The following is a 55,109-nucleotide window of genomic DNA, read 5'->3' as shown; positions in this document are numbered from 1 at the left end:
GGCACGCGTCGGGGGAACGGCCGACGATGTCCGCGATCTCGCCGAACGGCATCGCGAACACGTCGTGCAGCACGAACGCCACCCGCTCGGCCGGCGTCAGCGACTCCAGCACGATGAGCAGCGCCGTCGACACGGACTCGTCGAGCGTGACGCGGTCGAGCGGGTCGGCCGACGGCGGGGTGGCGAACATGCCCGTCCCGCCGGGCAGCGGCTCGGGGAGCCACTCGCCCACGTACCGCTCGCGGCGGGCTCGCGCGGAGCCGAGCTGGTCGAGGCAGACGCGGCTCGCGACGCGCGTCAGCCACGCCGCGGGGTTCTCGATCGCGTCGCGCTCGGCCGGCGACATCCGGTACCAGCGCGCGTAGGTCTCCTGCACGGCGTCCTCGGCGTCGGCGACCGTGCCGAGCATCCGGTACGACAGGCTCATGAGCATGCCGCGCTCGGCCTCGAGCGCCGCCTCGTCGAACCCCTCGGGTGCCGTCGTCATGCCTCCACCTTCCCATCGGATGCCGCATCCGCCCTCTCCTCTCCGACGACGTGGCGGCACCCGATGTGAGCCCCGACGTCACATTCCGGCGGCCTGCGTCGTCGAAGGTGATGTGAACACGAACTGGAGACGCGGCATCCTGTGGGCCCTCAACGCGCTCGGCGCATTCGTCGGCGCGTGGGCGCTCGCCGCACCGCGCAGCTTCTACGACGCCTTCCCGATGCCGGGCCTCCTCGGCGCCTGGGTCGCGAGCGACGGCCCGTACAACGAGCACCTCGTGCGCGATGTCGGGTCGCTCTACCTCGCGCTCGTCGGGGCCGGGGTGGTCGCGGCCCTCATGCGCCGGGCGGATGCCTCGGTCGCGGTCGGCGTGGCCTGGCTCGTGTTCTCCGTGCCCCACCTCGCCTATCACGTGGGGCACCTGCACGGGCTCGCACCGCTCGACGCGATCGCGCAGCCGATCGCGCTCTCCGCGACGCTCGTGCTCGCAATCCCCTTGTGCCTGCCACCGCGGCGGCGCACGATCAGCGAAGGAGAGGACGCATCATGAGGATCGTCGTCGCCGGGGGCACCGGCACCGTCGGACATCACGCCGTGGAGGCCGCGCGCGAGCGCGGACACGAGGTCGTCGTGCTGACCCGCTCGAACGGCATCGACCTCGTGTCGGGCGAGGGGCTCGACGACGCGCTGCGAGGCGTCGACGTCGTCATCGACGCGAGCAACCTGATCACCACGTCGGCGAAGAAGGGCACCGAGTTCTTCACCACGGTCACGCGCAACCTCCTCGCCGCCGAGCAGCGAGCGGGCGTGCGGCACCACGTGAGCCTGTCGATCGTCGGCATCGACCGCGCGCCGTACGGCTACTATGCGGCGAAGCTCGCGCAGGAGCGCGCCGTGGAGGGGGGCGACGTGCCGTGGACGATCCTGCGCGCGATGCAGTTCCACGAGTTCGCCGGCCAGCTGCTCGAGGGACTCACGATCGCGGGCGTGCACCTCGCACCGCGGGTGCGCACGCAGCCCATCGCCGCACGGGAGGTGGGCCAGCGGCTCGTCGAGCTCGCCGAGGGTGCCCCGATGGGGCACGCTCCCGAGATCGCGGGGCCCAGTCAGGAGCAGCTCGCGGACATGATCCGCACGCTCGCCAACGCCACGGGGGTGAAGGGTCCGGTCATGGCGATCTCGCTGCCGGGCAAGCAATACGCGGCGATGCGTCGCGGCGAGACCCTGCCCGGACCCGGCGCGACCATCGGGCACCAGACGTTCGACGAGTGGGTCGCCGAGCAGGCGAGCGTCACGCAACGCTGAGGTGGTCAGCGCTCCTCGGGGTCGGCGCCGCGGGCGGCGCGCCCGCCGTCGACCGGGAGCACCGTGCCCGTGACGAAGCTCGCGGCATCCGAGAGCAGGAATGCGACGACCTGCGCGACCTCGGTGGCGTCGCCCTCACGGCCCAGCGGATGCAGCGCGGCCACCTGTCGCGCGACGGCGGTGCGCGCCTCGGCATCGAGCGAGTCCAGCAGTTCGTCGTACCGGTCGGTGCGGATGGAGCCGAGCGCGACCGCGTTGCAGCGGATGCCGTCGGGGCCGTAGTCCACCGCGACGGCGCGGGTCAGGCCCTCGATCGCGGCCTTGGCCGTTGCGTAGGGAAGCGCGCCGCGCACCGGGCGCTGGGCCTGGTGCGACGAGACGTTGACGATCGAGCCCGCGACCCCGGTGCGACGGAACTCGTCGACCGCCGCCGCGCAGCCGGCGACAGCGAGGCGCAGGTTCGCCTGCACCGCATCGAGGGTGGCCGTCGCGCCCGCCTCGTGCAGCCACGCGTCCCGGAAGATCGCCGCGTCGTTGACCCAGCCGTGCAGCCCGCCCAGCTCGCGAGCCTGCTCGATCGCGGCCTGGAGGACCGCGTCATCGCCGGCGTCGCCGACCACCGAGGCCGCGCGCGCCGGATCGCCCGTCGCGACGAGCGCGTCGGGCTCCTCGAGCCAGTCCGCGGGCGTCGTGTCGACCACGACGACCGCGTGTCCCTCGGCGAGCAGGAACTCGGCGATGCGACGCCCGATCCCCCCGGCGCCTCCGGTCACGACGTGTACGCGATGCGGCATCCGCATCCCGCCATGGTCGGCGACGGACCTGCGGGCCGCAACCCCTTGCGGTTCAGGCCGCGGTGCCGAGCCAGGCCTCGAGGATGCGCCCGCGCAGCGCGTTGCCCCGCTCGGCGAACACCCGCTGCCGGCGCACGTACGCGGCCTTGCCCTCGGGCGTCTCGATGCGCACGGGCTCGCCGCCCCACGGCGCCATGTCGTAGGGCGACGCCTGCATGTCGAGGTAGCGGATGTCGCGGGCCAGCTCGAACGCGTCGAGCAGCAGCTCGCCCGGCACGAGCGGGCCGAGCTTCACCGCCCACTTGTACACGTCCATGCCGGCGTGCAGGCAGCCGGGCTGCTCGAGCTCGGGCTGCGTCTCGCGGGTGGGCGCGAAGCGGTTGCGCGGCACGGCATCGGGCGTGAAGAACCGGAACGCGTCGATGTGCGTGCACCGCAGCTCGTGCGCCTCGACGACCGCGTCGGTCGCGTCCTGCCCGAGCCGCAGGGGCACCGGATGCCGGTGCTCGCGCTGCCGGTAGACCATGGCCCACTCGTGGAGGCCGAAACAGCCGAACTGCCCGGGGCGCGACGCGGTGAGGCGCAGCATCCGCTCGACCGCGCCCAGCAGTGCGGGCTTCTCCCGTCGCATGGCGTCGTGGTCGACCACAAGCGAGCCGGACGTCGACCCCGCTGCGTACCAGCGCCACTCGGCGCGAGGGGTGCTCGCGGCATCCGCCAGCTCGACGCCCGCGCCCGGGTGCCAGCGGCGCAGCAGGCTCGGCGAGTACGCGTAGTAGGTGAAGAGGAAGTCCTCGATCGGATGCCGCTCGCCCTGCGTCGCGCGGGCGCGATGCCCGGCGGTGAGGGCGTCGGCCCGCTCGGCGTGCGCCTGCTCGCGGGCGCGCCAGACGTCGGCGTCGAGCACGACGGCTGCGCTGATCGCGGCCCTGGCGGTCGGGGTCACCCGACGAGGATACGTGGGGCGGCCGGGCGCGTCACCCCGCTGAATCGGTCAGGTCGTCGGCTGGGCGGACTCGCGCAGCATCCACTGCTCGGGCTTCGGGAGCGGCGTGAACCCGAATCGCTCGTACAGGCCGTGCGCGTCGCCCGTCGCGAGTGCGATGCGCTTCAGGCCCAGCGGCTCGAGGTCGTCCATCACGAACCCGACGAGCCCCACGCCGACTCGGTGTCCGCGGGCACCGGGGTCGACGATGACGTCGCACAGCCAGGCGAACGTCGCGCCGTCGGTGACGACGCGGGCGTAGCCGAGCTGCTCGCCCGTCACCGCGTCGTACGCGCCGTAGTTGCGTGAGCCGTCGATCGCGGCATCCTGCACGTCCTGCGGTCGGCCGAGCGCCCAGTACGCGTGCTCGGACAGCCATTCATGCACGAGGGAGCGGTCGAGGTCGGCGGGGTCGGAGGAGAAGCGGATGCCGTCGGTCACGCGTCCATCCTCGCAGCCGGCCGGAACAGCCGCCTCGGCCACGTCGGGCGACCGGACCTCGACGCGCGGTCCGGCGGGGACTCGCAGTGCGTCAGGCGGGCGTGATCTCGTCGACGAAGCCGTGCGCCTCGCCCAGGATCGCGCGCCAGCGCTCGGGGCCCGCGTCGTAGGGCACGACCGCCCACTCGCGCATCGGCCGGCCGCGCATGACCATGTTGTCGAGGCCGAGCTCGTCGACGCGCTGCTCGGACAGCTTCACGACGAGGTCGCCGGCGTTGGACGCGAACGCGAACAACTTGCCGCGCACCGACAGCGCCTCGGAGCCGAACATGCGCGTCATCGCGACGTCGGGCGTTGCGAGCAGGTCGCTGCCGACGTCGGCGAGCCGTTCGACGGCTCGGGCTCGCTCGGGGTTGGGCTTCGCCATGCCGCGATGCTACGCCCGGCCACCGACACGGGCGCGTGGCATCCCTTCGACAGGCTCAGGGCGCCGCCGCGTGGGCGCCCGCGGCATCCGTCAGTGGTAGCGGCCGCTGTAGGCGTTGAGCGCGGGCTGCCCGCCGAGGTGGGCGTAGAGCACGTTCGAGTCCTTCGCGATGGTGCCCGTCGACACGAGCTCGATGAGGCCCGCCATCGACTTGCCCTCGTACACGGGGTCGATGATGACGCCCTCGAGGCTGCCGGTGAGCCGCATCGCCTCGTCGGTCGACTCCACCGGGATGCCGTAGTAGTCGCCCGCCCAGCCCTCGAGCACGGTGACCTCGTCGTCGCGCACCTCGCGTCCGAGGCCGATGAGCTCGGCCGTGTTGCGCGCGATGCGCGCGACCTGGTCGCGGGTCTCGTCGATCTTCGCCGAGGCGTCGATGCCGATGACGCGACGCGGACGGCCGCCGAAGTTCTGCTCGAGGTCGGCGAAGCCGGCGATCATGCCGGCGTGCGTGGAGCCCGTGACCGAGCACACCACGACGGTGTCGAAGAACACGCCGAGCGCCTCCTCCTGCGCGGCGACCTCGTGCGCCCAGTTCGCGAAGCCGAGGCCGCCGAGCGGGTGGTCGGATGCCCCGGCCGGGATCGCGTACGGCGTGCCGCCGGCCTCCTCGACGTCGGCGATCGCCTGCTTCCACGACTCGCGGAAGCCGATGCTGAAGCCCGCGGGGGAGAGGCGCACGTCGGCGCCCATGAGCCGCGAGAGCAGGATGTTGCCGACGCGGTCGTTCACCGAGTCGGGCCAGTCGACCCAGTGCTCCTGCACGAGCACGGCCTTCATGCCGAGGTGGGCGGCGACGGCCGCGACCTGGCGGGTGTGGTTGGACTGCACGCCGCCGATCGAGACGAGCGTGTCGGCGCCCTTCGCGAGGGCGTCGGGCACGAGGTACTCGAGCTTGCGCGTCTTGTTGCCGCCGAACGCGAGGCCGCTGTTCACGTCCTCGCGCTTCATCCAGACGCGGGCGCCGCCGAGGTGGGCGCTGAGCCGGTCGACGGGGTGGATCGGGCTCGGCCCGAACGTCAGCCGGTGACGGGGGAAGTCGGCGAGGGCCATGGTTCTCTCCTTCAGGGGGTGGGGGTGACGGCGGCCGCGGGCTCGCCCGCGATCGCGTCGTCGACGGCCTCGTCATCGTCGTCGAGGTGGAGCAACCGGCCGAGGGTCGACCAGTTCTCGCGTGCGGCGGCGCCGGCCTCGTCGGCGAGTCCGGCGGCGCAGAGTTCGATGATGCGATCGTGGTCGCCCACGGACCCGCGCCCGGCGAGCGACCCGAACCGGGCGCGCTCCAGTCGGCGCAGGAGCGGCGTGACCTGCTCGAGCAGCCCGGGCAGCAGCGGGTTCGCGCTCGCCCGCACAGCGACGTCGTGGAACTCGTCGTCGGCGACGATCGCGGCGCCGATGTCGTCGTCGCGGAGGGCGTGCGCGAACTCGGCGTTCGCGTCGCGCATGGCGTCGAGGTCGGCCTCGGTGAGCTGCGGCACGGCCTCGCGCACGGCGAGCTCGTGCAGGCTCGCGGCGATGCGCTGCGCCGCGAGCGCCGTGCGCGTGTCGAGCGGGGCGACGACCGTCTGCTTCGCGCGGCGGGTGTGCACGAGCCCGGCGGTCTCGAGCCGTGCGATCGCCTCGCGGATCGGCGTGCGGCTCACGCCCAGCCACGCCTCGAGCTCGGGGTCGCGCAGCCGCTCGCCGGGTGCCAGCTGGCCGCTGACGATCGCGTCGCGCAGCTCGCGATAGGCGTAGTCGCGCAGCGAGGTGGGGCGCTCGGCGCGAGCGCTGGGAAGCGGTATGCAATATATTGCAGTCGTGCTTCGGCCCCGAAGTCAAGTCGAGCGGGACGCCCGGCACGCTCGATGCCGATCGCGTCGTGTACCCGTCACGCGGCGGCCGGGCGTGTGACGCACCGGCCGCCGCGAGGGGTCATGCGTCGAAGCGGGCCCCGGCGGGGTCGGTCGGGAGGGCCAGGAAGATGATCAGGATGATGCCGCCGACGAAGGGGATGAGTCCGAGGAAGTAGAACGGACCGGGACGGTTGGTGTCGTGCAGGCGGCGCCAGCAGAGCGCCAGCCACGGGACGATCGTGCCCAGTCCCCAGGCGATCGCCAGGACGAGGCCGATCCAGTAGGCCGGACCGAGGACGAGGACGCCCTGGTCGTCGACCACGGCGCCCGAGATGCCGATGCCGTAGGTGATGCCGTAGATGATGATGCCCACGATGGCGTTCACGAGGAACCACCACCAGAACTCGCTGCGGCTCGCGCGACCGGTGAACGTGGCGTACTTCGTGAAGAACCGGCTGATGGACTGTCCGAAGGACGCGCCGTACAGCGGCTGCGAGAGTGGGACTTCGCTGGTTGCGGTGGTCATGGGTCTCCTCTTGGTGGATGCGGATGCCGCGGGTGCGGCGCCAGCGTAGCGCTCGGGTCGCCCTCGACGCCGCGTTCCGCCCACGCCACGCCGGGCGAGTCGTTCGCGCGCATGTGTGGATGTCGCCGGTGCGGCGTACCGTGTGCGGCATCCGACGATCCAAGGAGGCATCACCATGGCGAACCTCGTCGTGCACTTCGAGATCCACGCGACCGAGCCGCAGCGGCTCGTCGACTTCTACTCCGAGCTGCTGGGATGGAGCTTCACCCAGTACGGCGACACGTATTGGGTGATCGACACGGGCGAGGGCTCCATCGGCAACGTCGCCGGCCAGCCCGGCATGGGCATCAACGGCGGGCTCACGAAGCGCGAGGGTCCAGCACCCGAGATCGGCGCGCCGGTCAACGGCGCCAACTTCGTGGTGGGCGTCGACGACGTCGACGGCCTCATGCGCCGGGGCATCGAGCTGGGGGCGACCCAGGCCCTGGCCGCAGCGGACTGGCCCGGCATCGGCCGGGGCGGGTACCTGCTCGACCCCGACCACAACGTGTTCGGGCTCATCTCGCCGGTGCTCTCCGACGGGACGGTCGCGATGGGGATGGACGCGGAGCAGGGATAGCCGGGCGTCAGTGTCGGCGGACGGTGCGAGACTGGGCCCGTGCTGCTCGATGAGCTCGTCACCACGTCCGACACCGTCGCCGCCACGCGCTCCCGGCTGGCCAAGGTCGATGCGCTCGCCGCGCTCCTCGTGCGGCTCGAGCCCGACGAGATCGCCCCGGCGATCGGGTTCCTCGTCGGCAAGCCACGGCAGGGTCGCGTCGGCGTGGGCTGGCGCAGCGTCGCCAACGTGATGGGCAAGCCCGCCGCCGAGCCGTCGCTCACGGTCGGCGACCTCGACGCGCTGCTCGATCGCCTCGGCGCCACCGCGGGCAGCGGTTCGGCGGCCGAGCGCACGCGCGACCTGCGCGACCTGACGTCGCGGGCAACCGAGCGCGAGCAGGGCTTCCTCGCCCGGGTGCTCCTCGGCGAGATGCGCACCGGCGCGCTCGAGGGCGTCGTGACCGACGCGATCGCGCGGGCCGCGCAGCGCCCGGGCGACGTCGTCCGGCGCGCCGCCATGCTCTCAGGCGACCTCGGCGAGACGGCGCGACTCGCGCTCACGGGCAGCGAGCAGGAGCTCGAGTCCGTCGGCCTCGAGGTGGGCCGGCCGGTGCTGCCGATGCTGGCGGCGACCGCCGCCACGGCGTCGGCGGCGCTCGCGACGACGGGCGAGGCATCCGTGGAGTACAAGCTCGACGGCGCGCGCATCCAGGTGCACCGCTCGGGCGACGACGTGCGCGTCTTCACGCGCAACCTCGCCGACATCACGCACCGGCTCCCCGAGGTCGTCGAGGTCGTGCGACGGATGCCGGTGCGCGACGTCATCCTCGACGGCGAGACGCTCTCGCTCGACGAAGAGGGCGCGCCACGCCCGTTCCAGGAGACGATGTCGCGCTTCGGTGCGGATGCCGCACGCGAGACGCTGCTGCATCCGTGGTTCTTCGACGTGCTGCACGTCGACGGGCGCGACCTGCTCGACGAGCCGCTCGCCACGCGCATCGCCGAGCTCGAGCGCGTGGCCGCGGGCCACCGCATCCCCGGCGAGGTCACCTCCGATCCCGAGGTCGCCGAGCGGGTGTCGCGCGACGCGCTCGCCGCCGGCCAGGAGGGCGTCGTCGTCAAGGCGATCGGGTCGCCGTATGCCGCGGGCCGCCGCGGCTCGAGCTGGATCAAGGTCAAGCCCGTGCACACGTACGACCTCGTGGTGCTCGCCTGCGAGTGGGGCTCCGGTCGCCGCACTGGCTGGCTGTCGAACCTGCACCTCGGTGCACTCGACCCGACCGGGGAGTTCGGAGAGCCCGGCGACTACGTCATGGTCGGCAAGACGTTCAAGGGCCTCACCGACGAGCTGCTGCGCTGGCAGACCGAGTACTTCCAGGAGATCGAGGTGCGCCGCACGGCCAACACCGTGTGGGTGGCGCCGACCACCGTCGTCGAGATCGCGATCGACGGCGTGCAGCGGTCGACGCGGTATCCGGGCGGCATCGCGCTGCGCTTCGCGCGCGTCAAGCACTACCGCGACGACAAGCGGCCTGAAGACGCCGACACGATCCAGACGCTGCGCGGGCTGCTGCGCGGGTAGGCGGGTCGACGTCGCGAACCGCGGCCCGATCAGATGGTCGTGCGCATCCCGCCGTCGATGACGATGTCGGCGCCGGTCAGGTTGGCGAACCGGGGGCTCGCCAGCACGGCGATGAGGTCGGCGACCTCCTCGGGTCGAGTGAAGCGTCCGGTGACCATCCCGCTGGCGGCACCGCGCTCCACGTCCGCGGCCGCCGCGCCCGTCTCCCGGGCCACCGTCTGCGCCACCCCGTCGGCACCGAGCCAGAGGTCGGTCGCAACTGGACCGGGGCTCACGGTGTTGACTCGGATGCCGTCGGGTCCGACCTCCTTCGACAGGGCTTTCGAGAAGCTCAGCACTCCCGCCTTCGCCGCACTGTAATCCATGACCAGCGGGTCGGGCAGCTTCGAGTTCTCCGACGCCACGTTGACGATCGCTCCGCCCGACCCCATGCGCGGGAGCGCTGCACGACACATCCGCACGGTCGAGAGGAGGTTGACTTCGAAGGTCTGCTGCCAGTCCGAGTCGTCGATCGTGGCGAATCCACGAGGGCGCACCGGGGCGAAGCCGACGTTGTTCACGAGGATGCCGAGCGGGCCCTCGAGCGTGTCGAGAACGCGCCCTGCGGCGTCCGGCTGGGAGAGGTCGGCTTCGAGGAACCGGAACCCGGAGTCTGCCAGCAGTGCCTCGACGTCGTCGGTCGCGGATCGCGAGACTCCGATGACCCGCGCTCCCTCTCGCAGCAGCGCTCGGGCGGTCGCGAGCCCGATGCCCTTGCCGGCTCCCGTGACGATCGCCGTCGTGCCGTCGAGTTGGAGGTCCATGGCGCCACAGTACGGGCGACGCGGCGCGCCGTCGAGTGGACCGCGTCCCGCGAACGTCGGCTATCGTCTGGCCATGACCCGAACCGCCCTGCGGGCGGCGCGCTGCGCCCCCGCACTCCTCGTCGCGCTCGCGCTCGCCGCCTGCACCGCCCCCGCGGCCCCCGTCGCCCGCGACACGGCGACCGCGGCATCCGTCGACTGGAGCGTCATCGAGTCGGAGGTGCAGCGCGACCTGCAGGCGGTCGACGCGTTCTGGGCCGAGTCGTACGTGGAGTCGTACGCGGGGGAGTTTCGGTCGCCGTGGAACGTCTGGTCCTTCGACAGCGCAGCGCAGGATGCGCCGGTAATGTGCGCGGGCGAACTGATCCCGTCGGACAACGCGGTGTTCTGCCTCGCCGACGACAGCGTCGTCTGGGACGAGCAGCTCATGCGGCCGGCGTGGGCGGCCGGCGAGGGTCCGCTCGCGGCCATCGTCGCGCACGAGTGGGGGCACGTCGTGCAGTTCCAGACCGGCTTCACCGGGCACTGGACCGCCCTCGAGCTCCAGGCCGACTGCTTCGCGGGCGCGGCGCTGGCCGGGCTCGCCGCGTCCGACGCGATGACGTGGGACGACGCGGAGCTCGAGCGTGCCGCGGACGCACTCGCGTCGCACGGCGACCCCGAGCCGTGGACCGCGCCCGGCGACCACGGTGACGCGGCGGAGCGCGGCGAGGCGTTCCGCGTCGGCCTCGAGGGTGGCGTCCCCGCCTGCGCGGCGGATCCGCGGGGGCGGGGCGCGGAGGCTCCCGCCGGGGCGGGCTGAGCGGGCGAGCGACGGCCGGCCGGATCGGCGGTCAGCCGACCGCGGCCAGCGCGCGCGGGAGCTCATCGCAGAGCTCGCGCGCCAGGAACCCCACCGGGGCGATCCGAGCGGCCAGCCGATCACCCGACGTCGCATGGGCGAACGTCCCCCAGACGGCGGCCTGCGCGGCATCCGCCCCTCGCGCGAGCAGCCCGGCGACCGCACCCGCGAGCACGTCGCCGCTGCCCGACGTGCCGAGGCCGGGACCTCCCGCCCCGACGCTCCAGCTGCCGCCGTCCTCGTCGGCGATCTCCCCGTAGCAGGTGACCGAGGCACCGTAGCGGCCGGCGATCTCGGCGACGGCGGCTCGTGCGTCGTCGACGTCGCGGCCGAGGAGGATCCCCGCCTCCTCGAGGTTCGGAGTGAGGACCGTCTCGGCCGGTAACACCAGGTCGTCGAGATCGGGAAGCACGCCGAGCGCGAACGCGTCCAGGACGAGACCGGTGTGCGCCGCGATCCCCTCGCAGACCTCGGCGACGGCGCGGAGCGCGATCCCGGGCTCGACGAAGCCGGGGCCCACGACCACGGCGTCGGCGGACTCCAGCTCGTCGCATGCGTCATCGGCCAGCACGGCGCCGCGACCGTCGGCCAGCGCGACGACCCCCGCCTCAGGCACGGCGATCGCCACGCGCCCGGCGATCGACTCGGGCACCACGAGGGTGAGTCGACCGGCTCCGACGCGGAGCGCAGCGAGGCCCCCGAGCACGACGGCGCCCGGTGTCCGCGCCGAGCCGCCGACGACCACGACCCGCCCACGCGCGTCCTTCGAGCCGCCGGGCGCGGGCAGCGGCCAGTCGCGCAGCAGGGCCGCGTCGACAGGTGCCGGCTCACGTCGGCGTGACATCCGCGTCTCCCGGATGCAGCGTCACCGCCGCGCCCTCGGCGCGCAAGTGCTCGACCATGCCGAACCCCACCAGTCGGAACCGGCCGTCGGCGTGTTCGAGCTGCGTGATCGAGGCGTTGCCGACGACGTTCGCCTGCGCGAACTCCAGCAGTTCCCCTTCACTCCATCCGAGGAGCACGTACAGCGACACCATCACCACGGCATCGTGCGCCATCACGAACGCCCGGTCACCGGCGGTGTCGCCGAAATCGCGGAAGAACGAGCGCAGTCGCAGGGCGACATCCGCCCACGACTCGCCGCCCGGTGGCCGGTGGTAGAACTTGCCCAGGTGGCGCCGGCGCTCGAACTCGGTCGGGACCCGCGCCTGCACGCCGGCGCGGGTGAGGAGGTCGAGCACGCCGAGCTCGCGATCGCGGAGTCGCTCGTCGGCGAACACGACCGGCGCCGCGACCTGGGCTCCCATCGCGACCTCGAGCGACTGGCGGGCACGCACATAGGGCGAGGTCCAGCACGAGTCGAACTCCGGCAGCCGGGGCCGCAGCCATCGGCCGAGCGCTTCAGCCTGCTCCACGCCGACCGGCGACAGCGGCACATCGGCATCCCGGGGCTCCAGCGCGATGACCTCGAGTCCTTCCGCCTCCGCCCTCGACGCGGCGACGTTGCCCATGCTCTCCCCGTGCCGGGCGAGCCACACCTCTCGCACCACGATGCGTCCTCCCATCCCGGTTCGTCCGATCCTCTCGCCGCACGCGTGACGGCGGAACCCATTGCGGCGAGCGGCGAAATCGTGCACGGGCCGGCCCTTCACGTCACACACTTCCCAATGTTGACGTCAACATGTATCGTCGTGCCCGAGCGTGTTGACGTCAACACGCCCGCACCACCACACTTCGACGGCGAAAGAGGACGACGTCAATGACGATGTCTCATGGCAGACGACGACTCACCGCGCTCACCACGAGCGCCGCACTCACCGGTGCACTGCTGGCAGTGCCGATCGCCGCGGCGGCCCCGGCCTCCGCTGCGGACGGCACCACCATCACCCCCAATCCCGCCTACGCGGGTGAGGCGTTCGAGGGCTGGGGCACCAGCCTGGTCTGGTTCGCGAACGCGACCGGCGGCTACCCCGCGGAACTCCGCGAGGAGCTCTACCAGGCGGTCTTCGGCGAGGACGGCCTCGACCTGAACATCGCGCGCTACAACATCGGCGGCGGCAACGCGTCGGACGTGCAGGACTACCTGCGTCCGGGCGGCGCGGTCGAGGGCTGGTGGACGGCGAACCCCAGCGGCGACGCCGGCACGTACGGCGGCGTCTCCACGAAGTACGCCGACCGGAACGCGCTGCTCGCCGCGTGGAACGCCGACGACCCCGCATCCTACGACTGGGACGCCGACGAGACGCAGCGCTGGTGGGTCGAGCGGCTCGCCGCCGACGACCAGATCACGCACTGGGAGACCTTCGCGAACTCCGCGCCGTACTTCATGACCGAGAGCGGCTACGTCTCGGGCGGATTCAACGCCTCCTCCGAGCAGCTGAAGCCCGCCGCGCAGGCGCAGTTCGCGACCTACCTGGTCAAGGTCACCGAGCACCTCGAGGACGAGTACGGCATCGACGTCGACACCATCGACCCGTTCAACGAGCCGAACACCAACTACTGGGGCACGACGCTGAGCAACGGCAAGCCGGTCGGCGGCCGCCAGGAGGGCATGCACGTCGGCCCCGCACGGCAGGTGCCGCTCGTGGACGCCGTGCGCGCCGAGCTCGACGACCCCGCCACGACGACCGACGCGGGCCTCGCCGCCATGGACGAGACGAACCCGACCACGTTCGCGACGAACTGGGCCGCGTACCCGGCCGCGTCGCGCGCCAAGGTCGACCGCATGAACGTGCACACCTACGGCACGTCGGGTCGGCTCACCGTGCGCGACCTCGCCAAGCAGGCCGACACCGACCTCTGGATGAGCGAGATCGAGGGCAACTGGGTGAGCGGGAACAACCCCCTCAGCATCGAGAACGGCCTCGGCCTCGCGAGCCGCATCCAGGACGACCTGCGCGAGCTCGAGCCGAAGGCGTGGGTGCTCTGGCAGCCCGTCGAGGACCTCTACAACATGGAGCCGCAGGCGGAGAACTCGAACTGGGGCTCGATCTTCATCGACCTCGACTGCACGCCGTACCAGGAGTCGGCCGGCACCGTCTGGAAGTCGGCGCGTCGCGTGGCCGCCGCCGGTGGCGACTCGACGAAGGTCGGCGAGTGCGGGGTCTCGATCAACTCGAAGTTCAACACCATCCGCAACTTCACGAAGTACATCCACGAGGGCGACCACCTCATCGCGGTCGACGACACGTCGAGCACGGCGGCGATCCGCGGTGACGGCACCGGTGCGACGATCGTGCACAGCAACACCGCGGCATCCGAGCGCCAGGTCACCATCGACCTGTCGAACTTCGGCGACATCGCCGAGGGCGCCACGGTCACGCCGGTCACGACCACGCAGGCGACCTCCGCCGCCGACCCGACCTCGAACTCGCTCGTGACGGGCACCGCGGTGGCGATCGACCGCGAGGCGCGCACCGCGACGCTGACCGTGCCGGCCAAGTCGGTGACCACGTTCGTCATCGACGGCGTCTCGGGCGTCTCGGCGGATGCCCCCGCGCTCCGCGACGGCCACCGCTACCAGTTCGTCGGCGCGCAGAGCGGCAAGGCGCTGAGCGCCGGCACGACGGGTGCGGCCACCACGATCCGCAACCTGGCGACGGATGCCGCGGCGGCGACGCCGCAGGCATGGACCGTGCACGAGGTGGCGGCGGGCGAGCGCGAGGCCACGCGACGCGTGGTGCTCGAGGCATCCGACGGACGCGTGCTCGGCGCGACGAGCGCCGGCACCGACCTGCGCACCGTTGGCGTCGATGCCGCAGGCGGCAACGCCGCGACCCGCTGGATCGTGAACACGACCGACGGCCGCTCGTACTCGCTCGTCAACGAGCAGCTCGGACTCGCGCTCGACGTGAACGGGCAGTCGACGACGAACGGCGCGACGGTCGGCGTGTACGGCTCCAACGGCGGCACCAACCAGGCGTGGGATCCGCGCGACCTCGCACCGCTCGCCGGCCAGACGGTCGCCGCCCGCACGCAGGCGGGCGTCGCGCCCGTGCTGCCCGAGACGATCGTGCCGCGCTATGCGTGGGGCGCCGGCGTCCCGGTCTCCGTCGCGTGGCAGCTGCCCGCCGAGGGCGCGTGGGCGACGACCGGTCGCGTCGAGGTGCCCGGCACCGCGACCGACGTGTTCGGCCAGCAGGTCGCGGTGACGGCCCTCGTCGACGTCGGCGGGCTCACGGCGTCCGACCCGGTGTCGATCACGGTGGCCGCGGGCGCCTCGCTCGCCGCCGCGCAGGCCGCGGCGCCGGCGAACGTGCCGGCACGGGTCGGGGCGTCCGAGAACGCGTTCGACGTGCCCGTGACGTGGGACTGGACCGGCGTGGCGGATGCCGCGTTCGGCCAGGTCGGCGTCGTGCGGGTGTCCGGCGCGGCATCCGCCGACGGTGCCTCGCTGCCCGCGACGCTCTCGGTGCTCGTCACCGCGGGGACGCTGCGGAACTTCAACCCCGACGCCGGCACGACGGCCTCGGCGAGCTCCACCGAGTCGGGCTACCCCGCCGACCGCACGCGCAACGGCGTGCTCGGCGACAAGGGCTGGTCGAACTGGGTGGCGTCGAACAAGCCGACGCAGTCCACGCTGACCTACCAGTACGCGGCGGCGCACCAGGTGCAGCGCGTGTCGGTGCAGTTCTACCGCGACGGCACGACGAGCTGGGCGCAGACCATGCAGGTGCAGGTGCGCGGCACGGATGGCGCATGGGTCCCGGCTCCCGGCTGGGACTCGTTCAAGCCGGTCGGGTCCCCGGCCGACGGCAGCGCGCCGACGGTGATCGCCGAGTTCGCGCCGGTGACGGCGACGGGCGTGCGCGTGATCATGAACGCCTACGCGAACACGCACCTCATCGTGTCGGAGGTCGAGGTCTCCGAGGCGGTGCCGGCGCCCGCCGCGGTGGCCGACCTCGCGGTGCTGCGCCTCGACGGGGTGACGCTCGGCGGGTTCGACCCGGCGAAGCGCGCCTACACGGTCGACGTCGACGGCGGGCGACTGCCGGCGGTCGACGCGATCGCGGTCGACCGGGCCGCGACCGTGCGGGTCACGCAGCCGACCACCGCGAACGGCGGCGTCGGGACCGTGGTCGTCACCTCGGCCGACGGCACGGCACGCGCGGAGTACTCCGTGACGATCCGCCGCCACGCGGTGATCGACGGACTCGCGCTCGCCGACCGTCCGCGCGTGGGCACGCCGTCGTCGGCGGTCGGCTCGCTGAACCCGGTCGACGGCGAGATCGCCTACCAGTGGTTCCGCAACGGCCTGCCGATCTCGGGTGCGACGGAGGCCACGTACACCCCGGTCACGAACGACGCCGGCAAGCTGCTCAGCGTGCGCGTGACGGTCTCGGCGGACGGGGTCGCTTCGGCGACCGCCGAGACGCCGTCGCAGCGGATCCTGGCGGCGAACTCCGCCAAGCCCTGATCCCGGCGCCTCGAGGGGCGGTCGTCGCAGCCGCGGCGGCCGCCCTTCGGGCTGCCTGCGGCGGGCGCGTGGTCCGGGTTCTCGGGCCGGGTCCGTGAGCGCGTCGAGCCCGTCGGGCTCGGGCCGGCCCCGAAATGCATGAGAATCCGCGACGTGGGCGCCCAGCACGGGGCATCCGCTGGATTCTCATGCATTTCGTGAGTGCAGACGGGCGCGGCGGTTGCGGCACAGCCCGAGGGGTCGGGCGCGTCGGGGGCGAGCCCGAGCGGCGGATGCCCCGCGCTCGGCAGCACCGCGGCTGAGCGGATGCCGCGCGCTCGCCAGCACCGCGGCTGAGCGGATGCGGCGCGCTCGCCCGCTCGCGCGAGTCAGCCCCGAGGCGCCGCCGAGCTCTCGCGCACGACGAGCTCGGTCGCGACGAGCGTGCTGTCGTCGCGCTCGCCGGACTCGACCTCGTGCAGCAGCGCCTCGACCGACCTGCGGCCGACCTCGCCGAAGAACTGGCGCACGGTCGTGAGCGGCGGCCAGAAGCTGCGCGACTCCTCCATGTCGTCGAAGCCGACGACGCTCACCTCGCCGGGCACCGCCCGGCCGGTCTCGTGCATCGCGCGCAGCACGCCGAGCGCCATCTGGTCGTTGGCGGCGAACACCGCGGTGACCTCGGCGTTCTGCGCGAGCTCGAGCCCCAGCTCGTGGCCGGACTCGCTCGACCAGTCGCCCACGAGCACGGGCGGCACGTCGGCGCCGTGCGCGCGGAGCGTCGCCTCCCACGACTCGCGCCGGTGCGTGGCCGAGTACGAGCGCTCGGGGCCGGCGACGTGCCACACCGTGCGATGGCCGAGGTCGAGCAGGTGCTCGGTCGCGAGGCGGGCGCCGTGCGCCTGGTCGGTGTCGACGACGGGGTAGCGGTCGCGCGCGGTCGAGTCGACCACCACGACGGGCAGCCCGGCGGGCAGCACCACGTCGTTCTCGTCGAGGAGGTGCGCCTCGACGATGATGATGACGCCGTCGACGGCCTCCTCGCTGAGCCGGTCGAACGCGACCGAGACCTCGCCCTGCGTCGGATGCGGCACGGGGATGAGCGTGATCGAGTAGCCGGCGTCGGCCGCCGCGACCGCGATGGCATCGAGCGTGCGCATGTTGCCGAAGCTCGAGAGCGTGAACATGATGACGCCGATGCTGTGGAACCGGCCCGACCGGAGCGCGCGGGCGGCGCTGTTCGGCCGGTAGCCGAGCTTGCGCATGGCCTCGAGCACGCGCTCGCGCGTCTCGGGGTCGACGTTGTCGCGTCCGTTGGACACGCGGGAGACCGTCTGGCCCGACACGTTCGCCTCGCGGGCGACGTCGGCCATGGACGGTCCGCGTCGTCGGCCGGGCGCGGCCTGCGCTGGGGTGGTGACGGTCGTCATCGGTGCTCCTTCGTGACTACATCATGCCCCGTGGCTTGCATGTTCACGTCAACATGCTATCGTGGCTCCACCGCATGTTGACGTGAACATGCCCGCGATTGGAAGTATTCGATGACAGCGACGTCCGCACCGGCACCGCCACGTGGTGCCCCGGCCCCAGAGGCCCCGCGCATCCGATCCCGAGCCCGCAGCGAGTGGAAGGGCCTGGCGTTCACCGCTCCCTTCCTCATCGTGTTCCTGCTCGTCTTCATCGCGCCCGTCGCCTATTCGGCCTACCTCAGCCTCTACCGCGAGCAGCTCGTCGGCGGTAACGCGTTCGTCGGCCTCGACAACTACTTCGAGCTGTTCACCGACCCGCAGTTCTGGGAGGGCTTCGGCCGGGTGGCGCTCTTCCTCCTCGTGCAGGTGCCGATCATGCTGGGCCTCGCGCTCGTCGCGGCGCTCGCCATCGACAGCGCCCGCCTGCACGCGTCGGGCTTCTTCCGCATCGTGATCTTCCTGCCCTACGCGGTGCCCGCGGTCGTGGCCGTGCTCATGTGGGGCTTCATCTACGGCGACAACTTCGGCCTCGCGGCGAACATCAACGACTGGCTCGGGTCCGACGTGCTCACGCCGTTCGCCCGCGAGTGGATCCTCGTCTCGATCGGCAACATCGTGACCTGGGAGTTCGTCGGCTACAACATGCTGATCTTCTACTCGGCGCTCCGGGTCATCCCGACCGACCTCTACGAGGCGGCCGAGCTCGACGGCGCCGGCCCGATCCGCGTCGTCACCGGCATCAAGCTGCCCGCGCTCCGCGGTGCGATCGTCATCGCCACGATCTTCTCGATCATCGGCAGCTTCCAGCTCTTCAACGAGCCGAACATCCTGCGCACCCTCGCACCCAACATCATCACGACGTACTTCACGCCGAACATGTACGCCTACAACCTCTCGTTCAACGGCCAGCAGTACAACTACTCGGCCACCGTCGCGATCGTCATGGGCGTCATCACCGCGGTCATCGCCTACGTCGTCCAACTCCGCGGTTCGCGGAAGGAGGAGCGATGAGCACCACCGCTGAGACCCGGGGCACGGATGCCGCGGGCACCGTCCGCCCCGAGGCATCCGTCGCCCCCACCGCCGTCGCCTCGAGCGCGCGAACCGCACGCGGCGCACGACCCGGCCGCCCGACCCGCCGTCGCAGCTCGCTGCGACCCCGCAAGTCGGTGGCCTTCACGCTCATGATGTCGATCCTCGTGATCTACAGCCTGCTGCCGCTGGCCTGGCTCGTGATCAACGCCACGAAGACGCAGGCCGGGCTGTTCTCGAGCTTCGGCCTCTCGTTCGGCGACGAGTTCGTGCTGTTCCAGAACATCTGGGAGACGCTGACCTACCGCGACGGCATCTTCCTGCGCTGGTTCGGCAACACGCTGCTCTACGTGGTCCTCGGCGCCGGCGGCGCGACGCTGCTCGCCACGCTGGCCGGCTACGGCCTCGCGAAGTTCCGCTTCGCCGGCCGCCGCGCGATCTTCGCGGTCGTGCTCGGCGCGATCGCCGTGCCGGGCACCGCACTGGCCGTGCCGACGTTCCTCATGTTCAGCCAGCTCGGCCTCACGAACACGCCGTGGGCGATCATCATCCCGTCGCTCATCAGCCCGTTCGGCCTCTACCTGATCTGGGTCTACGCGGTCGACTCGGTGCCGACCGAGATCCTCGAGGCGGCGCGCATGGACGGGGCGGGGGAGTTCCGCACGTTCTTCACGATCTCGATCCGCCTGCTCGCGCCCGGCATCGTGACCGTGCTGCTGTTCACGGTCGTCGCGACCTGGAACAACTACTTCCTGCCGCTGATCATGCTGAGCGACCCGACCTGGTACCCGCTCACGGTCGGCCTCAACCAGTGGAGCGCGCAGGCCACGGGCGTCAGCGCGCAGCCCATCTACAACCTGGTGATCACGGGCTCCCTGCTCACGATCATCCCCATCATCGTCGCGTTCCTCGGCCTGCAGCGGTTCTGGCAGTCGGGGCTCAGCGCCGGGAGCGTCAAGCAGTGACCGAGCGGCACCGCATGACCGACCTCGCCCCACATCCCGCTCGACCGGAGCGTCCTGCCCCGGATCACATGGCACAACGAAGTGAAGGGAAGCATCACATGGCCATCCCCCGTCCCGCCGTCCGGCGGACCCTGACGATCGCGGCCGCCGCGCTCGCGATCGGCGCGCTCGCCGCCTGCTCGTCGGGTGGCGGCAGCACCTCGGCCGGCGGCAGCGCCGACGACCTCGACGCCGCCCTCGAGGCCGGCGGCAAGCTCACGTACTGGAGCTGGACCCCCAGCGCCGAGGCGCAGGTCGCCGCGTTCGAGAAGGCGTACCCGAAGGTCGACGTCGAGCTCGTCAACGCGGGCACGAACACCGAGGAGTACACGAAGCTCCAGAACGCGATCAAGGCCGGCTCGGGCGCACCCGACGTCGTGCAGATCGAGTACTACGCCCTGCCGCAGTTCGCCCTCTCCGACGCGCTCGTCGACCTCGGCGACTACGGCCTCGGCGACCTCGAGGACCAGTACAGCGCCTCCACCTGGGGCGCCGTGAACGTCGACGGCAAGCTCGTCGGCCTCCCGCAGGACTCCGGCCCCATGGCGCTGTTCTACAACAAGGCCGTCTTCGACCAGTACGGCATCGCCGTCCCGACCACCTGGGACGAGTACGTCGAGGCCGCGCGCCAGCTGCACGCGGCCGACCCGACGAAGTACATCACGTCGGACACCGGCGACGCGGGCTTCACGACGAGCATGATCTGGCAGGCGGGCGGCCGTCCGTTCGCGATCGACGGCACCGACGTGACGATCGACCTCGCCGACGAGGGCACCCGGAAGTGGACCGGCGTCTGGAACCAGCTCGTCGAGGAGGACCTCCTCTCGACGACCCCGGGCTGGAGCGACGAGTGGTACAAGGGCCTCGGCGACGGCTCGATCGCCACGCTCGTGACGGGCGCCTGGATGCCCGGCGTGCTCGAGTCGAGCGTCGCGGACGCGGCGGGCGACTGGCGCGTCGCGCCGATCCCGACCTACGACGGCACGCCCGTCACGGCGGAGAACGGCGGCGGCGGCCAGTCGGTCACGAAGCAGTCGAAGAACCCGGCGCTCGCGGCGGCGTTCCTGCGCTGGCTGAACAGCGACCCCGCGTCGATCGACGTGTTCCTGCAGAGCGGCGGCTTCCCGTCGACGACGGCCGAGCTCGACGACCCCGAGTTCCTCTCCCTCGAGTCGGACTACTTCGGCGGCCAGAAGATCAACGAGGTGCTCACGCAGGCATCGAAGGACGTCTCGAAGGGCTGGTCGTACCTGCCGTACCAGGTGTACGCGAACAGCATCTTCGGCGACACCGTCGGACAGTCCTACGCGAACAAGGCCGACCTGAACGACGGCCTCGCCGAGTGGCAGCGCCAGCTCGTCGACTACGGCAACGAGCAGGGCTTCACCGTCGGCGAGTAGCCGAGCGCACGACGGGGCCGGTCGGGCACTCCGGCCGGCCCCGCACCATGAACCACCACGACCAGAAAGAACGACCCACGTGACCGCAGTGTCCCGCTTCGCCATCGGCACGACCGACTTCGAGCTCGACGGCCGGCCGCACCGCATCCTCGCGGGCGCGCTGCACTACTTCCGCGTGCACCCCGACCTGTGGGCCGACCGCATCCGCAAGGCCCGGCTCATGGGCCTCAACGCGATCGAGACGTACGTCGCGTGGAACCAGCACGAGCCGCACCGCGGAGAGTGGCGCGCCGACGGCGACCTCGACCTCGGGCGGTTCCTCGACCTCGTCGCGGCCGAGGGCATGCACGCGATCGTGCGTCCCGGCCCGTACATCTGCGCCGAGTGGGACAACGGCGGCTTGCCCGCGTGGCTGTTCCGCGACCCCGAGGTCGGCGTGCGCCGGTCCGAGCCGCACTACGTCGCGGCCGTCAGCGACTATCTCCGTCGGGTGTACGAGATCGTCGCGCCGCGTCAGGTCGACGCGGGCGGCCCGGTCATCCTCGTGCAGATCGAGAACGAGTACGGCGCCTACGGCAGCGACAAGGCCTACCTCGCCGAGCTCGTCCGAGTGACCCGTGAGGCCGGCATCTCCGTACCCCTCACGACGATCGACCAGCCGACCCCGCAGATGCTCGCCGACGGCAGCCTGCCCGGCCTGCACCTCACGGGCTCGTTCGGCTCGCGCGTGCCCGAGCGCCTCGAGACGCTCCGCGAGTTCCAGCCGACCGGTCCGCTGATGTGCATGGAGTTCTGGTGCGGCTGGTTCGACGACTGGGGCTCGCACCACCACACGACGGATGCCGCGGCCTCCGCCGCCGAGCTCGACGCGCTGCTCGCGGCGGGCGGGTCCGTGAACGTCTACATGTTCCACGGCGGCACCAACTTCGGCCTCACGAGCGGGGCGAACGACAAGGGACGCTACGCGCCCATCACCACGAGCTACGACTACGACGCGCCGCTCGACGAGGCGGGGCATCCCACCGAGAAGTACTGGGCGTTCCGCGACGTGATCGCGAAGTACGCCGACGTGCCCGACGAGCTGCCCGAGCCGCGCCCCGAGGCGCCCGAGGTCGTGGCGCCGCTGCGCGTCGGGCCGTCGGTGCTCGAGGTCGCGGCCCGGCTCGGCGACGAGTCGCGCCACGGGCGGATCCCGACGTTCGACGAGCTCGGCCACGATCGCGGCGTCGTGCTCTTCGCGACGCGGCTGACCCGCGGCGGGGCCGGCGTGCTCACGGTCGGCGAGGAGGTGCGCGACCGTGCCTGGGTGCTGCTCGACGGCGTTCCGGTCGGCGTCATGTCGCGCGACGCGCACGAGCGCGCGGTCGTGCTGCCCGACGCTCGAGGCGAACTCGTGATCGTCGTCGAGGACCAGGGCCGGGTGAACTACGGCGCGCGCCTCGGCGAGCACAAGGGCCTCATCGGCGGGGTGGCGCTCGACGGCGTCGAACTCGCCGACTGGTCGGTGCGCCCGGTCGACCTCGACCGCGTCCCCGAGCTGGCCGCCCATGGTCGCGCCGACGGATTCATCGCCGGGCCGACCCTCGCCTGGGGCGAGTTCGAGCTCGATGCGCCCGCCGACCTGTTCGTCGACACGCTGCACTGGGGCAAGGGCCTCGTTTGGGTGAACAGCTTCCTGCTCGGGCGCTACTGGCGGCGCGGGCCGCAGCGCACGCTCATCGTGCCGGCGCCGGTCACGCGCGCCGGGCGCAACGAGGTGGCGGTGCTCGAGTTCGAGACCATCGCCGAACCGGTGCTGCGCACGCTTGCCGCGCCCGAACTGGGGCACACCGAGATCTGAGCAGCGGATGCCGCGAGGCGGCCCCGCCCCCGACTTGCGTCGCCAGTCCGGAAATGCATGAGATTCCGGCCGAAGGTCGCCCCTGCGCGCCCAGCAGGCGTGATCTCATGCATTTCCGACGACCGGGGCGTGCCCCTTCGCGACGCGCTACTCGACGACCGGGGAGTCGAGCTGGGAGATGTCGACACCCGTGACCGGCTCGCCCGTGTGCTCGTAGACGAGGGCGATCGCGCCCTTCGGGAACGTGATCGGCTGCTGCACGAGCGAGAACGCCGCCGGGATCGTGGCCGTGCCGAAGAGGCGCTTGCCACTGCCGAGCGTGAGCGGATACACGTACAGGTTGAGCCGGTCGACGAGGTTCGCCGCGAGCAGCGAGTCGACGAGGTCGCCGCTGCCGATGACGTGGATCTCGTCGAAGCGCTCCTTGGCGGCGCGCACCTCGTTCGCGACATCCGTGATCACCGTCGTGCCGGTCCACGACGGGTCGGTGAGGGTGTGCGAGGCGACGAGCTTCGGCACGGCGTTGAACTTGGCGGCGATGGGGTCGTCGGCGCTCTGCTCGGGCCAGAAGCCGGCGAAGATGTCGTACGTCTTGCGCCCGAGCAGGAGCGCGTCGATCCGGTCGATGCCGGCGCCGATCACCGCGCCCGACTCGTCGTCGAAGTACGGCCCCTGCCAGCCGCCGAATTCGAAGCCGCCCTCGCGGTCCTCGTCGGGGCCGCCGGGCGCCTGGTAGACCCCGTCGAGGGTGATGAAGAGGTCGACCGCGAGAATGCCCATGATGTGCTCCCTCCACGTCCACCCCAAATCTCCCGTGGCACCGAACGTGCGTCAACCCTTGCGGATGCCGATGAATCACGCTGAGGTGGAGGCATGGACAGCGGGCGGCCGTGATCGGCCGCCGCCGGCGGCACGACGACGACAGCGTGGACGTGCGGATCGTCGGCGGCGTGGTGCGCGGTGTGCGGGAACGCGGGCTGCTCGCCTGGCGCGGCATTCCCTACGCGGCCGCACCCGTCGGGAGGCTGCGATTCGCGAGCCCCGGCGACGTGGTGCCCTGGGCGGGTATCAGGGATGCCGCGGGCTTCGGGGCCATCGCACCGCAGGCGATCCGCAATCCACTCGTCCATCCGCCCATCGCGGCGATCACCGCCGACGAGGACTGCCTGACGGTGAACGTGCACGCGCCGATCTGGGACGACCCGGCCACCACGCTCCTGCCGGTCATGGTGTACATCCACGGCGGCGGCTACAGCGCCGGATCCGCGCGGGACTTCTCGGGACAGGGAGAGGGATTCGTGCGGGACGGGCGAGTGGTGTACGTGAGCTTCAACTACCGCCTCGGTGCGCTCGGATACCTGGACTTCAGCCGCTACTCGACGCCGCAGCGATCGTTCGCCAGCAATCCCGGCCTCCGCGACCAGGTCGCGCTGCTGCGGTGGGTGCGCGACAACATCAGCGCCTTCGGCGGTGACCCCGCGAATGTCACCGTGTTCGGCGCGTCGGCGGGCGGGAACGCGGTGACGACGCTCATGGCGACGCCCTCGGCGCGCGGGCTCTTCGCCCGGGCGATCGCGCAGAGCGCGCCGTCCAGCGCCGTCTACCCCTCGTCGCTCGCTGCGCGGTGGGCGGGGGAGTACGTCGAGATCCTCGGTGGGATCGTCGGCCGGCGGGAGCGGCAGGAGCGCGACGGGAAGCGCGACGCCGGCGGCATCCGCCGGTCACCGCAGGAGCTGCTCACCACCGCGGCGCCGAACGACCTCGTGGCCGCCTGCGCCGTCCTCCAAGCGCGGACACCCGACGACTATCCGGGTGCGTTCTGCCTCGCACCCGTGATCGACGGGGACCTCCTGCCGCGATACCCGATCCGGGCGTTCCGCGACGGGACGGCCCATCGAGTGCCGCTCATCATCGGCACGAACGATCGCGAGGGCGCGATCTTCCGCGGTCGCGTCGACATCCTGCCGCGCACGCCGACGCGGATCGAGGCGCTGTTCACGCGGGCGCCCGTCGGCGCACGGCAGGCCATGCGCGACGCGTATCCCGGGCTGCCCGCGCGGCGGCCGGCGGCGGACTTCGGCGGCGACTTCGGGTTCTGGTTCCCGAGCACCCGCGTCGCGGACTTCCACTCGCGCCACGCGCCCGCCTGGTCGTACCGCTTCGACGTCGCGCCGCGCCTCCTCGAGGTGCTCGGGCTCGACGCGACGCACGGGGTCGAGATGTTCGCCCTCTTCGACCGGACCGACCTCGCCCTCGCCCGGATCATGACCGCGCTCGGCGGGTACGAGGAGTACGCCGCGGCCGGGGTCCGCATGCGCGCGATGTGGTTGCGCTTCGCCGCCGATGCACCGCCCGACGACAGCTGGCCGCGATACGACGAGCGAGATCGGGCGACGCTCATCATCGCCGAGGTGGATCGCGTCGAGCACGATCCGCGCCGCGATCGACGGCGCGCCTGGAGCCGGTTCCTTCCCGCGCTGGCCGGATGACGTCCCATAGGGAACACATGGGCGACCCACAGCCGACGGCTGGAAGCGGCATCCATGCTGGAGGTCCCCACCCCGGAAGGAGCGACCCATGGCCACCGACCCCCGCTGGATCGACGAGCACGGCGACGAGATCGACGAGGACCACCGTGGACTCGTCTACGACATCCGCACGCTGGTCGATCGCCGCCGCGCGCTCGGCATCTTCGGCGGCATCGGCGCGACCGCGCTCCTCGCGGCGTGCGCCGGCCCCGACACGTCGTCGACCGCGTCGGCGAGCGCAACGAGCACGCCGAGCGCGTCGGCATCTGCCGAGGCCCCGTCGACGGGCTCGGGGAGCACCGGACCCGTCACCGAGGTGCCCGACGAGACCGGCGGACCCTACCCGGGCGACGGCTCGAACGGCGTCAACGTGCTCGACGACTCGGGCATCGTGCGCAGCGACATCCGCTCGAGCTTCGGCTCGTCGACCACGGTCGCGCAGGGCGTGCCGCTCACGATCGCCCTCACGGTGCGGGATGCCGCGACGGGCAGCGCGCTCGTCGGCGCCGGCGTCTACCTCTGGCACTGCGACCGCGCGGGCGGGTACTCGCTCTACTCGAACGGCCTCGCGAACGAGAACTACCTGCGCGGCGTGCAGGAGACCGACTCGACCGGCACGGTGCGGTTCACCTCGATCTACCCGGCCTGCTACTCGGGTCGGTGGCCGCACATCCACTTCGAGGTGTACTCGGATGTCGCGAACGCCGTCGCCTCGGGTCCGATCGTGAAGACCTCGCAGATCGCGCTGCCGCAGGAGGTCAACGACCTCGTGTACGCCACCTCGGGCTACGAGCAGAGCGTGCGGAACGCGTCGCAGGTGAGCCTCGCGAGCGACAACGTGTTCGGCGACGACGGCGGCATCCACCAGATCGCGAGCATGTCGGGGTCGGTGGCGAACGGGTACACGGCGGCGCTCACGATCGGCGTGTGAGCGAGAGCCCCGATCAGATGACGACGTCCTCGGGCTGGGCCACCGTGCCCGCGTAGTCGGCGTCGACCAGGATCGGCAGGTGGTCGCTCGACCCGCGGGGGAGCGTCTCGACGCGGCGGATGTCGAGCCCGACCGACGTCGCGAGGTCGAAGTGCCCGCGGAAGAACTTGTACCGCGTGTACGTGCGGGCGTCGCTCAGCGTGAGCTCGTACCCGACCTCCCGCACCTTCTCGGCGAGGTTGTCCTTGAAGACGGGGTAGTTGTAGTCGCCGACCATCAGCGTCGGCAGGTTCGGGCCGAGGATCTGCAGCTGCGCCAGCGCCGACTTGATCTGGTGGCGGCGCAGCGAGTTCAGGGCAGTGAGCGGCGCGGCGTGGAACGACGCGACGACCACCTCGCGGTCGTGCTCGAGGTCGAGCAGCCGCACGCCGACGAGGCGCTCGTGCGCCGGGCGCAGGATGTGATCGTGCAGCGACTTCTTCAGCGCGAAGCTGCGCACGATGCGGAACTCGTAGCGGTCGGGCCGGTAGTAGACGGCGAGGCCGAGGCGGTTGCCGCTGGTCGAGCTCGCGAGCTCGAGGTGGCCGATGTGCTGCGGGAGGTCGGTCGTGTCGCACTCCTGCAGGCAGATGAGGTCGGGAGCGTACTTCTCGTCGAGCGCGGCGAGCTCGTTGACCGCGCGGTGCTTCCGGAGGTTGTAGCTGACGACCTTCACCAGCACAGCCTACGCAGGGCCGCGGCGTGTGTGACGTGCTTGACAGCGACCTCGCGGGATCCTCGCGGCTGCGTCAGGGGAACGCCGCAAGCCGAGCGATCCTCACCCGGATTGGGGCTGACCGCCCCCATCGCACCGGCGTACCGTGCGGATCGGTGCGCCTGCGCAAGGACGTGACGGGCGCCGGGGGGAGGACGCCATGTCGCGTCGTACACGCCGGATCCCACTGCTCGCGGCCGCGACGGCCGCAGCCGCGATGCTGCTCGTGCCGCCGATGTCGGCGCTCGCCGCACCGGGCGTGGCGGCCGCGCCGGGCGGCGTCGGCCCGGCCATCCGGGGTACGGTCGTCGCCGACGGGTCGCCCGTGCGCGGGTCGACCGTGCGGTTGTACGCGGCGGGCGAGGCGCCCGGCGAGGCGACCTTGGTCACGACGGCGATCACGGATGCCTCGGGCTCGGTCGACGTGCGCCTGCGCAACGCGGTCGACGACGACGCCGTGCTCTACGCGACGGCGCGGGGCGGCACGGTGCGCGGTTCTGCGATGCCGGCCACGGTCGAGCTCGCCGCGTCGCTGGGCGACCTCCGCAAGGGCGCCGTCGTGATCGACGAGCTGTCCACGGTCGCGGCGGGCACGTCGCTCGCGCAGTTCGCCGTGGAGGGCGCCGTGGGCGGCGCGTCGCCGGGGCTGAAGAACGCCGCGCTCATGCCCCGGAACCTCGTCGACCTGTCGACGGGCGCCGCGACGCGGTTCCTGCTCGAGGCGCCGAACGGTCCGGCGACGGAGACGCTGCCGACCGTCAACTCGCTCGCGAGCATCATCACGGGCTGCGTGGCGGGGACGAACGACTGCGCGGCGTTCCTGGACGCCGCGACGGACGCCTGGGGCATCCGACCCGACACGACGTGGGAGGCCATGACCCTGCTGCCCGCGAACCCCTCGGGCGACCCGGCCGGCGTGTTCGCGCAGGTGCCCGCGAACCCGCGGTTCACTCCCGTGCGCACCGACGCGCCGGCGGCGTGGATCGTGGCGCTGCGGTTCTACGGGAACGGACGCCAGTTCAACGGCCCGGGCAACATCGCGTTCGACGCCGAGGGCAAGGTCTGGACGAATCAGAACGCCACCGTGTCGAAGCTGGCGAAGAAGGTCTGCCCTGGGCTCGAGCTGTTCCGCGTCGATCCGTACTCGAAGGGCCGGCCGGTCGACACGTATACGGGCGGCGGCCTCAACGGGTCCGGCTTCGGGATCTCGATCGACACCCGGGCGCACGTCTGGGCGAGCAACTTCGGCTTCACGGGCTCCGAATGCGCCGGGCCGCCGCCGACGTCGAACAGCGTGTCGGAGTTCACCGCCGACGGGCAGGCGATCTCGGGACCCCTCGGCTACCTCGACGGGCCGATCTCCTGGCCGCAGGGCATCGTGTCCGACACCGATGGCGACATCTGGACCGCGAGCTGCGGCACCGACTCGGCCGTGATCTACCCCGACGGCGACCACACGCGAGCCTTCACGGCACACGCGGCGGGGCACCCGGTCGTCATCCGGCGGGCGTTCGACGTCGCGCAGAGCGCGACGGGCACGGTCTGGGTGACCGCGAACGAAGGCCATGAGATCTTCGCCTTCACGTCCGACGGCGAGCAGGTGCCCGGCTCGCCGTTCGGGGACTCGACGACGTTCGACCACGCGCTCGGCGTGGCGAGCGACAGCCTCGGGAACGTGTGGGTGGCGAACTCCGACGTGGTCAACATCCCGTGCGCGCCCGGCGAGGACCTCGAGGCGCCGTCGGGGCCGGGGCTGCAGGGCAGCGTCTCGCTCGTCGGGCCCGACGGCTCGATCCAGCAGTTCGAGGGTGCCGGGATGACGATCCCATGGGGCATCGCGGTCGACGGTGACGACAACGTGTGGGTCGCGAACTTCGGGCAGCAGCGCGTGTCGTACCTGTGCGGCGCGAATCCGGCCACGTGCCCGTCGGGCCAGGTCGGCGCGCCCATCTCGCCTGCGGGAACCGGGTTCGCGTTCGACGGACTCCAGCGCAACACGGGCGTGCAGGTCGACGGGTCGGGCAACGTGTGGTTGGCGAACAACTGGGACGAGATCCCCACCGACGGCCTCGCCGATCCGTTCGGCGACGGCCTCGTCGTGGTGCTCGGCGTCGCCGCCCCAATCGCGATGCCGCTCATCGGCTGGCCGCGGCAGCCCTAGGCGTCTCGGCGACCTCCATGCCATCGGGTCGTGCGGCCGCGGCGGCCTCCGGTCCGGCGATCGCCTCGAGCCGGCCGAGTGCGGTGCGCGTGCGGGTCGGATCGCCGTTCGCCCAGTGGGCGGCGGCCAGGCGGGTGAGGGCGGCGGCCTGGTTGCCGCGGTCGCCCGCCTCGTCGGCGAAGGCGAGCGCCTCCTCGAGGCGCGGCAGGCGCGTGGCCGTCGTCGGGGCGCGATCCGCGGCGAGCAGCAGCGTGCGAGTGAGGCAGCGCGCGTCGCCGAGCTCACGGAAGAGGGCCTCGAGCTCGGGCAGGTCGACCGCGGCATCCGGCACCGCCAGCTGCTGCTGCACCAGCCCCGCGTGTGCGAGCTCGTGCTGGTTGCCGGCGGTGGTGGCGTACGCGAGGCACTCGGCGGCCCACTGCGCCGCCTGGGCCGGATGCAGGCCGGCTCCCGCGGCGACGGAGGCCATCATGTAGCGCGCGTTGTTCACGTGCAATGCGTCGCCGGCCCGCGCGTAGGCCCGCATCGCCGCGTCGAACTCCGAGATGGCCGCTGCGGGGTCGTCGAGCGACGCGCCGCGCAGGGCGATGCCGCGGAACTGGTGCACCGACCCCAGGGTCCAGTCGTCGCCGAGCTCGTCGGCGATCCGCTCGGCCTCGCCCAGGTGCGCGAGCGCCTCCTCGCCGCGATCGCGGTAGGCGGCGGCGAGCCCGGCCAGGTGGTGCGCCGACATCCGCGAGGCGGGGGAGTCGTCGACGACCGCGAGCGCCCGCTCGGCGAGCTCGTCGACGAGCGGCACGTCGAGGTACGCGATTCCCGCGCCGAGCACGAAGAGCTGTGCCGTGTCGGCGCGATCGACCACGAGCGGGTCGCGTGCCGCCATCGCCACCGAGCGCACGCTCGAGGCGTCGGCGCCGTACTGCTCGATGCCCACCGAGAGCGAGGCCGCGAGCGGCAGGGCGCACGGATGCCGCGACGCGATCGCCCACCGCAGCGCGGCGTTCACCTCGGGGCACAGGGCCAGCGAAGTTCGCATCGCCTCGTCGCTGTCGTCGGTACGGGCACGCGCGACGAAGTCGCCGACCATCTCGGAGTGGTACGTGGCGTGCAGCTCGAGCACCTCGCGGATGGTCGCCGCGTCGGTGCGGGCGCGCACGAACTCGCGCATCACGGCGAGCAGCCGGAACCGGCGCGGTGTGCCGGCCGTCGGCACGAGCATCGAATGGTCGAGCAGCCGCATGATCACGCCCTCGACGCCGGGCCGGGTCGCCGCGGTCGCCAGGTCGACGTCGAACGACCGCGGCAGCGCGGCAAGACGGCAGAGCACCTCGCGCTCGTCGGGCTCGAGGAGGTCCCAGGTCCACTCGAAGGTGGTCTCGAGCGTGCGGTGGCGGCCGGCGGGGACGGCGCGGTCGAGGGCGGCGAAGTCGCGGTCGAGGCGCGCGGCGAGCTCGTCGAGGCCGAGGTAGCGGGTCACCGACGCGGCGAGCTCGATCCCGAGCGGGAGGCCGTCGAGGCGCTGGCAGACCTCGCGGGCGCGGGCGCGCTCGGTCGCGGTGGGGGGCACGCCCTGCGCGCCCAGCCGATCGAGGAACATCGTGAGCGCCGCGGCATCCGGACCGTCGACCGCGAGCGGATCGAGCTGCAGCACGTGCTCGGCGGGGTCGCCGATCGGCGTGCGCGAGGTGGAGAGCACGCGCAGAGTCGGCGCCTCGCGCTGCACGCGATGGACCGCATCGCGGACCGCGGGACCGACCCGATCGATGTTGTCGAGCACGAGCAGGTACGGGTTCGACGAGAGCGCGAACGCGACCGAGACCGCGAGGTCGGCGCCGGGTGCGGACTCCACCTCGAGCGCCTTCGCCAGCCGCGGGAAGATGTCGTCGGGCTCGGCATGCTCGAGCTCCACGACGACGGGTGAACGGCCGCCGTGCCGCAGGTTGGCGAACTCGAGCGCCAGCCGGGTCTTGCCCACGCCGCCGGGACCGGTGATCGTGACGCAGCGCGCGCCGTCGACGGCGACCGCGAGCTGCTCGAGCTCGGCCTCACGGCCGATGAAGCGGGTGTCGGGCAGTCGCACCGACGCGTCGCGGCGCTCGGATGCCGCGGCCATGAGCTCGGCGCGCGACTCGGCCCGGAGCTTGCGACGGAGGCTCGCGATGTGGCTCTCGACCGTGCGCACCGAGATGAACAACTCCGATGCGATCTCGGGGTTGCTCAATCGCCGCTCGACCGCGGCCAGGATCGCGCTCTCGCGCGGGGTCAGCGTCTGCCCCGGCACGGCGCCGAGTCTAGGGCCGAACGCGGCCCGCCGCACGGGTTCCCGTCGCGCGGGCGTCCGCGCGAACCGGCGCGGAGGCACGTCGTCTGGGAGACGAGCGTGCCTCCGCGCCGGTTCGGCGGCGGACATCTCGGCGGTCTGCTCGGCGGCCTGCTCGGCCAGCCGTGCGGCGATCGGCGCCGAGATCGGGTGGCCCGTGGTCACACGGCGCCGCCGACCGCGGGCCGGGCCGGCATGACCGGGCGCAGGCGGCTGGGCAGCAGCTGGCGGATGCTCCGACGCGGGCGCGCGGCATCCGTGACGCCCGTGCCGGCTTCGCCGGTCTCGGCGAGGCGCTCAGCGACGACGCGCCGGCGCTCGAGGTCGCGCAGGAGGCGCTGCTCGCCGGCCCGTCGCAGTTCGAAGACCTGGTAGTCGGTGCTGAGGTTCATGATGGTGCTCCTCGGGGTCGTGCAGGGGGAGGTGATGGTGGGGTGGGGTCAGCTCCGTCGTGCGGTGAACAGGAGGTACTCCCATTCGCTGCCGCGGCCGGAGCCGTCGAGCCCGTGGGCTCGTCCGAGCTCGGCGAGCGCATCGTCGAGCGCGCGCACCTGCTCGGGGTCGTCGGCGATGCGGTTGTAGACCGCGATCGTCGGGCCGTAGTGGTGCTTGAAGTAGTCGCGGAACTCCTCGCCGGTGCGGAACCGGTCGAGCTTCACGGTCTCGCGCACGGCCTCGACGTCGGTCACCCGGTCGCCGAGGAGGTCGCGGACGTGCTGCTCGTCGCCCCACAGGGGTGCGGGCTGGGTGCCCTCGGGCAGCGGTGCCGCGAACGGCTTCATGACCGTGAACATCTGGCCGATGAAGCCCTCGGGCGTCCACGCGATGAGTGCGACGCGCCCGCCGGGCTTCACGACGCGCAGGAGCTCGTCGGCCGCCTGCTCGTGGTGCGGCGCGAACATGATGCCCACCGTCGAGAGGGCCACGTCGAACTCGGCGTCGCGGAACGGCAGGTGCTCGGCGTCGGCCTCCCGCCACTCGATGTCGGCGCCGGCCTCGGTCGCCAGGCGGCGTCCGACGCCGAACAGCTCGGGCGCGAGGTCGCTCGCCACCACGGTCGCGCCGCGGAGGGCGGCGGGGATGGCGGCGTTGCCGCTGCCGGCGGCGATGTCGAGCACCCGCTCGCCGGGGCGCACGTCGGCGGCCGCGACGACGCGCGGGCCGAGCTCCCAGATGAGGTCGGACGCGAGCGTCGGATAGTCGCCCGACGCCCACATCGCGCGGTGCTTCTGCTTGAGTGCGAGGTCGGCGTCGGACTGGACGGATGCGCTCTCGGTCATGGGGGTGATCTCCTCGATGAGGTCGGTCTGGTTCATGCGTACAAGGCTGCCGGGCGGGCACGGATGCCGCATCCGTGTCTGGCACGGAGATTTCCTCAGTGCTCGCACGGGGGAGTGGGTGGTGGGTCGCCTAGGCTGGAACACGTGCTGCTCGCCCTCATCCGCCACGGTCAGACCGACTGGAACCTCGCCGGCCGCATGCAGGGACGCACCGACATCCCGCTGAACGAGACCGGCCGCGCGCAGGCGCTCGCCGCCGCCGCGCCGCTCGCCGCGGAGCCGTGGGACGTCGTCGTCAGCTCGCCCCTCGATCGGGCCCGCGAGACCGCCGCGATCATCGCGCGGGAGCTCGACCTGCCGGTCGGCGGGGCCTACGACGAACTCATCGAGCAGGACTTCGGAGAGGCCGAGGGCACGCTCGTCTCGGAGCTCGACGTGCGCTGGCCGAAGCGCGACTTCGCCGACATGGAGCCCGACGTGGAGGTGGGGCCCCGCGGCATCCGTGGCCTCGACCGCATCGCAGTGGACCACCCCGGTGCGCGCGTGCTGGCCGTCGCGCACGGCACGCTGATCCGCTTCACCCTCGCTGCGATCTCGGGTCACGACCCGCGCCACTATCCGCGCCTCGACAACGCGTCGTCGTCGTACGTGCGATTCGACGACGCGTGGGGCGTGCTCACCATCGGCGGTGCGCCCGCGGGCGAGGCGCTGGGCGTCGTCGAGGCAGCGATGGCCGAGGCGGACGCGCGGCTGGGCGTCGCGGGCTAGCTTCCAGCTCGGTCGGCAGCGTCGGCGGCGGCTTCGGCCTCCGACTCGAACGCGCGCTTGCGTGCGAGTCCGTCGAGGATGATGTCGAGGCCGAACTCGAACTCGTACTGGTCGTCGCACCATCCGAGGGTCGAGTCGGGATCGTCATGGCGCACGACCGCGAGCATCGCCGCGAGGTGCGGCACCATCGCGGCCAGCTGCGCCAGGTCGGTGTCGTCGCCCGAGTCGTCGTCCTCGCCGAGCTCCTGCGAGAACCCGAACATGCGGCTGCCGAGCGCGTGCATCGCGTGGTGGATGAGGTCGTACGACAGTCCGCCCGAGCGCAGCGTGCCGACGATGGAGTCGACGTAGCGGGCGGTCGTGGGTGCGAGTCCGCTGCGACTGTCGAGCAGCGCAGGGGCCCACGGATGCCGCAGCATCACCCGACGTGCGCCCAGGATGCGGGCGCGCAGCGCGGCCTGCCATGCGGCATCCGTCTCGGGCACCTCGAAGCCGCCGACGTCGCGCTCGATCTCGGTGAAGACGAGCTCGACGATGCCGTCGAGGATCGCCTCCTTGTTGGGCACGTGGTAGTAGAGCGACATCGCCTCGACGCCGAGCGACTCCGCGAGGCGGCGGACGGTGAGTGCGTCGATGCCGGCGGAGTCGGCCAGGTCGACGGCGGCGGCGAGCACGCGTTCTCGCGAGAGCGGTGTGCGGCGACCGGTCTGCTGCGTCGTCGAGGTCATGGTCGCCTCCTTCCTGCCATCTCGCGTGTCTCAGCGCTGATCGCTCGTTGCGAGTCTTGGACCACCGTACGAGCCTCCGGGACATCCGGTGTTCCAACCCTCGACAAACCCTCGGTTCCACGCTACCTTACGTCGTAAGACTTACAACGTAAGGCAACCGGAGGTTCGAGATGGACACCACGACGAAGACCACGACCACGACCGCGACCACGACGGCGACCGCGACCGCGACCATGCGGGCGGCGGTGGCGCGCCGGTTCGGCGGACCCGAGGTCGTTCGGGTCGAAGAGATGCGGCGGCCGGTGCCGAAGGCCGACGAGCTGCTCGTGCGCGTGCACGCCAGCACGGTCAGCATCGCCGATCACCGGATGCGCAGCCGCGACCTGCCCGAGGGACTGGGGATCATGATCCCGGTGGCACTCGGCGTCTTCCGTCCGCGCAAGCCAGTGCTCGGCATGGACATCGCGGGCGTGGTCGAGGAGGTGGGCGACGAGGTCGAGGGGTTCGCGCCCGGCGACGAGGTGGTCGCCATGCTCGGGGGCGACTTCGGCGGGCACGCGGAGTACGCGCGGGTGCAGATGTCGAAGGCGATTGCGCACAAGCCGGCGAACCTGTCGTGGGAGGAGGCTGTCGCCCTGGTGTTCGGCGGCCACACCGCGCTGGCGTACCTCGCCATGGTCGAGCTCGGCCCCGGCTCCGAGGTGCTCGTGAACGGGGCATCCGGTGCCGTCGGCACGGCGGCCGTGCAGCTGGCCGCCCTTCGTGGGGCTCGAGTCACGGCGGTCACGAGCGCCGGGAACGCGGACCTCGTCACGTCGCTCGGCGCCCATCGGGTGATCGACTATCGGGCGGCGGACTTCGCGCGGGACGGCTCGACCTACGACGTGATCGTCGAGTGCGTCGGGAACGCGCCGTTCCAGCGGGTGGAGGGCTCACTGAAGCCCGGCGGAGCGCTGCTGCTCGTGGTGACCGGCCTGCGCGGGATGCTGCGCGCGAAGCGGGACACCCGGCGGAGCGGCAAGCTCGTCACGACGTCGGGCGAGCGCGTGAGCCACGAGGAGTTCGCCGAGCTCATGCGGCTCGCGGAGTCGGGGAAGTTCCGGCCGGTCATCGATCGCGCCTACGATCTCGACGAGGTCGCCGAGGCGCACGCGTACGTCGACGGCGGGCACAAGCGCGGGAACGTCGTGCTGCGGATCCGTTGACACCGGCGCTCGGCTATCGGGGCTTGCCCGGATTGTGACGGGCGCGTCACGGTCGTGTGACGGTCTTCGCGAAACGAACGTCCGGCCCCCGGAACCCGCCTCGAGCGGACGTATGATGCGGAAATGGAGGCACCGGCCAGCACCACACTGGTCGTCGTCGGTGACGAGGCGACGTCGGCCATCCACGCGCTCGAGCGGTACGCGAACGTGCGGGCCGCGACCTTCGACGAGGTCTCCGACGATGACGTTGCGCGCTGGTCGGCGTCGGCCGCGGCGCCGTACGTCGTGCACGACCACGATCCGCTGGCTCATGTCGCGAACGCCTGGGTGGAGTTCTTCGACGACCAGTCGACCTACGGAGTGCTCGAACTGGAGATCGATCGTGCGCTCGAGGCCGCCGGTCGGCACGAGATGAACGTCCCCGACTACTACGTCGTACTGCAGCCCGAGCACATGGCGGCGACGTGGAAGCACTGGTGGCTCGGCGTGCTCGCCGCGGAGTCGCCGACGCGCGTGATCCCCTGGCCGGCCGCCGATGATTCGCTCGCGAAGCTGCTGCGGCACCTGCCGACCGGTCGCGCGTGGCCTGACGTCGAGTCGTGGCTGCCCCGGGTCGTCGGCGCGGTGCCCGATCGGGTGGGGCTCGGCGGGAACTGACGGCGCGCCGGTGTCGTTCGTGCTTCGGGCGCGCTCGCAACCGCGTCACGCGGCGGGTGCTCTGGGTGGTCGTTCGTGTTGGTCGGCGTGGCGGGTGGGGGATTTGGTGGTGGGTCGCCAGGTTTTGGTGGGGTCGAGCCATCAGGGTGGTCGGAGGTGTGGGACGCCGCGGGTCATGCGGATGATCCAGCCGGAGGTGTCGATGGTGCGGTGGTGGAACCAGCACAGGAGAACGCCGTTGTCGGGGTGGGTGGGTCCGCCGTCGGTATGGGGGGTGACGTGGTGGATCTCGGTCCATGCGGCCGGGATGGTGCAGCCGGGGATGATGCAGCCGCCGTCGCGGATGGTGATCGCACGGCGCTGGTGGGCGGTGAAGCAGCGTTCGGGCGAGCCGAGCGCGAGGATCCGGCCGGTGTGGTCGAAGGTGATGGTCTGGGTGCCGCCGGTGCAGATCATGTGCCGGGCTGCACGGAGCGAGATCGGGGTGTCGATGCCGTCGGCATGCGCGACCCCGCGCCCCGTGGCGAGGTCGGCGGCGCGGACGCTGACCAGGACGGTGGGTGCGGCGCCGCCGATCGCGGGGTGTTCCCCGGAACGGGCCGCGGTGTCGATGATCGCGGCGAGCACGTCGTGGCGTTGCTGATCGGCGGTGCGGTCCTCACCGGATTCCGCCGCTCGGGCCCGCTCCTGGTCGGTCTGGAATCCGCCGCCGACGCGGGGTGAGAGGTGCGCGTCGAAGAGGCGGGTGAGCTTCGCGGCGACCTCGGGCATCAATTCGCCGGTGACCGGGATGAGCCCGTCACGCAGGGTGCGGCCGAGCCGGAACCCGCGCCGACGCATCGCCTTCTCATCAGCAGGCTCGGCGCCGTCGGGGTCGAGGAACACCGCCCACGCCTGCGCCTGGATCCGGAGTTCGTCGGCGGTGCACCGCACCGGCGCCCCGTCGCCGGACCCGGTCGCTTCGGCAACGAGTGCCTGTTCGGCGGCGGCGAGCCGGGCGGGGTCGGCGTTGGGCCGGGTGCGGTCGAGTTCGCGGATGATCGCGGCCGCGGCATCCGCCCCGACCTCACCCGCACCGAGCGCGGCCGCCACGGCGGGGAACCGAGCCCCGCCGGGTTCGCCCGCGAACCCGTCCCGCACGCGGGTGGCGGTGCCGAGGGTGATGCGTCGGCGCGCTTCGGCCCCGGACACCTGGGTGACCCGCTCGAGCAGCTCGACCGCGGACCGGCACCCCTTGCGGGTCGACAGCCGTGCATCGCCGAGCTCGACCCGAGACCGCTCCGCGACCTCACCCGCGACCGCGACCCGGTGCGCATCGACCACCCCACCCAGCGCCTCGAGCACGCCCGCGTTGGCGAGGAGCTCGTCGTCGGTCCAGCCGGCCGGCGCGTCGAACGTGAGCGTGGCGAGCAGCCGCGACCGCACCTCGTGGAGGGTGTCGCTGATGCCGGTCATGGATCCATGATCACAGCACCCACCGACATTCAGCGTGCATGAAAAGGCCAGATCAGCCTGTGAATAACAGCACCAATTTACGGCCTGTTGAGGACAAGTCGCCGAGGTGGGTGGGCGGTAAGGGAAGTTGAGTGAGCTGGAGGTGGGGGAGTGACGGAGAAGGGGGTGAGGGATGGAGAAGGAGGTACGTGAGCTGGAGGTGGGAGTGATCGAGCACGAATGCCGCGAGCCCTCTCCGGCCCGCGGCATCCGTCACCTCAGCGGTGCGACGAACACACCCCTACGAGTGCACCCGCAGGTCCACCCACACGAGCCGGTGGTCGCTCGACGGGAACGGGAACACCCCTGTCAGCCGGAACAGCGGGTCGGCCTGCACCGGCCAGAACACGTGCGCGTCGAGCACGCGGAGGTCCCGCGACGGCAGCACGTAGTCGGCACGCAGGTTGCCCGGCGCCGTGTCGGCGAAGTCCGCCGTGTCGTACTTCGGGTCGCCGCGGTGCGTGAGGTTCGCGCCCGCCTGGAGCGTCGCGGCCTCGACCGCGCCGTCCGAGGTCGGCTTCGGGTCGGTGATGCGCGGATGCCGCAGCAGCTGGTCGATCGCGGCCGCGACCGAGTCGCCGTCGAGCGGGTCGGCGTTCTGGTCGCCGAGGATCACGAACGACGAGCCCGGCTTGAGCCCACCGGTCGTGCCGGCGTCGTCGTAGATGTAGCGCGAGGCGGTGCCGGGTGTGACGTAGTCGGCCCAGAAGCGGATCTCGTCGTGGTTGCGACGGCCGTTGCGATCCTCGGCACCATCGAAGGTCGGCGGGGTCGGGTGCGAGACGAGCACGTGCACGGTGCGGCCGTTCACGTCGACCGGGACGTCCCAGTGCGACTTGCTCGAGAGGCGGAACACGTTCAGCTCGGCGGCCGAGTACCAGTCGGCCGGCGCCGCGGTGTTCGGGTCGTCGGGAAGCAGCGCGCCCGGCATGTCCTTCCAGAGGAAGCGCTGGAAGGTACGCACGGCGTTCGCGTCGATCGGGTACTTCGAGAGCACGGCCATGCCGAACTGGCCCTCGAACGCGCCGAAGCCGAATGCGTCGTCGCCATAGCCCGGAGCGAGCGGCGTCGTGACGACCTGGCCGTTGTTGTTGAGGTCGAAGCCGCTCGCGATGCCCGTGTTCGACGGCGCGACGTAGGCGTACGGATACTCCACGGGCGAGGCGCCGCCCTGCGACACCTCGAGGTAGTTGTCGCGGAACAGGTCCACCGCCTGGTCGTTCGGCACGTAGTCGAACTCGTTCAGCAGCACGATGTCGGGGTTCGCGCGCTGGATGACCTCGGCGACCGTCTTCGCCTGCGCGTTCGTGCCGGTGGTCAGGTCGGCGACGAGCTGCCCGGGCGCGTTGCGATTCAGCGAGAGGTTGTAGGTCGCCACGCGCAGCTCGGTGGGTCCGCGCCCGTCGGGTGGGGCGGCCGCAGCGGGGCCGGCCAGTGCCGTGACGGCGGCGGCTCCGATCAGCGTGGCGGTGACGGTCAGTGCGGCGGTGGTGCGGCGTCTCGTGGACATGCGCTCTCCTCGGCTTCTTCGGCGGTGCGCGACTGATCCACTCACGCTAGGCCCGCGCGGTGACGTCCGGTAGAACGGGCGGTGACCGGATGTCCCGGAGTCGATGCCCGATCGGCGCCATTCGTCTGCGGGATGGGCGTTCCGGACGGAGCGCGTGACTGCCGTAGAGTTTCGCGCGGTACTGCGAGACGAGGGAGGACGCATGGGCGAGGCCGACGTGTCCGTTTGCTTCTGCGAGCGCGCGCCTGCAGATCTGCCGGAAGGCCTGGGGTCGAGATTCTCGAGCGTACGTTTCCGCTCGATGTTCGTCGGTACCGACTACGACCAATGGATCAACTCGTGATGAGAGATGCAAAGCGGACTCTGGGCTGGTGGGTGATCGGCGTAGCGATCTCGATCGTGGCGATGGTGTTCGTCTCAGGAATCGTCTACGTCGGGCTGTGGGCGCACTACCGAAGCCAGCCCGTGCTCGTCGAGCACATGGTCGGCACGTGGGTGCTCGATTCCTCAGGCGGCGGGGGAACGCTGACGCTGGAGTCGGACGGCACGGCCGTCGCCGAACGATTCTCGTATCCGTCTCGCGGCCAGAGGATCACGGGCACTGGCGTGTGGTTGTTGAGCGACAGCGGTTGGCGTGGACTCACAGTTCGCCTCGACGCAACCGATTCCCAGGAGGAGGGCCCGATCTTCCTCCCCTTCGATATCGATCGGACCCCGCACGGCATCGACCTGCTCACCTACGTCGGTGATCCGGACGACCCCCGCAACGTGCGCGTCTTCGTGCAGCACTGACGTCGAGGGTCTTGGCAGAACCTCAGTCCGCAGCCCCCGCCAGCACCGCGTCGACCTCCGCGATCCACGCCTCCTTCTCGTGCGGCTCGGCGAAGCTCGCCGTGAACGAGTTGCGGGCGAGCGTGGCGAGCGCAGCGGCATCCAGCGGCAGCGCCGAAGCGATCGCGCGGTAGTTGTCATCGATGTAGCCGCCGAAGTAGGCCGGGTCGTCGCTGTTGACGGTCACGACGAGTCCCGCGGCCATCATCGCGGGCAGCGGATGCCGCGACAGCTCGCGCGGTGCCGTGCCGAGCGCCACGTTCGACAGCGGACAGACGGTGAGCGGCATCCGGAGCTCGGCGAGCCGCCGCACGAGCTCCGGATCCTCCATCGACCGGTTCCCGTGGTCGACCCGCTCGACGTGCAGCACGTCCACCGCGTCGCGCACGTACTCGGGCGGACCCTCCTCGCCGGCGTGCGCGACCAGGTGCAGACCCTCTGATGCAGCGCGGGCGTAGACGTCGGCGAACAGCGGCGGCGGGTATCCGACCTCGGTCGACACCATGCCCAGGGCGACGTAGTGCTCGCGGAACGGCAGGATCACGTCGAGCATGTCCATCGCGGCATCCGCCCCGCGCTCGCGTAGGAGGCAGGGGATGAGCGCGACCGACATGCCGAGCTCGCGCCGTGCCTCGTCGAGAGCCGACGCGAGGCCGCCGATCACGGCCTCGAACGGAATGCCGTTGCCGAGGTGCGTCTGCGGATCGAAGAACATCTCGGCCCGGCGCACGCTCGCTCGGTGCGCACGCCGGAGGTAGGCGCTCGCAAGGTCGTGGAAGTCCTGCTCGGTGCGCAGCACCCGCAGGTTCGCGTACAGGCGGTCGAGGAACTCCTGCAGGTCGGCGAACGCGTACGACTCGCGCAGCACGACGGGGTCGTCCGTGGGCAGGGCGATGCCGTTTCGGCGCGCGAGCTCGACGACGAGCTCGGCCTCCATCGTGCCCTCGAGGTGCACGTGCAGCTCGGCGGTCGGCCAGTCGGTCGTCGCGGCCCCGGCCCCGGGCCCGTTCGTGGTCTCGGTCTCGGTCACGGATGCTCCTTCTCCTCCGTCTGCACCCCCGTCGCCCCCTCGGCGTGCCGCTTCAGCGCCGCGAGCAACCGCTCGCTCTCGCGCGCGTAGCGCCCGACGATCACGGATCGCAGGAACCCGATGCGTCGCGGGATGCCGAGCTCGACGGTTCGCGTCACGCGCGCGCCGATCGCCGTCGCCGAGACCGACATGGTGACGGTGCTGTCGATCGTGCCCGCAAGCCGTGGACGCAGGGTCATCGGCTGCCGGAACGCGATCACGTCGGGCCGCGCGACGGCGATGACCATGCCGCGGCGCACGCCCTGGCGGCTGTGCTCGACGTAGGTCGTGCCGATCTCGACGGGCGGCGGCGAGATCTCGCTCGTGCCCTCGTAGTCGGTCGACGACGTGAGCCAGCGCCCGTAGCCGTGCAGGTCCGCGACGAGGTCGAACACCCCCTCGGGCGAGGCGGCGATGTCGACGTGCCGCTCGATGGTCGTCGTCACGCCTCCAGCGTCCCACCGTCGGCCGCGCGTGCATAGCGTTGCGCGTACGTGCGCAGCAGCGGCGCGAGCTCGGGCGGCGATTCGACGGTGAAGTCCATGTTCAGCATGCCGATGTACGCGGCGATCGTGTCGAGCGAGTCGGCGCCGGTGACGAGCACCGACTCGTCGTCGGACACCGCCTCCACGATGCCGACGGTGGGGTTGATACGCGCGATGACGGCCTCGGCCGGGGCGGCGACGCGGAAGCGCGCGTGCACGTTCCATCCGCTCATCGCGATCGAGCGCATCGCGAAGGCCGTGTAGTCGCCGCCGGGCAGCGGGCTGGGCTCGAAGCGGCGGCGCGTCGGCATCCGCGGCTCGATCCAGTCGGCACGGTGGACGCCCCACTCGCCCGAATGCGGATCCCGGCCGACGAGGTACCAGCGGCGCTGCCAGCTCAGCAGGCGATACGGCTCGACGAGCCGCGGAGTGCCGCGGTCGTCGAAGCGCAGCCACTCCACGTCGCGGATGGCGGCGGCGATCGCGGCGAGCACCGCATGGTCGACCTCGGGGTCGGGGGCATCCGTGCCGATGTTCTCGGGCGCCTTCTCGACCACCGCGCCGATCGCCGCGACGGTGGGACGCAGGTGCGACGGCAGCACCTGCTCGAGCTTCGCGAGGGCGCGGGCGCTCGACTCCTCGATGCCCGTGATGCCCGTGGCGACCTGGAGTCCGATCGCCACGGCCACCGCCTCCTCGTCGTCGAGCAGCAGCGGGGGGAGCTTGCCGCCCGCGCCGAGCCGGTAGCCGCCGGCGGAGCCGCGCCGGGCATCGACGGGGTAGCCGAGCTCGCGCAGCCGGTCGATGTCGGTGCGGATCGTCCGGGGTGAGACCCCCAGCCGCTCGGCGAGCTCGGCGCCCGTCCAGTCCGGTCGCGCCTGCAGCAGCGACAGCATGGCGAGCAGTCGCGCGGCCGTGTCGGACATGCCCCCAATTCTGCCCGGCGATCCCGGCCATCCGATCGGATCACCATGGACGCCGGGCGACTTCCGCTGTATATTCAACAACTATCAATTATAGAAACTGCGCTGCAGGGCGGCAGTTTCCGTGGCATCCGATCGAAGGAGATCAGCCATGTCGGATCAGAGCCTCTACGAACGCCTCGGCGGCGTCTTCGCGATCGCCGCGGTCGTCGACCACTTCAGCGATGCGGTCGTCCGGAACCCGATCGTCGGGCAGCAGTCGCAGAACCCGGCGCTCCGTGAGTGGCACACCCAGAACCTCGGTCGGCTCCCCGGCTTGAAGTTCATGCGCACGCTCTGGGTGTGCAATGTCGCGGGCGGGCCGTTCGAGTACACCGCGACGGTGCCGGGCAGCACGACGCTCGGCCTCGAGGAGGCGCATCGCCGGCTCCACATCTCGCCCGACGAGTTCGACGAGGTGGCGGCCGAGCTGGGCCGGACCCTCGATGCCGTCGGCGTGCCCGAGCAGGAGAAGGGCGAGGTTCTCGCCGCCTTCGCCGCCCACAAGGACGAGGTCACCCAGGGCTACCGGGGTTGAGCGGAGCGTTCGCAGCCCTTCGAGACGACGGCAAGCGCAATTTCCACAATTAGGAATCGAACGTTCCTCATGGCGCCGTAGCGTCGGAGACATGACGAACACCGCGAACACCACCGCCACCGACATCCGCCCCTTCCGCGTCGAGGTCGACCAGGCCGAGCTCGACGACCTCATGGACCGCCTCGCCCGCACGCGCCTGCCGCAGCCGGCGCCCGGCGACGACTGGAGCTACGGCACGCCCAACGCGTACCTCCGCGACGCGGTCGAGCAGTGGCGCACGACCTACGACTGGCGCGCCGAAGAGGCGCGCATCAATGCCGTGCCGCACTTCATGACCGAGATCGACGGGCAGCCCGTCCACTTCATCCACGTGCGCTCGCCGCACGCGGGCGCCACGCCGCTGCTGCTCGCGCACACGTACCCCGGCTCGTCCGTCGACTACCTCGACCTGATCGGCCCGCTCGTCGACCCGGTCGCCCACGGCGGTCGCGCCAAGGACGCCTTCGACGTCGTCGTGCCGGATGCCCCGGGCTTCGGCTTCTCCAACCCGGTCACCGAGCCCGGCTGGGCGACCGCCCGCGTCGCCCGGGCCTACGACGAGCTCATGCGCCGCCTCGGCTACATCGAGTACGGCATCCACGGTTCCGACAACGGCGCGATGGTCGCCCGCGAGCTCGGCCTGCTGAACCCCGACGGCTTCCTCGGCCTGCACGTGCTGCAGCTGTTCTCGTTCCCGTCGGGCGACCCGGCCGAGTTCGAGCGCCTCGAGCCGCAGGACTACGCCGGCCTCGAGCACATGCAGTGGTTCCAGTCGGTGGGCGGCTACAACACGATGAACGCGAGCCGCCCCCAGACCGTCGCCGTCGGTCTCAGCGACTCGCCGGTCGGCCTGCTCGCGTACAGCGAGCTGTTCAACTCCTTCGGCAACGGCACCTCGCTCGTGCCGCTCGAGAAGATCCTCACCGAGGTCACCGTGAACTGGTTCGCGAATGCCGCCGCCGGCATGAGCCGCGTCTACCTCGAGGACGCACGCGCCCAGGGCGAGCCGCAGGTGAACGACGCACCGACGGGCGTGGCCGTGTTCACGGACGACTTCCAGACGATCAAGGTCTTCGCCGAGCGCGACAACTCGAACATCGTGCACTGGAGCCGCTTCGAGCAGGGCGGGCACTTCGCCGCGCTCGAGGTCCCCGACGACGTCGTGGGCGACATCCGGGCGTTCTTCGCCACGATGCGCGGCTGAACGCCGACACGGTCGAGACCAGCGGATGCCGCGGGCGAGGGCTCGCGGCATCCGCTCAGGTCTGCCGTGGCCGACGACACCGGCACGCGGCATCCGCTCGCGTCTCAGTCGTTCGGCGGCAGCGCGAGTGCCCGCATGCGGAGCACGATGAACTCGGCGGGCTTGATGGGCGCGAACCCGACGAGCACGGTGAACCCGCCGGTGTCGAGATCGCCCTGCGTCACGGTGTCGCGATCGCACCGGACGAAGTACGCGCGATCGGGGCTGTTCCCGTGGAACGCCCCGGCGCGGAAGAGTTCGTGCAGGAACGTGCCGACCGACTTCCGCGCCGCCGCCCACAGCTCCTCGTCGTTCGGTTCGAACTGGGTCCACTGCAGGCCGCGTTCGATGCTCTCCTCGAGGAAGAGGGCCATGCGACGCACCGGAACGTACTTCCACTCGGTCGCCGTGGCGTCCGCGCCCGCGAGCGTGCGAGCACCCCAGACGACCGGGCCATGCCCCGGGAACGTACGCAGCGTGCTGATGCCGAGCTCGTTCAGGGCCTCGGAGTCGCGCGAGCCCAGGTCGAAGGCGAGCCCGTCGACGCCGCGGAGGTCGGCGTCGGTCCCGGCGGGCGCCGACCAGACACCCTGCGCGAGGTCGGTGCGGGCGATCACGCCGGCCACGGCCGCGGCGGGCGAGAACGCCTCGGGGGCGCCCCGCATCGGATCCGAGCGCCGGAGCCGCGGCAGGTACAGCGCGGCGTTCGGGCTCGCGGTGCCGACCGCAGCCGCAGCGCCCTCGGCCATGGCCGTCCGCACCGCCGCGGCATCCGTCCACGACGGCGGCGGATCGACGAGCAGCATCGCCCGACGGCGCTCGCAGAAGGCCGCCGCCTCGGCGACGATCGCGCGCGCATCCTCCTGGTCAGCCGATTCGGCGGGCAGTACGAGCAGGTTGACGAGATCGACCCGGTCGAGCGCCTCGAGCCCCGACGTCACGCCCTCGAGACCGGCGTCCTCGACGCGGACGCCGATCGCCGAACGTCCGCCGTTCTCGAAGAAGCTCCGCAGCGCCGGCCGGAGCGAGCCGGCGTGCAGGGCGCCCCAGATCGCGTCCTCGTCGGTGCCCCATCCGTCGAAGTCGATGCCGACCGGGTCGTCGATCGGGCCCTCGGGCGCGAGACCGACGAACGCCGCCGTGGACGTGCCGACCGCCTCGATCGGTCGTTCCTCCATCGGCCCCACCTCCTCGTGAGCGATGCGCTCCGGGATGCCTCGGTGCGAGCCTCCTCCCGGCCCGCACCGCTGTCAAGGCGCGCCGGCGTGGCCTGGGCTCGGCGCAGCCGGTGCCACCGGGCGCCGCGTGTGCCACAGCATCACGACGAGCAGGTACAGCACGCCCAGCGCGCCGGTGATCGCCGCGAGCAGCATCCAGTCGACGGGACTCGTGCCACCCGCGAACGAGAGGCCGACGACGACGGTCGAGCCGATGCATCCGAGCGACCGGGCCGTCTGGAACAAGCCGGCCGCCTGGCCCTCCTGGTCGGGCGGCGCCGCCACGTAGAGCGACTGCGTGATCGAGATGAGCACGAGCACGTACGGGATGCCGATGATCGCGGTGACGGCGAGGATGACGAGCGGCGCCGTCGAGACCCCGAGCACGAGCAGCGACAGTGTCGAGATCGCGAGCGCGACCGCGCCGATGACGGATGCCGCGCGGAGTCCGCGCCGGTCGATGAGCTTCTCGGCCCACGGGGTCACGAGCGCGTTGAACGCGGCGAGCGGCAGGAGCAGCAGGCCGATGACGTCGGTGCGGTAGCCGGCGTGGTCCTCGAGGTACGGCGGGATGCCGAACAGCGCGCTGTAGAACACGAGGTTCGCGAGGATGAAGACCACGAAGACGCGGACGAGGGCCACGTTGGCGGCGAGCAGGCGCAGGTCGATGAACGGCGTCGACGCGCGCAGTTCGCGCCACGTGAACAGCGCGCCCGCTCCCAGCACCACCGGCACGAGCAGCCAGTTCGGGTCGCTCGTGAGGTCGAGCAGGAAGACGAGCAGCGCCACGATCGTGACGACGAACAGCAGGATGCCCGGCACGTCGGCGTCGCGCAGCACCGTCCGCACCGGCGTGCGCGCACGTGGTGCGTCGCGGGGCACGAGCAGGTGCGTCCAGATCAGCGCGATCGCGGCGAGCGGGATGTTGATCCAGAAGATCGCCTGCCAGCCCCCCAGGACGAGCAGCACGCCGCCGATGACGGGACCCACCGCTGCCGAGCTCGTGTCGATGAGCTGGATGCGCCCGATCATCTTCGGCGCGGAGCCGCCCGAGCGTTCGGCGATGGCGTGGAGCATGGCGGCCGCCGCGGGGAACGTCGTGGCCGTGCCGATCCCGAGCAGGATCCGCACCGCCAGCAGCCACGCGAACGTCGAGGCGAACGGGCCCAGGGCGCCCGCGATGATGGTGATCACCATGCCGGCCGCGAACACGCGACGGGCTCCGTACTCGTCGGCGAGGCGTCCCATGAGCGGCTGCAGCACCGCCGAGGTGAGGTAGAAGGCCGAGATGACCCAGGTCACGGTCGCGACGTCGACCGCGAACTCCTGCCGCAGCGTGCTGAGGGACACGGCGGTCATGCCCGAGTTCAGCGCGCTGAGCGCGGTGCCCGTGCAGAGCGCGGCGATCACCCAGCCCGAGCGGGGCGGCGTCTTCGCCCGCGGTGCTCCGGGCGCGGGCGAGCTCACGACACGCCCGCCAGCTCGGCGAGCCTCGCGACCCCCGACCCCATGTTCGCCTGCATCCGGTGCAGCGCTTCGTCGAGCCGGGCGCTCCGCTCGCCGGGCGGCGTGCGAACCGGATTCAGCGCGACACCGTCGGCCCATGCCTTGATGTCGGGCTCGGCGCCGAACGAGCTCGAGGCGCGGGCGCCGAGCACCGTCATCCGCGCCCAATCGGCGAGCGAGTTGCCGTAGGGCGTCGGCGGGCACAGGCGGTTCTTCTCGGCGTCGTCCTCGCGGGTCGCCTCGACGTAGCCGACGAGGGCCGCGCCGAAGCACGGGAAGCCCGCCCGGATGGGCTGGAGCGTGATCGCGTCCGGCGTCCAGACGGGCACGAGCGGCGGCTGCCGCAGGCCGTCGCCGGCGCAGTGCACCACGAGGGCGTCCTCGGGGATCGCGACCGACGTGTCGGCGAACGTGATGCGACCGCGTTCGACGCTTGAGATGTGCCCGTGGCGCACGACGTCGTCGATGGTGCGCAGCACCTCGAGCTCCCAGCGTCCGAGCGTGGGCGCCTTGGCCATGGTGGGCGTGACCGCGGGATCGATCCGCAGCATGATGCCGGCGTCCTCGAGCCGGAAGAAGAGGTCGTCGAGGGATGCCGCGTCGGTCGCGGCCCGCATCAGGTCGGCGACCATGCCGAGGAAGATCGCCGGGTCGGGCTGGATCACCGCGCGGTTCAGCATCCAGGGATCGCGCGGGCGGATCCAGGTGATGGCGTCGGCCTCGACGCCGCGCGACAGGAGCCAGATGCAGGCGTCGGTCGCGGTCTTGCCCGACCCGACGATCACGTACCGGCTCGGCGCCGCGTCGAGGTGCGCCAGCTCGTTGACGGGCACGACCCGCACGCCGTCGGCGACCGCGAACGGCGGCGGCTCCTCGGCCGGGATCACGGGGGACAGGTGGTGCGCGTCGACGATGCGGCAGTCCACGGGCACCTCGTACCGCTCGCCCGAGACGCGCGACGCGAACGTCCGGTCGCCGAGGTACTCGCAACCGGCGAAGAGCTCCACCCGATCCGACTCGAGCAGGCGGTCGGCCAGGACGTGCTCGTAGTAGGCGCAGACCTCGGCCTTCGTCGCACGCTCCTGCAGTCCGGTCTCGGGTCCACGTTGCTGCAGGCGGCCGCCGCCGAGCAGGGTCGACGCGACCCCGTAGAAGGCCGACGACTGGTGCAGGCGCACGAACGGGTAGGCCTCGAGCCAGTGTCCGCCGACGGCGTGCCGTCGGTCGACGATCGCGACGCGGGCGCCGGGCGCATGGTCGACGAGGGCGTCGGTGAACGCCATCCCGGTGGCGCCGGCCCCCACCACGAGATAGTCCGCGTGGACCATGTGGGTCACGAGACCACTGAACCACTGCACCGGCGGCGCGTCCACCGAGCGAGGGGCGCCATCAGGTGGCCGGGCGACCCGGATCGGGCGCGACCGACGGCGAGCACCACCCGCGAACCTCGGGGGCGGCGCCCGCGTCGACCGGCGCGGTTACTTGCGGTGCGTGACGTCGGTGACGTCGTTGCCGGCGCGGCTGGCGACCTTCGCCTTCTTGTCGGCTCGCTTCTCCTTGAGCGTCTTCGTGGCGGCGGTCTTGCTGGACGACTTCTTCGGTGACTTGTCTGACACGGTGACGCCCTTTGGTCGGGGGCCTGGACGGCCCCGTGCGCGCAACACTAGTGCCGGCGGCTGTGAGACTCCCAGCCGGCGCGCATGGCGGCCTGTTGCGCACGGACTTCGCGGTCCAGGCCGCCGACGCTAGGGTCGAGACATCCGTTGTCCGCCGCGACGACTCGGGCGCGCGTGCGCGCCGAACCGCGCCGGCCCGCCCGGCCCCCACCGGAGAAGGAACGCCCCCGGAGATGACCGTGACCTCCTCGAAGCCCAGCCGCACCGATCGCGTCGGCGACTGGTGGAAGGCGCAGCGCAAGCGCGTGCTCTGGTGGACCGTCATCTCGCTCGTCGCGCTCGTCGTCGTGGTGCTCGTCGCCCGGTGGCTTGCCACGTTCCCCGCGGTCGAGCAGTTCGTCGAGACGTACCCCGGGATCGTCCCGCCACCCGAGGGGACGCCGGTCGGCATCCCCGCGTGGCTCGGCTGGCAGCACTTCCTCAACTCGTTCTTCCTCCTGCTGCTCGTGCGGACGGGGTTCCAGCTGCGGTCGAAGCAGCGCCCGCCCGGCTTCTGGACGCGCGACAACACCCGCTGGCCGCGCACGAAGCGGAATCCGCGCCGCATGGGGATCTTCCTCTGGTTCCACCTGTGGCTCGACGCGTTCTGGGTGCTGAACGGCGTGGTCTACGTCGTCCTCCTGTTCGCGACCGGGCAGTGGCTGCGCATCGTGCCCGCCGACTGGGCGGTCGTGCCCAACGCGCTCTCGGCGGCGCTGCAGTACGCCTCGCTCGAGTGGCCGACCGAGAACTCGTGGGTCGTCTACAACGCGCTGCAGCAGCTCGCCTACTTCACCGTCGTGTTCATCGCGTCGCCGCTCGCGATCCTCACGGGCCTGCGCCTCTCGTCGATCTGGCCGCTCGAGGGGCCGCTCGTGCGCGCGTTCCCCGAGAAGCTCGCGAAGGCCGTGCACTACCCCGTGATGCTGTTCTTCCTCGCGTTCACGTTCGTGCACGTCGTGCTCGTGTTCCTGACGGGGGCGCTCGCGAAGCTCAACCAGATGTACGCCGCTCGCGACGCCGACGACTGGGTCGGGTTCGCCGTGTTCGCGGCATCCGTCGTGGTCATGGTCGTGGCCTGGGTGCTCGCGAAGCCGCCGCTGCTGAAGCGCATCGCCGCGACGTCGGGTCGGGTGCAGGGCTGACGGGGTCGCTCCTTGAGCCCGTCGAAGGGAGCCGCTGGGCTGACGCCCGGGCATCGGCGCGGTAGCGTGCCGGAGTGGCCACGCCGCTGATCGACGACGACGAGCTCGACGACCTCGAGCGCGAGTTCGTGGCGCGCGTGCGCGGGCGCGTGCTCGAGATCGGCGCGGGCGACGGCGAGAACTTCGGCGCGTTCGACCCCGACGTGGAGTGGCAGGGCCTCGAGCCCGACGCGACGCGACGCGCCGAGCTCGCGACCCGCGCGAAGGAGTGGCGACACGCGGCGGCGCCGCTCGACGCGAAGGCCGAGTCGATCCCGCTGCCCGACCATTCCGTCGACGCGGTCGTGGGCACCTACGTGCTGTGCTCGGTGACCGACCAGGCGGCCGCGCTCGCCGAGGTGCGCCGCGTGCTCGTCCCCGGCGGACGCGTCGTGTTCGTCGACCACGTGCAGGCGCCGCCGCGCACGCTCAAGCGGTTCGTGCAGGCGGTCGCCACCCCGATCGCGAAGCGCGTCTGCCACGGATGCCACTGGGACCGCGACACCGAACAGGCCCTCGTCGAGGCGGGCTTCACGGGTGTCGACGTGCGGCGCCTCCGGGTGCGGTCGATGCCGTTCGGTCCGGTGCCGATGCTGCTCTTCGACGGGCGCGCGCCCGGGGCGTGAGCGTCCCGTTCCCCTCGAGATGCGGGAACTCCTTCGCGACAGGCCGTGGCGACGCGGCATCCGCCCGGCGTGTCGGGCGGAACTTCCTGCATTCGGATGACGGGGGTCAGCTCGGGACCTGGGCGGGTGGCAGGGGCTGGGACGGCGTCGTCGCCGCGGTTGCGGCGGCCGCGTCCAGTGCCGAGCGGGCGAGGAACGTCGATCCCGCGACCGCGGCGGGCATCGCGATGATCGCACCGAACGGGATCATGAAGCAGAGCTGCGTGGCGATGCCGAATCCGAAGAGCTGGGCGCGGTGCCCCCGCAGGATCGCCCGCCGCCGGGGTCCGTCCATGCCGCGCGCCTCGAACGGTCGCGAGGTGAGCTCCATGGCGAGCAGCCGCCCGGAGAGCACCACGCCGAGCACGGGCGCGAGCACCGCGCCGACCACCGGGATGAACCCGATCAGTCCCACGCCGATCGCCGTGACGAGGGCGAGGCCGATGAGCCCGATCCCGTCGCGGACGGTGCGCCAGAACCCCGTCCCCTGCTCGGGAACCGGACCGCCGACGGTGCCTTCGACGGCGCGCCAGATCCGTTCGTAGAACGGGTCGCCGACGATGAGCGTGAGTGCCGTGAACGTCAGGGCCGCGAAGACCACGGCCCCGCCGAACAGCACCGCGCCGACGAGCACCTGCACGACCATGGGCCACGGGTCGACCCAGTCGTCGGCGAACGGCGTCATCCAGTCGGCGATGCCCGCGAGGTTCACGGCCAGGGCGGAGAGTCCCGCGACGATGAGCACGAACACGATCGCGGCCGGGATGAGGCCGCGCATCATCACGCCCGGGCGCCGGCCCCAGAAGCGGAACCCCCGCAGCAGCATCCCGACACCCGAGAAGAACCGGCCCACCACGTGCACCACTCTAGGACGGGCCCGCCGCCGAGCCGTCGGGGCTTGACGGCGGGACGGCGGCATGCCCGCGCCCCGCTACACCAGCGAGTCGAGCGCCCCCACCAGGTCGCGGTGCAGGTCGTCGACGTGCTCGAGCCCGACCGAGAGCCGCACGAGCCCCTCGGGGATGGTCGGCTGCTCGAGCGGCCACCGCCGGCGGCGCTCGAGCGTCGACTCGACGCCGCCGAGGCTCGTCGCGTGCACCCAGAGGCTCGTGCGCTCCGCGAGGGCCTCGGCCGGCTCCGCGCCGCCGCGCACGACGATGGACACGATCGCGCCGAAGCCGGGGTAGCGCACCTCCTCGAGCGCCGGGTGCCCCTCGAGCCGGCGCACGAGCTCCTGCGCGTTGGCCTGCGCGCGCTCGAGGCGCACGGGCAGCGTCCGAAGTCCGCGCAGCGCGAGGAACGTCTCGAGCGGTGCCGGGATGCCGCCCGTGAGGGAGCGTCGCTGCACGACCGCGTCGGCGTGCTCGGGCGAGGCCGCGACGACCGCGCCCATGAGCACGTCGCTGTGGCCCGAGATGTACTTCGTCGCGGAGTGCACCACGAGGTCGGCGCCGAGGGCGAGGGGCTGCTGCAGCAGCGGGGTCGCGAACGTGTTGTCGACCACGACGAGCGCGCCGTGCTCGTGCGCCGCCACGACGATCGCCGGGATGTCGGCGACCTCGAGCGCGGGGTTGGTGGGCGACTCGAACCACACCATGGCGGCGCCCTCGGCCGCCGCGGCGACGGCCACCGTGTCGGTGATGTCGACGTACACGGCCCGCAGCCGACCCTTCGCCTGGAGGTCGTCGAGGAGGGCGACCGTGCCCGTGTACGAGTGGCGCGGCGCCACGACGGTGGCGCCCGGCTCGACGAGGTCGAGCACCGCCGCGATCGCGGCCATGCCCGAGGCGAATGCCACGCACCGGCCGCCCTCGAGGGCACCGAGGGCGTCCTCGAACGCCGTCCAGGTCGGGTTGCCGTAGCGGCCGTACACGAGGTCGCCGCCGGCGACGAACGTCGACGAGAGGTGCACCGGCACGCTCATCGACGCGTCGGGCTCATGCGGCGGCCGTCCGGCGATGATGGCGACGGTGTCGGGGTGGAGGGCCGGCGCGCCGGCCTCGGTCGTCTCGTGCACTGCGGTGCCTCCCGGTGGTCCAGAGGGGGAGCGGATGCCGCGGCGGCGGCAGGCGCACCGGCCAGCGTATCCCGGGGATGGCGGACGTGACGCGGCATCCGTTACCATATGTGAAAGCATCATTCATATATGAAAGTCAGGTCGCGCCGATGTCGGAGCTCGTCGAACGCGGTGCCGCGCGCACCCGCTGGATCAGATCGCGGATGCCGCTGCTCGCCGCCGTGCGCGACGAGTTCGCCGAGCGCCGGCCGTTCGACGGTCGCCGTGTGGGGATGTCGCTGCACGTCGAGCCGAAGACGGCCGTGCTGCTCGAGGTGCTCGCCGCGGGCGGCGCCGAGATCGTCGCGACCGGCAACCACGGCTCCACGCAGGACGACGTCGTGGCGTTCCTGCGCGGCCAGGGCATGACCGTGTTCGGCGCGCGCGACGACACGCTCGCCCAGCACGAGGCGAACGTCGCATCCGTGATCGAGGCGCGGCCCGACATCCTGCTCGACAACGGCGCCGATCTCGCCGCCGGCATCGTGGCCGCCGGCCTCGCCGACGGGGTGGTGGGCGGCACCGAGGAGACGACGAGCGGCGGCATCCGGCTGCGGGCGGAGCTCGCGGGCCGCATCCCGTTCCCGACCATCGTCATCAACGACAGCGCGCTGAAGGCCATCGGCGAGAACCGGCACGGGGTCGGCCAGTCGGTCGTCGAGAGCCTCATGCGCATCACGAACCTGATGATCCCGGGGCGCCGGTTCGTGGTCGCGGGCTACGGCTGGTGCGGGCGCGGCATCGCGCAGTACCTGCGCGCGTTCGGGGGCCGCGTCGCCGTCGCCGAGATCGACGAGCTCAAGGCGTTCGAGGCCGCGCTCGACGGCTACCGTGTCGCCGACCTCGGCGAGCTCGCCGAGTGGGGCGAGTTCTTCATCACCGCCACGGGGCATCCGGGCATCATCACCGACGAGATCGTGGATCGCATGCCCGACGGCGCGGTGCTCGCGAACGCGGGCCACTTCCCGTGGGAGATCGACGTCGAGTCGCTCTCCGCCTGCGCGACCGACGTCACCGAGCTCGACGCCGCGATCGAGCGCATCGACCTGCCCGACGGGCGGCACGTGATCCTGCTCGCCGGCGGGCGCATGGTGAACCTGGCGGGCCGCGAGCCGAAGGGCAACTCGCTCGAGGCCATGGATCTCGGGTTCCTGCTCCAGTCGCTCTCGCTCGAACGCGTCGCGACCGCCGCGTCCACGCTCGTGCCCGGGGCGCAGCCCGTGCCCGACGACCTCGAGCGCGAGATCGCCCGCCGCTTCGTGCGCGCGCTCGGCGCCGACCGCTGACGGCCGCGACTGGGCATCCGATGGCCGAGCGCAGCACCGAACGCGGCACCGACTACTCCGCCCCCGCCCTCGACAAGGCGCTCGACATCCTCGAGCTCCTGGCGGGGGAGGCGGGCGGACTCACGCAGACCGAGATCGCCGAGCGCGTCGGCCGAAACGTGAGCCAGATCTACCGCGTGCTCGCGACGCTCGAGCGGCGCGGCTACCTCACGCGCGACGACCGGTCGGGCCGCTACGTGCTCTCGATGGCGCTGTTCGACCTCGCGCACCGGCACCCGCCGCTGCGCGGGCTCGTGCAGCTCGCCACGGGCCCGATGCGCGGGCTCGCCGACCACCTGCGCCAGTCGTGCAACCTCGGGATCGACGACGCCGGCGCCGTGCGCATCGTCGCGCAGGCGGAGTCGCCCGCCGACTTCGGCTACCACGTGCGGGTCGGCGCGCGCTTCCCGCTCGAGTCGACCGCGACGGGTGCGGTGCTGGCCGCGGGCACGGATGCCGCGATGTCCACCGCGCTCGAACCCGGCGAGGCCGCGCAGCTCGACGACGGCTGGCTCGCCCGGCCCGACCGGCTGCAGGCGGGCGTGACCGATGTCGCGGTCGCGATCACCGACCGGCGCGGCCACACGGTCGCGGCGCTCACGGTGCCGTACGTCGCGACGTCGTACAGCGCGGTCGGACTCGACGAGGTGGTGGCGGCGGCGCGCGCGACGGCCGCGGAGATCTCGGCCCGACTCGGCGGGATGCCGGTCGCGGCAGGTAGCCTCGAAGGGTGAGCCGCACCGTCTGGACCGTCATCGGCGTGATCGTCGCCGTCATCATCGCGTGGTTCGTCGTCGACCTGCTGTTCAGCCTGCTGTGGTTCATCGGCAAGCTCGCGATCGTGGCGGTCGTCGCGGTGATCGTGTTCTTCGTGCTCCGGGCGCTCGTGCGTCCGTCCGACGACCGGCGCGAGATCGAGCGCTGAGGCGGAGGCTGGGAGGCTTCCGGCACGTCGGCACTGCGGGCGTTCGGCACTTCGGCACTTCGGTACCGCCCGCGCGGCGAGCTACCCCCGTCGACGCGTCCGACCCCAGGGCTTGAACACCGACAGCGTCATCGCCACGACGAGCGCCGTCGACGACACGATCGGGGGGAAGACGAGCGTCGCGGGCATCGTCGGCGCGTCCCCCTCGACCAGCGCCGCCCGTCCAGCCTCGCCGACGGCCGTGACG

55 protein-coding genes (2 of these 55 cut by a window edge) are annotated in these 55,109 nt (G+C 72.0%); 25 read left to right on the top strand and 30 right to left on the bottom strand.

The annotated features are described in order from the left end of the window. On the bottom strand, nt 1-487 hold the 5' portion of the coding sequence (gene sigJ, locus ACWGO8_RS03670) for an RNA polymerase sigma factor SigJ (RefSeq protein WP_452041771.1). It extends 422 nt beyond the left edge of the window; 487 of the gene's 909 nt are visible here — the first part of the coding sequence; its start codon is at nt 485-487; its stop codon lies off the left edge, out of view. A gap of 112 nt (nt 488-599) precedes the next feature. On the opposite strand from sigJ, the gene ACWGO8_RS03665 reads away from it, so the two are divergent. Continuing rightward, nucleotides 600-1,037, top strand: a complete 438-nt coding sequence (locus ACWGO8_RS03665; protein WP_452041770.1) for a hypothetical protein — start codon at nt 600-602, stop codon at nt 1,035-1,037. Then, the gene (locus ACWGO8_RS03660) at nt 1,034-1,792 is read left to right on the top strand and encodes an SDR family oxidoreductase (protein WP_452041769.1); all 759 of its coding nucleotides are present in this window, start codon (nt 1,034-1,036) and stop codon (nt 1,790-1,792) included. Before ACWGO8_RS03665 ends, ACWGO8_RS03660 begins: the two co-directional genes overlap by 4 nt. A gap of 5 nt (nt 1,793-1,797) precedes the next feature. Here the strand turns inward: ACWGO8_RS03660 and ACWGO8_RS03655 are convergent, their stop codons facing one another. The 7 genes from ACWGO8_RS03655 to ACWGO8_RS03625 all read right to left on the bottom strand — a co-directional run bounded on the left by ACWGO8_RS03655 (nt 1,798) and on the right by ACWGO8_RS03625 (nt 6,860). Next, entirely contained in the window at nt 1,798-2,565 is a 768-nt protein-coding gene (locus ACWGO8_RS03655) for an SDR family NAD(P)-dependent oxidoreductase (protein WP_452041768.1), read from the bottom strand. A 73-nt stretch (nt 2,566-2,638) separates the two neighbouring features. Further along, nucleotides 2,639-3,532, bottom strand: a complete 894-nt coding sequence (locus ACWGO8_RS03650; protein WP_452041767.1) for a 3-methyladenine DNA glycosylase — start codon at nt 3,530-3,532, stop codon at nt 2,639-2,641. Nucleotides 3,533-3,580: 48 nt separating this feature from the next. Beyond that, nucleotides 3,581-4,012 (bottom strand): GNAT family N-acetyltransferase, encoded by a 432-nt coding sequence (locus tag ACWGO8_RS03645; RefSeq protein ID WP_452041766.1) that lies wholly within the window; start codon nt 4,010-4,012, stop codon nt 3,581-3,583. A gap of 91 nt (nt 4,013-4,103) precedes the next feature. Beyond that, nucleotides 4,104-4,439, bottom strand: coding sequence for a hypothetical protein (locus tag ACWGO8_RS03640; protein WP_452041765.1), 336 nt, complete (start codon nt 4,437-4,439; stop codon nt 4,104-4,106). Between the two features lie 90 nt (nt 4,440-4,529). Beyond that, nucleotides 4,530-5,552 (bottom strand): 1-aminocyclopropane-1-carboxylate deaminase, encoded by a 1,023-nt coding sequence (locus ACWGO8_RS03635; RefSeq protein ID WP_452041764.1) that lies wholly within the window; start codon nt 5,550-5,552, stop codon nt 4,530-4,532. A gap of 11 nt (nt 5,553-5,563) precedes the next feature. Beyond that, nucleotides 5,564-6,244: a GntR family transcriptional regulator gene (locus ACWGO8_RS03630; protein ID WP_452043515.1), complete on the bottom strand. Its 681-nt coding sequence runs from the start codon at nt 6,242-6,244 to the stop codon at nt 5,564-5,566. 169 nt (nt 6,245-6,413) lie between these two features. Further along, nucleotides 6,414-6,860, bottom strand: a complete 447-nt coding sequence (locus ACWGO8_RS03625) for a DUF805 domain-containing protein (RefSeq protein WP_452041763.1) — start codon at nt 6,858-6,860, stop codon at nt 6,414-6,416. Between the two features lie 175 nt (nt 6,861-7,035). Here ACWGO8_RS03625 and ACWGO8_RS03620 point away from each other — a divergent pair, with 175 nt between their 5' ends. Together ACWGO8_RS03620 and ACWGO8_RS03615 are read left to right on the top strand one after the other, a co-directional pair. Continuing rightward, nucleotides 7,036-7,479 (top strand): VOC family protein, encoded by a 444-nt coding sequence (locus ACWGO8_RS03620; protein ID WP_452041762.1) that lies wholly within the window; start codon nt 7,036-7,038, stop codon nt 7,477-7,479. Between the two features lie 39 nt (nt 7,480-7,518). After that, the gene (locus ACWGO8_RS03615) at nt 7,519-9,042 is read left to right on the top strand and encodes an ATP-dependent DNA ligase (RefSeq protein ID WP_452041761.1); all 1,524 of its coding nucleotides are present in this window, start codon (nt 7,519-7,521) and stop codon (nt 9,040-9,042) included. Nucleotides 9,043-9,071: 29 nt separating this feature from the next. Here ACWGO8_RS03615 and ACWGO8_RS03610 read toward each other — a convergent pair whose 3' ends face one another. Then, nucleotides 9,072-9,845 carry an SDR family NAD(P)-dependent oxidoreductase gene (locus tag ACWGO8_RS03610; RefSeq protein WP_452041760.1) on the bottom strand — a complete coding sequence of 258 codons (774 nt, stop codon included), beginning with the start codon at nt 9,843-9,845 and terminating at the stop codon, nt 9,072-9,074. Nucleotides 9,846-9,918: 73 nt separating this feature from the next. Here ACWGO8_RS03610 and ACWGO8_RS03605 point away from each other — a divergent pair, with 73 nt between their 5' ends. Next, nucleotides 9,919-10,647, top strand: coding sequence for a hypothetical protein (locus ACWGO8_RS03605; protein WP_452041759.1), 729 nt, complete (start codon nt 9,919-9,921; stop codon nt 10,645-10,647). A gap of 31 nt (nt 10,648-10,678) precedes the next feature. Here the strand turns inward: ACWGO8_RS03605 and ACWGO8_RS03600 are convergent, their stop codons facing one another. Both ACWGO8_RS03600 and ACWGO8_RS03595 read right to left on the bottom strand, forming a co-directional pair. Then, nucleotides 10,679-11,530, bottom strand: coding sequence for an NAD(P)H-hydrate dehydratase (locus tag ACWGO8_RS03600; RefSeq protein ID WP_452041758.1), 852 nt, complete (start codon nt 11,528-11,530; stop codon nt 10,679-10,681). Next, on the bottom strand, nt 11,514-12,251 hold the full coding sequence (locus ACWGO8_RS03595; protein ID WP_452041757.1) for a histidine phosphatase family protein: 738 nt from the start codon (nt 12,249-12,251) through the stop codon (nt 11,514-11,516). The genes ACWGO8_RS03600 and ACWGO8_RS03595 overlap by 17 nt, the downstream gene beginning before the upstream one ends. A gap of 194 nt (nt 12,252-12,445) precedes the next feature. On the opposite strand from ACWGO8_RS03595, the gene ACWGO8_RS03590 reads away from it, so the two are divergent. After that, complete coding sequence (locus ACWGO8_RS03590) at nt 12,446-16,102, top strand: RICIN domain-containing protein (RefSeq protein ID WP_452041756.1); 3,657 nt, start codon at nt 12,446-12,448, stop codon at nt 16,100-16,102. A gap of 368 nt (nt 16,103-16,470) precedes the next feature. Here the strand turns inward: ACWGO8_RS03590 and ACWGO8_RS03585 are convergent, their stop codons facing one another. Continuing rightward, nucleotides 16,471-17,511, bottom strand: a complete 1,041-nt coding sequence (locus tag ACWGO8_RS03585) for a LacI family DNA-binding transcriptional regulator (RefSeq protein ID WP_452041755.1) — start codon at nt 17,509-17,511, stop codon at nt 16,471-16,473. Nucleotides 17,512-17,622: 111 nt separating this feature from the next. Here ACWGO8_RS03585 and ACWGO8_RS03580 point away from each other — a divergent pair, with 111 nt between their 5' ends. The 4 genes from ACWGO8_RS03580 to ACWGO8_RS03565 all read left to right on the top strand — a co-directional run bounded on the left by ACWGO8_RS03580 (nt 17,623) and on the right by ACWGO8_RS03565 (nt 22,826). Beyond that, the gene (locus ACWGO8_RS03580; RefSeq protein ID WP_452041754.1) at nt 17,623-18,561 is read left to right on the top strand and encodes a carbohydrate ABC transporter permease; all 939 of its coding nucleotides are present in this window, start codon (nt 17,623-17,625) and stop codon (nt 18,559-18,561) included. Continuing rightward, nucleotides 18,558-19,547 (top strand): carbohydrate ABC transporter permease, encoded by a 990-nt coding sequence (locus tag ACWGO8_RS03575; protein ID WP_452041753.1) that lies wholly within the window; start codon nt 18,558-18,560, stop codon nt 19,545-19,547. The genes ACWGO8_RS03580 and ACWGO8_RS03575 overlap by 4 nt, the downstream gene beginning before the upstream one ends. A gap of 98 nt (nt 19,548-19,645) precedes the next feature. Continuing rightward, on the top strand, nt 19,646-20,986 hold the full coding sequence (locus tag ACWGO8_RS03570) for an ABC transporter substrate-binding protein (RefSeq protein WP_452041752.1): 1,341 nt from the start codon (nt 19,646-19,648) through the stop codon (nt 20,984-20,986). 88 nt (nt 20,987-21,074) lie between these two features. Beyond that, complete coding sequence (locus ACWGO8_RS03565; protein ID WP_452043514.1) at nt 21,075-22,826, top strand: glycoside hydrolase family 35 protein; 1,752 nt, start codon at nt 21,075-21,077, stop codon at nt 22,824-22,826. Nucleotides 22,827-22,973: 147 nt separating this feature from the next. Here ACWGO8_RS03565 and ACWGO8_RS03560 read toward each other — a convergent pair whose 3' ends face one another. Continuing rightward, complete coding sequence (locus ACWGO8_RS03560) at nt 22,974-23,606, bottom strand: dihydrofolate reductase family protein (protein WP_452041751.1); 633 nt, start codon at nt 23,604-23,606, stop codon at nt 22,974-22,976. A 146-nt stretch (nt 23,607-23,752) separates the two neighbouring features. Here ACWGO8_RS03560 and ACWGO8_RS03555 point away from each other — a divergent pair, with 146 nt between their 5' ends. Both ACWGO8_RS03555 and ACWGO8_RS03550 read left to right on the top strand, forming a co-directional pair. Then, a complete protein-coding gene (locus ACWGO8_RS03555) occupies nt 23,753-25,315 on the top strand; it encodes a carboxylesterase/lipase family protein (protein ID WP_452041750.1) in 1,563 nt (520 codons plus the stop codon). Between the two features lie 88 nt (nt 25,316-25,403). Beyond that, nucleotides 25,404-26,285 (top strand): intradiol ring-cleavage dioxygenase, encoded by an 882-nt coding sequence (locus tag ACWGO8_RS03550; protein ID WP_452041749.1) that lies wholly within the window; start codon nt 25,404-25,406, stop codon nt 26,283-26,285. Nucleotides 26,286-26,298: 13 nt separating this feature from the next. On the opposite strand, the gene ACWGO8_RS03545 is transcribed toward ACWGO8_RS03550, so the two are convergent. After that, on the bottom strand, nt 26,299-27,000 hold the full coding sequence (locus ACWGO8_RS03545) for an endonuclease/exonuclease/phosphatase family protein (RefSeq protein WP_376956135.1): 702 nt from the start codon (nt 26,998-27,000) through the stop codon (nt 26,299-26,301). A gap of 199 nt (nt 27,001-27,199) precedes the next feature. Here ACWGO8_RS03545 and ACWGO8_RS03540 point away from each other — a divergent pair, with 199 nt between their 5' ends. Continuing rightward, nucleotides 27,200-29,200, top strand: a complete 2,001-nt coding sequence (locus ACWGO8_RS03540) for a hypothetical protein (RefSeq protein WP_452041748.1) — start codon at nt 27,200-27,202, stop codon at nt 29,198-29,200. Here the strand turns inward: ACWGO8_RS03540 and ACWGO8_RS03535 are convergent. The 3 genes from ACWGO8_RS03535 to ACWGO8_RS03525 form a co-directional block, all read right to left on the bottom strand. After that, nucleotides 29,175-31,481, bottom strand: coding sequence for a LuxR C-terminal-related transcriptional regulator (locus ACWGO8_RS03535; RefSeq protein ID WP_452041747.1), 2,307 nt, complete (start codon nt 31,479-31,481; stop codon nt 29,175-29,177). The two genes, ACWGO8_RS03540 and ACWGO8_RS03535, sit on opposite strands and share 26 nt — an antisense overlap. 200 nt (nt 31,482-31,681) lie before the next feature. Continuing rightward, on the bottom strand, nt 31,682-31,912 hold the full coding sequence (locus ACWGO8_RS03530; RefSeq protein WP_452041746.1) for a hypothetical protein: 231 nt from the start codon (nt 31,910-31,912) through the stop codon (nt 31,682-31,684). 48 nt (nt 31,913-31,960) lie between these two features. Beyond that, nucleotides 31,961-32,836 carry a class I SAM-dependent methyltransferase gene (locus tag ACWGO8_RS03525; RefSeq protein WP_452041745.1) on the bottom strand — a complete coding sequence of 292 codons (876 nt, stop codon included), beginning with the start codon at nt 32,834-32,836 and terminating at the stop codon, nt 31,961-31,963. Between the two features lie 108 nt (nt 32,837-32,944). Between ACWGO8_RS03525 and ACWGO8_RS03520 the strand changes: the two genes are divergently transcribed. Beyond that, nucleotides 32,945-33,568, top strand: coding sequence for a histidine phosphatase family protein (locus tag ACWGO8_RS03520; protein ID WP_452041744.1), 624 nt, complete (start codon nt 32,945-32,947; stop codon nt 33,566-33,568). Here ACWGO8_RS03520 and ACWGO8_RS03515 read toward each other — a convergent pair. After that, the gene (locus ACWGO8_RS03515) at nt 33,565-34,296 is read right to left on the bottom strand and encodes a TetR/AcrR family transcriptional regulator C-terminal domain-containing protein (protein ID WP_452041743.1); all 732 of its coding nucleotides are present in this window, start codon (nt 34,294-34,296) and stop codon (nt 33,565-33,567) included. The two genes, ACWGO8_RS03520 and ACWGO8_RS03515, sit on opposite strands and share 4 nt — an antisense overlap. A 170-nt stretch (nt 34,297-34,466) precedes the next feature. Here ACWGO8_RS03515 and ACWGO8_RS03510 point away from each other — a divergent pair, with 170 nt between their 5' ends. Together ACWGO8_RS03510 and ACWGO8_RS03505 are read left to right on the top strand one after the other, a co-directional pair. After that, the gene (locus ACWGO8_RS03510) at nt 34,467-35,501 is read left to right on the top strand and encodes an NAD(P)-dependent alcohol dehydrogenase (RefSeq protein WP_452041742.1); all 1,035 of its coding nucleotides are present in this window, start codon (nt 34,467-34,469) and stop codon (nt 35,499-35,501) included. Nucleotides 35,502-35,624: 123 nt separating this feature from the next. Further along, a complete protein-coding gene (locus ACWGO8_RS03505; protein ID WP_452041741.1) occupies nt 35,625-36,158 on the top strand; it encodes a hypothetical protein in 534 nt (177 codons plus the stop codon). Nucleotides 36,159-36,299: 141 nt separating this feature from the next. On the opposite strand, the gene ACWGO8_RS03500 is transcribed toward ACWGO8_RS03505, so the two are convergent. Next, nucleotides 36,300-37,613 carry a DUF222 domain-containing protein gene (locus ACWGO8_RS03500; protein ID WP_452041740.1) on the bottom strand — a complete coding sequence of 438 codons (1,314 nt, stop codon included), beginning with the start codon at nt 37,611-37,613 and terminating at the stop codon, nt 36,300-36,302. Nucleotides 37,614-37,893: 280 nt separating this feature from the next. After that, entirely contained in the window at nt 37,894-39,162 is a 1,269-nt protein-coding gene (locus ACWGO8_RS03495) for an endonuclease/exonuclease/phosphatase family protein (RefSeq protein WP_452041739.1), read from the bottom strand. Nucleotides 39,163-39,364: 202 nt separating this feature from the next. On the opposite strand from ACWGO8_RS03495, the gene ACWGO8_RS03490 reads away from it, so the two are divergent. Both ACWGO8_RS03490 and ACWGO8_RS03485 read left to right on the top strand, forming a co-directional pair. Continuing rightward, entirely contained in the window at nt 39,365-39,505 is a 141-nt protein-coding gene (locus ACWGO8_RS03490) for a hypothetical protein (RefSeq protein ID WP_452041738.1), read from the top strand. Next, entirely contained in the window at nt 39,490-39,954 is a 465-nt protein-coding gene (locus ACWGO8_RS03485; RefSeq protein ID WP_452041737.1) for a hypothetical protein, read from the top strand. The genes ACWGO8_RS03490 and ACWGO8_RS03485 overlap by 16 nt, the downstream gene beginning before the upstream one ends. A gap of 22 nt (nt 39,955-39,976) precedes the next feature. Here ACWGO8_RS03485 and ACWGO8_RS03480 read toward each other — a convergent pair whose 3' ends face one another. The 3 genes from ACWGO8_RS03480 to ACWGO8_RS03470 are packed head-to-tail and all read right to left on the bottom strand — an operon-like array spanning nt 39,977 to nt 42,473. Continuing rightward, nucleotides 39,977-41,023, bottom strand: coding sequence for an adenosine deaminase (locus ACWGO8_RS03480; protein WP_452041736.1), 1,047 nt, complete (start codon nt 41,021-41,023; stop codon nt 39,977-39,979). Continuing rightward, nucleotides 41,020-41,508, bottom strand: coding sequence for an SRPBCC family protein (locus ACWGO8_RS03475; RefSeq protein ID WP_452041735.1), 489 nt, complete (start codon nt 41,506-41,508; stop codon nt 41,020-41,022). Before ACWGO8_RS03475 ends, ACWGO8_RS03480 begins: the two co-directional genes overlap by 4 nt. Continuing rightward, complete coding sequence (locus tag ACWGO8_RS03470) at nt 41,505-42,473, bottom strand: helix-turn-helix transcriptional regulator (protein ID WP_452041734.1); 969 nt, start codon at nt 42,471-42,473, stop codon at nt 41,505-41,507. The genes ACWGO8_RS03475 and ACWGO8_RS03470 overlap by 4 nt, the downstream gene beginning before the upstream one ends. A gap of 148 nt (nt 42,474-42,621) precedes the next feature. Between ACWGO8_RS03470 and ACWGO8_RS03465 the strand changes: the two genes are divergently transcribed. Together ACWGO8_RS03465 and ACWGO8_RS03460 are read left to right on the top strand one after the other, a co-directional pair. Continuing rightward, the gene (locus tag ACWGO8_RS03465; protein ID WP_452041733.1) at nt 42,622-43,047 is read left to right on the top strand and encodes a group I truncated hemoglobin; all 426 of its coding nucleotides are present in this window, start codon (nt 42,622-42,624) and stop codon (nt 43,045-43,047) included. 91 nt (nt 43,048-43,138) lie between these two features. After that, nucleotides 43,139-44,290 (top strand): epoxide hydrolase family protein, encoded by a 1,152-nt coding sequence (locus tag ACWGO8_RS03460; RefSeq protein WP_452041732.1) that lies wholly within the window; start codon nt 43,139-43,141, stop codon nt 44,288-44,290. A gap of 104 nt (nt 44,291-44,394) precedes the next feature. On the opposite strand, the gene ACWGO8_RS03455 is transcribed toward ACWGO8_RS03460, so the two are convergent. From ACWGO8_RS03455 to ACWGO8_RS03440, 4 genes are all read right to left on the bottom strand, one after another. After that, nucleotides 44,395-45,507 (bottom strand): phage tail sheath family protein, encoded by a 1,113-nt coding sequence (locus ACWGO8_RS03455; RefSeq protein WP_452041731.1) that lies wholly within the window; start codon nt 45,505-45,507, stop codon nt 44,395-44,397. A 72-nt stretch (nt 45,508-45,579) separates the two neighbouring features. After that, nucleotides 45,580-47,013 carry an MFS transporter gene (locus ACWGO8_RS03450; protein ID WP_452041730.1) on the bottom strand — a complete coding sequence of 478 codons (1,434 nt, stop codon included), beginning with the start codon at nt 47,011-47,013 and terminating at the stop codon, nt 45,580-45,582. Then, on the bottom strand, nt 47,010-48,380 hold the full coding sequence (locus tag ACWGO8_RS03445) for an NAD(P)-binding protein (RefSeq protein WP_452043513.1): 1,371 nt from the start codon (nt 48,378-48,380) through the stop codon (nt 47,010-47,012). Before ACWGO8_RS03445 ends, ACWGO8_RS03450 begins: the two co-directional genes overlap by 4 nt. Nucleotides 48,381-48,530: 150 nt before the next feature. Beyond that, nucleotides 48,531-48,668: a hypothetical protein gene (locus ACWGO8_RS03440; RefSeq protein ID WP_452041729.1), complete on the bottom strand. Its 138-nt coding sequence runs from the start codon at nt 48,666-48,668 to the stop codon at nt 48,531-48,533. 233 nt (nt 48,669-48,901) lie between these two features. On the opposite strand from ACWGO8_RS03440, the gene ACWGO8_RS03435 reads away from it, so the two are divergent. Continuing rightward, nucleotides 48,902-49,852, top strand: a complete 951-nt coding sequence (locus ACWGO8_RS03435; protein ID WP_452041728.1) for a cytochrome b/b6 domain-containing protein — start codon at nt 48,902-48,904, stop codon at nt 49,850-49,852. 74 nt (nt 49,853-49,926) lie between these two features. Then, nucleotides 49,927-50,517, top strand: coding sequence for a class I SAM-dependent methyltransferase (locus tag ACWGO8_RS03430; protein ID WP_452041727.1), 591 nt, complete (start codon nt 49,927-49,929; stop codon nt 50,515-50,517). A 106-nt stretch (nt 50,518-50,623) separates the two neighbouring features. On the opposite strand, the gene ACWGO8_RS03425 is transcribed toward ACWGO8_RS03430, so the two are convergent. Together ACWGO8_RS03425 and ACWGO8_RS03420 are read right to left on the bottom strand one after the other, a co-directional pair. Beyond that, entirely contained in the window at nt 50,624-51,412 is a 789-nt protein-coding gene (locus tag ACWGO8_RS03425; protein WP_452041726.1) for an EI24 domain-containing protein, read from the bottom strand. Between the two features lie 75 nt (nt 51,413-51,487). Continuing rightward, complete coding sequence (locus tag ACWGO8_RS03420) at nt 51,488-52,573, bottom strand: trans-sulfuration enzyme family protein (RefSeq protein ID WP_452041725.1); 1,086 nt, start codon at nt 52,571-52,573, stop codon at nt 51,488-51,490. Nucleotides 52,574-52,722: 149 nt separating this feature from the next. Here ACWGO8_RS03420 and ACWGO8_RS03415 point away from each other — a divergent pair, with 149 nt between their 5' ends. From ACWGO8_RS03415 to ACWGO8_RS03405, 3 genes are read left to right on the top strand one after another with little or no spacing between them, the layout of a single operon-like run. Further along, nucleotides 52,723-53,898 (top strand): adenosylhomocysteinase, encoded by a 1,176-nt coding sequence (locus ACWGO8_RS03415; protein WP_452041724.1) that lies wholly within the window; start codon nt 52,723-52,725, stop codon nt 53,896-53,898. Between the two features lie 20 nt (nt 53,899-53,918). After that, the gene (locus ACWGO8_RS03410; protein WP_452041723.1) at nt 53,919-54,671 is read left to right on the top strand and encodes an IclR family transcriptional regulator; all 753 of its coding nucleotides are present in this window, start codon (nt 53,919-53,921) and stop codon (nt 54,669-54,671) included. Then, entirely contained in the window at nt 54,668-54,862 is a 195-nt protein-coding gene (locus ACWGO8_RS03405) for a hypothetical protein (RefSeq protein WP_376956162.1), read from the top strand. The genes ACWGO8_RS03410 and ACWGO8_RS03405 overlap by 4 nt, the downstream gene beginning before the upstream one ends. A gap of 81 nt (nt 54,863-54,943) precedes the next feature. Here the strand turns inward: ACWGO8_RS03405 and ACWGO8_RS03400 are convergent, their stop codons facing one another. After that, nucleotides 54,944-55,109, bottom strand: partial view of a hypothetical protein gene (locus tag ACWGO8_RS03400; RefSeq protein WP_452041722.1) — the end only. It continues 323 nt past the right edge of the window; 166 of the gene's 489 nt are visible here — the last part of the coding sequence; its start codon lies beyond the right edge, outside the window — the gene reads right to left on this strand; it ends in the stop codon at nt 54,944-54,946.

It is taken from the genome of Agromyces sp. NPDC055661 (assembly GCF_053618135.1).
Note: the sequence above shows the minus strand (reverse complement) of the source record. Positions and strands in the feature narration are given on the sequence as shown.

Excerpts from the sequence above, each read along its gene's own strand:
- ACWGO8_RS03605 (WP_452041759.1), top strand. The coding sequence starts at position 9,919 with ATGACCCGAACCGCCCTGCGGGCGGCGCGCTGCGCCCCCGCACTCCTC.
- ACWGO8_RS03460 (WP_452041732.1), top strand. The coding sequence starts at position 43,139 with ATGACGAACACCGCGAACACCACCGCCACCGACATCCGCCCCTTCCGC.
- ACWGO8_RS03465 (WP_452041733.1), top strand. The coding sequence starts at position 42,622 with ATGTCGGATCAGAGCCTCTACGAACGCCTCGGCGGCGTCTTCGCGATC.
- ACWGO8_RS03495 (WP_452041739.1), bottom strand. The coding sequence starts at position 39,162 with ATGTCCACGAGACGCCGCACCACCGCCGCACTGACCGTCACCGCCACG.
- ACWGO8_RS03560 (WP_452041751.1), bottom strand. The coding sequence starts at position 23,606 with ATGGGCATTCTCGCGGTCGACCTCTTCATCACCCTCGACGGGGTCTAC.
- ACWGO8_RS03530 (WP_452041746.1), bottom strand. The coding sequence starts at position 31,912 with ATGAACCTCAGCACCGACTACCAGGTCTTCGAACTGCGACGGGCCGGC.
- ACWGO8_RS03540 (WP_452041748.1), top strand. The coding sequence starts at position 27,200 with ATGTCGCGTCGTACACGCCGGATCCCACTGCTCGCGGCCGCGACGGCC.
- ACWGO8_RS03610 (WP_452041760.1), bottom strand. The coding sequence starts at position 9,845 with ATGGACCTCCAACTCGACGGCACGACGGCGATCGTCACGGGAGCCGGC.
- ACWGO8_RS03485 (WP_452041737.1), top strand. The coding sequence starts at position 39,490 with ATGGATCAACTCGTGATGAGAGATGCAAAGCGGACTCTGGGCTGGTGG.
- ACWGO8_RS03470 (WP_452041734.1), bottom strand. The coding sequence starts at position 42,473 with ATGTCCGACACGGCCGCGCGACTGCTCGCCATGCTGTCGCTGCTGCAG.
- ACWGO8_RS03445 (WP_452043513.1), bottom strand. The coding sequence starts at position 48,380 with ATGGTCCACGCGGACTATCTCGTGGTGGGGGCCGGCGCCACCGGGATG.
- ACWGO8_RS03620 (WP_452041762.1), top strand. The coding sequence starts at position 7,036 with ATGGCGAACCTCGTCGTGCACTTCGAGATCCACGCGACCGAGCCGCAG.
- ACWGO8_RS03570 (WP_452041752.1), top strand. The coding sequence starts at position 19,646 with ATGGCCATCCCCCGTCCCGCCGTCCGGCGGACCCTGACGATCGCGGCC.
- ACWGO8_RS03455 (WP_452041731.1), bottom strand. The coding sequence starts at position 45,507 with ATGGAGGAACGACCGATCGAGGCGGTCGGCACGTCCACGGCGGCGTTC.
- ACWGO8_RS03490 (WP_452041738.1), top strand. The coding sequence starts at position 39,365 with ATGGGCGAGGCCGACGTGTCCGTTTGCTTCTGCGAGCGCGCGCCTGCA.
- ACWGO8_RS03500 (WP_452041740.1), bottom strand. The coding sequence starts at position 37,613 with ATGACCGGCATCAGCGACACCCTCCACGAGGTGCGGTCGCGGCTGCTC.
- ACWGO8_RS03595 (WP_452041757.1), bottom strand. The coding sequence starts at position 12,251 with ATGGGAGGACGCATCGTGGTGCGAGAGGTGTGGCTCGCCCGGCACGGG.
- ACWGO8_RS03590 (WP_452041756.1), top strand. The coding sequence starts at position 12,446 with ATGACGATGTCTCATGGCAGACGACGACTCACCGCGCTCACCACGAGC.
- ACWGO8_RS03575 (WP_452041753.1), top strand. The coding sequence starts at position 18,558 with ATGAGCACCACCGCTGAGACCCGGGGCACGGATGCCGCGGGCACCGTC.
- ACWGO8_RS03640 (WP_452041765.1), bottom strand. The coding sequence starts at position 4,439 with ATGGCGAAGCCCAACCCCGAGCGAGCCCGAGCCGTCGAACGGCTCGCC.
- ACWGO8_RS03660 (WP_452041769.1), top strand. The coding sequence starts at position 1,034 with ATGAGGATCGTCGTCGCCGGGGGCACCGGCACCGTCGGACATCACGCC.
- ACWGO8_RS03525 (WP_452041745.1), bottom strand. The coding sequence starts at position 32,836 with ATGAACCAGACCGACCTCATCGAGGAGATCACCCCCATGACCGAGAGC.
- ACWGO8_RS03600 (WP_452041758.1), bottom strand. The coding sequence starts at position 11,530 with ATGTCACGCCGACGTGAGCCGGCACCTGTCGACGCGGCCCTGCTGCGC.
- ACWGO8_RS03515 (WP_452041743.1), bottom strand. The coding sequence starts at position 34,296 with ATGACCTCGACGACGCAGCAGACCGGTCGCCGCACACCGCTCTCGCGA.
- ACWGO8_RS03635 (WP_452041764.1), bottom strand. The coding sequence starts at position 5,552 with ATGGCCCTCGCCGACTTCCCCCGTCACCGGCTGACGTTCGGGCCGAGC.
- ACWGO8_RS03505 (WP_452041741.1), top strand. The coding sequence starts at position 35,625 with ATGGAGGCACCGGCCAGCACCACACTGGTCGTCGTCGGTGACGAGGCG.
- ACWGO8_RS03415 (WP_452041724.1), top strand. The coding sequence starts at position 52,723 with ATGTCGGAGCTCGTCGAACGCGGTGCCGCGCGCACCCGCTGGATCAGA.
- ACWGO8_RS03580 (WP_452041754.1), top strand. The coding sequence starts at position 17,623 with ATGACAGCGACGTCCGCACCGGCACCGCCACGTGGTGCCCCGGCCCCA.
- ACWGO8_RS03410 (WP_452041723.1), top strand. The coding sequence starts at position 53,919 with ATGGCCGAGCGCAGCACCGAACGCGGCACCGACTACTCCGCCCCCGCC.
- ACWGO8_RS03625 (WP_452041763.1), bottom strand. The coding sequence starts at position 6,860 with ATGACCACCGCAACCAGCGAAGTCCCACTCTCGCAGCCGCTGTACGGC.
- ACWGO8_RS03510 (WP_452041742.1), top strand. The coding sequence starts at position 34,467 with ATGGACACCACGACGAAGACCACGACCACGACCGCGACCACGACGGCG.
- ACWGO8_RS03435 (WP_452041728.1), top strand. The coding sequence starts at position 48,902 with ATGACCGTGACCTCCTCGAAGCCCAGCCGCACCGATCGCGTCGGCGAC.
- ACWGO8_RS03550 (WP_452041749.1), top strand. The coding sequence starts at position 25,404 with ATGGCCACCGACCCCCGCTGGATCGACGAGCACGGCGACGAGATCGAC.
- ACWGO8_RS03585 (WP_452041755.1), bottom strand. The coding sequence starts at position 17,511 with ATGACGACCGTCACCACCCCAGCGCAGGCCGCGCCCGGCCGACGACGC.